This is a genomic window from Pseudomonas sp. TNT2022 ID642 (assembly GCF_028656995.1).
GTDB lineage: Bacteria > Pseudomonadota > Gammaproteobacteria > Pseudomonadales > Pseudomonadaceae > Aquipseudomonas.
Genome location: NZ_JAMDGW010000016.1, coordinates 1 through 57671 on the forward strand (window position 1 = coordinate 1; position 57671 = coordinate 57671).

At 58.3% G+C, this 57671-nt stretch carries 44 protein-coding genes, 2 tRNA genes and 1 pseudogene (1 of these 47 running past the window's edge); 31 read left to right on the forward strand and 16 right to left on the reverse strand.

Annotation, left to right across the window (positions count from 1 at the left end; all coding sequences use genetic code 11):
* Positions 1–114: 114 nt before the first annotated feature.
* Positions 115–1620 (reverse strand): AhpA/YtjB family protein, encoded by a 1506-nt coding sequence (locus M5G26_RS16455; RefSeq protein WP_007915782.1) that lies wholly within the window; start codon positions 1618–1620, stop codon positions 115–117.
* A gap of 134 nt (positions 1621–1754) precedes the next feature.
* On the opposite strand from M5G26_RS16455, the gene serB reads away from it, so the two are divergent.
* Positions 1755–2969, forward strand: a complete 1215-nt coding sequence (serB, locus tag M5G26_RS16460; RefSeq protein ID WP_008079219.1) for a phosphoserine phosphatase SerB — start codon at positions 1755–1757, stop codon at positions 2967–2969.
* A gap of 89 nt (positions 2970–3058) precedes the next feature.
* Here the strand turns inward: serB and M5G26_RS16465 are convergent, their stop codons facing one another.
* The 4 genes from M5G26_RS16465 to M5G26_RS16480 form a co-directional block, all read right to left on the reverse strand.
* Entirely contained in the window at positions 3059–4810 is a 1752-nt protein-coding gene (locus tag M5G26_RS16465) for a molecular chaperone (protein ID WP_273915970.1), read from the reverse strand.
* A 175-nt stretch (positions 4811–4985) separates the two neighbouring features.
* Positions 4986–5846 carry an archaetidylserine decarboxylase gene (asd, locus tag M5G26_RS16470; protein ID WP_095113488.1) on the reverse strand — a complete coding sequence of 287 codons (861 nt, stop codon included), beginning with the start codon at positions 5844–5846 and terminating at the stop codon, positions 4986–4988.
* 18 nt (positions 5847–5864) lie between these two features.
* Entirely contained in the window at positions 5865–6680 is an 816-nt protein-coding gene (gene rhdA / locus M5G26_RS16475; protein WP_134175860.1) for a thiosulfate sulfurtransferase, read from the reverse strand.
* Positions 6681–6722: 42 nt separating this feature from the next.
* Positions 6723–8261 (reverse strand): HDOD domain-containing protein, encoded by a 1539-nt coding sequence (locus M5G26_RS16480; RefSeq protein WP_273915971.1) that lies wholly within the window; start codon positions 8259–8261, stop codon positions 6723–6725.
* A gap of 166 nt (positions 8262–8427) precedes the next feature.
* On the opposite strand from M5G26_RS16480, the gene motA reads away from it, so the two are divergent.
* From motA to M5G26_RS16495, 3 genes are all read left to right on the forward strand, one after another.
* Positions 8428–9279: a flagellar motor stator protein MotA gene (gene motA / locus M5G26_RS16485; RefSeq protein ID WP_007915795.1), complete on the forward strand. Its 852-nt coding sequence runs from the start codon at positions 8428–8430 to the stop codon at positions 9277–9279.
* Between the two features lie 3 nt (positions 9280–9282).
* Positions 9283–10365: a flagellar motor protein MotB gene (motB, locus tag M5G26_RS16490; protein ID WP_273915972.1), complete on the forward strand. Its 1083-nt coding sequence runs from the start codon at positions 9283–9285 to the stop codon at positions 10363–10365.
* A gap of 91 nt (positions 10366–10456) precedes the next feature.
* Positions 10457–11620 (forward strand): sterol desaturase family protein, encoded by a 1164-nt coding sequence (locus M5G26_RS16495; RefSeq protein WP_134175857.1) that lies wholly within the window; start codon positions 10457–10459, stop codon positions 11618–11620.
* A 47-nt stretch (positions 11621–11667) separates the two neighbouring features.
* Here M5G26_RS16495 and rsgA read toward each other — a convergent pair whose 3' ends face one another.
* The gene (rsgA, locus tag M5G26_RS16500) at positions 11668–12699 is read right to left on the reverse strand and encodes a small ribosomal subunit biogenesis GTPase RsgA (protein ID WP_016985702.1); all 1032 of its coding nucleotides are present in this window, start codon (positions 12697–12699) and stop codon (positions 11668–11670) included.
* Between the two features lie 107 nt (positions 12700–12806).
* Here rsgA and orn point away from each other — a divergent pair, with 107 nt between their 5' ends.
* The 8 genes and pseudogenes from orn to M5G26_RS16540 all read left to right on the forward strand — a co-directional run bounded on the left by orn (position 12807) and on the right by M5G26_RS16540 (position 24933).
* Entirely contained in the window at positions 12807–13349 is a 543-nt protein-coding gene (orn, locus tag M5G26_RS16505) for an oligoribonuclease (RefSeq protein WP_077570608.1), read from the forward strand.
* A gap of 147 nt (positions 13350–13496) precedes the next feature.
* Positions 13497–13688, forward strand: a pseudogene (locus M5G26_RS16510) (trimeric intracellular cation channel family protein); the annotation flags it as partial.
* A 150-nt stretch (positions 13689–13838) separates the two neighbouring features.
* Positions 13839–14876: a hypothetical protein gene (locus M5G26_RS16515; RefSeq protein WP_273915973.1), complete on the forward strand. Its 1038-nt coding sequence runs from the start codon at positions 13839–13841 to the stop codon at positions 14874–14876.
* A gap of 245 nt (positions 14877–15121) precedes the next feature.
* The gene (locus M5G26_RS16520; RefSeq protein WP_038360340.1) at positions 15122–15733 is read left to right on the forward strand and encodes a trimeric intracellular cation channel family protein; all 612 of its coding nucleotides are present in this window, start codon (positions 15122–15124) and stop codon (positions 15731–15733) included.
* A 173-nt stretch (positions 15734–15906) separates the two neighbouring features.
* Positions 15907–16929, forward strand: coding sequence for a hypothetical protein (locus M5G26_RS16525; protein ID WP_273915974.1), 1023 nt, complete (start codon positions 15907–15909; stop codon positions 16927–16929).
* 403 nt (positions 16930–17332) lie between these two features.
* A complete protein-coding gene (locus M5G26_RS16530; RefSeq protein WP_273915975.1) occupies positions 17333–18277 on the forward strand; it encodes a hypothetical protein in 945 nt (314 codons plus the stop codon).
* A 100-nt stretch (positions 18278–18377) separates the two neighbouring features.
* On the forward strand, positions 18378–23165 hold the full coding sequence (locus tag M5G26_RS16535) for an RHS repeat-associated core domain-containing protein (protein ID WP_273915976.1): 4788 nt from the start codon (positions 18378–18380) through the stop codon (positions 23163–23165).
* Between the two features lie 241 nt (positions 23166–23406).
* Positions 23407–24933 (forward strand): leucine-rich repeat domain-containing protein, encoded by a 1527-nt coding sequence (locus tag M5G26_RS16540; protein ID WP_150693025.1) that lies wholly within the window; start codon positions 23407–23409, stop codon positions 24931–24933.
* Between the two features lie 78 nt (positions 24934–25011).
* Here the strand turns inward: M5G26_RS16540 and queG are convergent, their stop codons facing one another.
* Positions 25012–26082, reverse strand: coding sequence for a tRNA epoxyqueuosine(34) reductase QueG (queG, locus tag M5G26_RS16545; RefSeq protein WP_150693026.1), 1071 nt, complete (start codon positions 26080–26082; stop codon positions 25012–25014).
* A gap of 63 nt (positions 26083–26145) precedes the next feature.
* Here queG and M5G26_RS16550 point away from each other — a divergent pair, with 63 nt between their 5' ends.
* The 12 genes from M5G26_RS16550 to M5G26_RS16605 all read left to right on the forward strand — a co-directional run bounded on the left by M5G26_RS16550 (position 26146) and on the right by M5G26_RS16605 (position 41146).
* A complete protein-coding gene (locus M5G26_RS16550) occupies positions 26146–27645 on the forward strand; it encodes an NAD(P)H-hydrate dehydratase (RefSeq protein WP_273915977.1) in 1500 nt (499 codons plus the stop codon).
* Positions 27633–28103 (forward strand): tRNA (adenosine(37)-N6)-threonylcarbamoyltransferase complex ATPase subunit type 1 TsaE, encoded by a 471-nt coding sequence (tsaE, locus tag M5G26_RS16555; protein ID WP_273915978.1) that lies wholly within the window; start codon positions 27633–27635, stop codon positions 28101–28103. Before M5G26_RS16550 ends, tsaE begins: the two co-directional genes overlap by 13 nt.
* A gap of 57 nt (positions 28104–28160) precedes the next feature.
* Positions 28161–29534 (forward strand): N-acetylmuramoyl-L-alanine amidase, encoded by a 1374-nt coding sequence (locus M5G26_RS16560; RefSeq protein WP_401044867.1) that lies wholly within the window; start codon positions 28161–28163, stop codon positions 29532–29534.
* Between the two features lie 8 nt (positions 29535–29542).
* On the forward strand, positions 29543–31444 hold the full coding sequence (gene mutL / locus M5G26_RS16565) for a DNA mismatch repair endonuclease MutL (protein WP_273916057.1): 1902 nt from the start codon (positions 29543–29545) through the stop codon (positions 31442–31444).
* Positions 31444–32415, forward strand: a complete 972-nt coding sequence (gene miaA / locus M5G26_RS16570; protein WP_134175849.1) for a tRNA (adenosine(37)-N6)-dimethylallyltransferase MiaA — start codon at positions 31444–31446, stop codon at positions 32413–32415. Before mutL ends, miaA begins: the two co-directional genes overlap by 1 nt.
* 95 nt (positions 32416–32510) lie before the next feature.
* Positions 32511–32771, forward strand: a complete 261-nt coding sequence (gene hfq / locus M5G26_RS16575; protein WP_007902656.1) for an RNA chaperone Hfq — start codon at positions 32511–32513, stop codon at positions 32769–32771.
* Positions 32772–32783: 12 nt separating this feature from the next.
* Entirely contained in the window at positions 32784–34085 is a 1302-nt protein-coding gene (gene hflX / locus M5G26_RS16580) for a ribosome rescue GTPase HflX (RefSeq protein ID WP_186612912.1), read from the forward strand.
* A gap of 96 nt (positions 34086–34181) precedes the next feature.
* Positions 34182–35357, forward strand: coding sequence for an FtsH protease activity modulator HflK (hflK, locus tag M5G26_RS16585; RefSeq protein WP_016984785.1), 1176 nt, complete (start codon positions 34182–34184; stop codon positions 35355–35357).
* Entirely contained in the window at positions 35357–36226 is an 870-nt protein-coding gene (gene hflC, locus M5G26_RS16590; protein WP_007915830.1) for a protease modulator HflC, read from the forward strand. The genes hflK and hflC overlap by 1 nt, the downstream gene beginning before the upstream one ends.
* Positions 36227–36539: 313 nt before the next feature.
* Positions 36540–37727 carry an ATP phosphoribosyltransferase regulatory subunit gene (locus M5G26_RS16595; RefSeq protein WP_007915833.1) on the forward strand — a complete coding sequence of 396 codons (1188 nt, stop codon included), beginning with the start codon at positions 36540–36542 and terminating at the stop codon, positions 37725–37727.
* 54 nt (positions 37728–37781) lie between these two features.
* Positions 37782–39071 carry an adenylosuccinate synthase gene (locus tag M5G26_RS16600; protein WP_273915979.1) on the forward strand — a complete coding sequence of 430 codons (1290 nt, stop codon included), beginning with the start codon at positions 37782–37784 and terminating at the stop codon, positions 39069–39071.
* Positions 39072–39211: 140 nt separating this feature from the next.
* On the forward strand, positions 39212–41146 hold the full coding sequence (locus tag M5G26_RS16605) for a methyl-accepting chemotaxis protein (RefSeq protein WP_038360776.1): 1935 nt from the start codon (positions 39212–39214) through the stop codon (positions 41144–41146).
* Positions 41147–41226: 80 nt separating this feature from the next.
* On the opposite strand, the gene M5G26_RS16610 is transcribed toward M5G26_RS16605, so the two are convergent.
* The 5 genes from M5G26_RS16610 to M5G26_RS16630 all read right to left on the reverse strand — a co-directional run bounded on the left by M5G26_RS16610 (position 41227) and on the right by M5G26_RS16630 (position 44448).
* Positions 41227–42792, reverse strand: a complete 1566-nt coding sequence (locus M5G26_RS16610; RefSeq protein ID WP_273915980.1) for an ABC transporter permease — start codon at positions 42790–42792, stop codon at positions 41227–41229.
* Positions 42792–43802: an extracellular solute-binding protein gene (locus tag M5G26_RS16615; RefSeq protein ID WP_273915981.1), complete on the reverse strand. Its 1011-nt coding sequence runs from the start codon at positions 43800–43802 to the stop codon at positions 42792–42794. The genes M5G26_RS16610 and M5G26_RS16615 overlap by 1 nt, the downstream gene beginning before the upstream one ends.
* 12 nt (positions 43803–43814) lie before the next feature.
* A complete protein-coding gene (locus M5G26_RS16620; RefSeq protein WP_273915982.1) occupies positions 43815–44072 on the reverse strand; it encodes a hypothetical protein in 258 nt (85 codons plus the stop codon).
* Positions 44073–44094: 22 nt separating this feature from the next.
* Positions 44095–44181: transfer RNA gene (locus tag M5G26_RS16625), tRNA-Leu, on the reverse strand.
* Positions 44182–44361: 180 nt separating this feature from the next.
* Positions 44362–44448, reverse strand: a tRNA-Leu gene (locus M5G26_RS16630).
* A 225-nt stretch (positions 44449–44673) separates the two neighbouring features.
* On the opposite strand from M5G26_RS16630, the gene rnr reads away from it, so the two are divergent.
* The 7 genes from rnr (at position 44674) to dnaB (ending at position 51974) form a co-directional block, all read left to right on the forward strand.
* Positions 44674–47304, forward strand: coding sequence for a ribonuclease R (gene rnr / locus M5G26_RS16635; protein WP_273915983.1), 2631 nt, complete (start codon positions 44674–44676; stop codon positions 47302–47304).
* A complete protein-coding gene (gene rlmB, locus M5G26_RS16640; RefSeq protein WP_127925618.1) occupies positions 47301–48065 on the forward strand; it encodes a 23S rRNA (guanosine(2251)-2'-O)-methyltransferase RlmB in 765 nt (254 codons plus the stop codon). The genes rnr and rlmB overlap by 4 nt, the downstream gene beginning before the upstream one ends.
* 314 nt (positions 48066–48379) lie before the next feature.
* On the forward strand, positions 48380–48802 hold the full coding sequence (gene rpsF / locus M5G26_RS16645) for a 30S ribosomal protein S6 (protein ID WP_038360383.1): 423 nt from the start codon (positions 48380–48382) through the stop codon (positions 48800–48802).
* Positions 48803–48830: 28 nt separating this feature from the next.
* Positions 48831–49061, forward strand: coding sequence for a 30S ribosomal protein S18 (gene rpsR, locus M5G26_RS16650; RefSeq protein WP_002551829.1), 231 nt, complete (start codon positions 48831–48833; stop codon positions 49059–49061).
* Positions 49062–49097: 36 nt separating this feature from the next.
* The gene (locus M5G26_RS16655; RefSeq protein WP_122599308.1) at positions 49098–49991 is read left to right on the forward strand and encodes a hypothetical protein; all 894 of its coding nucleotides are present in this window, start codon (positions 49098–49100) and stop codon (positions 49989–49991) included.
* Positions 49992–50010: 19 nt separating this feature from the next.
* The gene (gene rplI / locus M5G26_RS16660; RefSeq protein WP_273915984.1) at positions 50011–50457 is read left to right on the forward strand and encodes a 50S ribosomal protein L9; all 447 of its coding nucleotides are present in this window, start codon (positions 50011–50013) and stop codon (positions 50455–50457) included.
* A 119-nt stretch (positions 50458–50576) separates the two neighbouring features.
* The gene (dnaB, locus tag M5G26_RS16665; RefSeq protein WP_007915846.1) at positions 50577–51974 is read left to right on the forward strand and encodes a replicative DNA helicase; all 1398 of its coding nucleotides are present in this window, start codon (positions 50577–50579) and stop codon (positions 51972–51974) included.
* 42 nt (positions 51975–52016) lie between these two features.
* On the opposite strand, the gene M5G26_RS16670 is transcribed toward dnaB, so the two are convergent.
* The 4 genes from M5G26_RS16670 to M5G26_RS16685 all read right to left on the reverse strand — a co-directional run.
* Positions 52017–53072 carry an NEL-type E3 ubiquitin ligase domain-containing protein gene (locus M5G26_RS16670; protein WP_273915985.1) on the reverse strand — a complete coding sequence of 352 codons (1056 nt, stop codon included), beginning with the start codon at positions 53070–53072 and terminating at the stop codon, positions 52017–52019.
* Positions 53065–53376 (reverse strand): hypothetical protein, encoded by a 312-nt coding sequence (locus tag M5G26_RS16675; RefSeq protein ID WP_273915986.1) that lies wholly within the window; start codon positions 53374–53376, stop codon positions 53065–53067. Before M5G26_RS16675 ends, M5G26_RS16670 begins: the two co-directional genes overlap by 8 nt.
* Before the next feature lie 101 nt (positions 53377–53477).
* Entirely contained in the window at positions 53478–56075 is a 2598-nt protein-coding gene (locus tag M5G26_RS16680) for a hypothetical protein (protein WP_273915987.1), read from the reverse strand.
* A 350-nt stretch (positions 56076–56425) separates the two neighbouring features.
* Positions 56426–57671, reverse strand: partial view of a hypothetical protein gene (locus tag M5G26_RS16685; protein ID WP_273915988.1) — the 3' portion only. Its footprint extends 980 nt past the window's final position; the window shows 1246 of its 2226 coding nt (coding positions 981–2226); its start codon lies beyond the right edge, outside the window; the stop codon is at positions 56426–56428.

The window sequence follows — 57671 nt, forward strand, 5'->3', positions numbered from 1 at the left end:
CCGGTCTCTACAGTGAGGGGCTTTTCAGGGTGCTTGCAATCTCGATAACACCGGCCACAAAAAAGCCCGCAGACAATCACTCGTCTGCGGGCTTCTGTGTTTCAGGCCTAAGGCTTAAGCCCGGCGCTCATGCATCCGCGCCAGTTGCCGCTCGAGCATCGACGGATAAGGCTCCATCAACCGCTCCACGCAGCAAGCACCCTCAGGGCTGGCAATCGGCCGGATCCGCGCACGCTGGCGAATCAGCGCGTCGTCACTGATCTTGCGCTCAACCAGCAGCAGATTACGGCTGTGCTGCGACAAGGCCAAGGCATCCTGGGCCGAATCGGTCAGCAGCAGATCAATCTGGCTCAAGCCAAACAGCTCATCGCCCAGGGTCAAACCCAGCTGCAATTGCAGGGTGATGCCGCTGTCGGCGACCTCAATCTGCAACTGATGGCCCAGCGCCCGCAGCAACTCGCCACAGCAAATGGCGTTGGTCAGGTAATCATCGCCGCTGTCTTCGGTGTGAAACAGCATCAGCGTGCTGCCGTCGTTCAGGGTCTCGATTTCGCCCTGATACAACGAAGCGGCTTGATCGAGGCAGTCGCGATAGCGCTCCTGCAACTCTTCCAAACGTGCCCGTGGCAAGCGGCGCAGTTGTTCCTGCGAGCCCAGTTGCACGGCTAGCACGGCGGTGTGCTGCGGCACGCTTGGCGACGGTTGGCGGACGACAGGTTGGGGCGCGCCATTGAGCGACTCGTCGCGCAGGTCGGCGAATGCGTCATCGTCATCATCGTCTTCGACGGTGCTGACCAGATGTCGCGGCGCCGGCTTCTGCGCGGCCATCGGACGGGTTTCGTCGAAACTCGGATCACGCAAGTTGCGCACCTCGAATTCCGGCTCGTCTTCTTCGTCCTCGAATTCCGGCTCCGGTTCAGGTGCAGGCTCCGGCGCGTAGTTGGCGTGCAGCTGACGCGCCAGATCGCCGATTTCATCCTGACGATCGATGCCCGGCGTGTGTTCGTCGATGCGGCGCAGCCAGACGCGCAACTGCAGCAACGGCGTCGACAGATAGCGGCCCATGCGCAGGCTCAAGGCCAGCGACAGCGCCAACAGAATACCGCTGAGAATGCCCATGCTTTGCAGGCTGATGGTCATCGGCTGCTGGAACTGATCCATGTCCAGGCTGATGCGCAGTTGCCCGGCGGTCACGTCCTGAAAAGTGATCTTGCTCTCGTACATGCCTTCGGCTTCGCCCAGCAGGCTGTGCTTGGGCCGCTGACCGGACTCGGCGAGGATGCGGTTATCCACGCTGTAGATCGCCGCGTGGGCCACCAGCTTGTTCTTGGTCAGGTTGTTGAGCAGCACATTGAGGCTGAGGATGTCGTTGGACACCAACAGCTCGGTGGCAGAGGTCGCGGTCTGCGTGGTCAGGCTTTCGCCCAGCGCATCGGCTTGCTGGTGCATGGCCTGCTTGAATTGCAAACCCATCACGCCGGCATAGATCACCAGCGCCAGAGCGACCAGGATCACGTTATGGCTGGCAATGCGCAATGCAATCGGTACACGGCGGTGGCGCAGTGCACGGAAGATCAGCAGGAAGAAGTTATCGGTTTTAACTGGCGTGGGCCGGTTCACTGAGCTCGGCTCTTTTGTCCGTGAAGTTGACGCGCAGTATAGCGACAGGCCCTAGACCGGCAAAGCGCTCGCGGTGCCCGATGGTCACTGAAAGTGGGTAGAATGCGGTTTTTTTCCAGTTGCGGGGGTGCGCGTTGCGCGAAATCGTCCTGATTAACATCACGGGAGTCGACCGTCCGGGTCTGACTGCGGCCATTACCGGCGTTCTGGCACAAGGTGGTGTGAACATTCTCGACATCGGTCAGGCGGTGATCCACGACACCCTGTCGTTCGGCATCCTGGTTGAAATCCCCGATTCCGAGCAAGGCAAGTCCGTGCTCAAGGACATCCTGTTCAAGGGCTACGAGCTCGACCAGCAGGTGCGCTTCACCCCGGTGTCCGAAGAGGATTACCAGCAGTGGGTAGGCAATCAGGGCAAGAAACGCCACATCGTTACCCTGCTGACCCGCAAAGTGACCGCCGGCCAATTGCAGGCAGTCAGTTCGATCACCGCCAAATATGGCTTGAACATCGATCACATCGACCGTCTGTCGGGTCGCATGCCGCTGGACACGCCGGCAGACAAAGGCAAGGGCTGCATCGAGTTTTCCGTGCGTGGCGAAGCGGCTGATCCGCAGGCGCTGCGTGCCGAATTCCTCAGCGTGGCCCAAGAGCTGAATGTCGACATCGCCTTCCAGGAAGATTCGCTGTTCCGTCGCAACCGTCGTCTGGCGGTGTTCGACATGGACTCGACCCTGATTGAGGCCGAGGTCATCGATGAACTGGCCAAGGCGGCCGGGGTGGGCGAACAGGTTTCTGAAATCACCGAACGCGCCATGGCCGGTGAGCTGGATTTCCGCGCCAGCTTCAAAGAGCGTCTGGCCTTGCTCAAAGGCCTCGACGTCAGCGTGCTGGATTCGATCGGCGCTTCGCTGCGTCTGACCGAGGGCGCCGAAACGCTGTTCGCCGAGCTCAAGCGTCTGGGCTACAAGACCGCGATCCTCTCGGGCGGCTTCACCTATTTCGCCAAGCAATTGCAGGCCAAACTCGGTATCGACTATGTGTTCGCCAACGAACTGGAAGTGGTCGACGGCAAGTGCACCGGCGTGGCGATCGAGCCGATTGTCGATGCCCAGCGCAAGGCTGACCTGTTGAAAGAGCTGGCGCACAAGGAAGGTTTGCGTCTGGAGCAGACCATCGCGGTCGGCGACGGCGCGAATGACCTGCCAATGCTGGCGATTGCCGGTTTGGGTGTGGCGTTCCGCGCCAAGCCGTTGGTGAAACAGTCGGCGAAGCAGGCGATCTCGACGTTGGGTCTGGATGGCGTGCTGTATCTGCTGGGTTTCCGCGATCGCGACGGGCAGTTGTAATTAAGATCAAAAGATCGCAGCCTGCGGCAGCTCCTACAGAGGAATATGCGTTTTTCTGTAGGAGCTGCCGCAGGCTGCGATCTTTTGCTTCAAAGTGACTTCCACAACGAATCAAAATCCTCCTCGCTCCCGCCATTGCGCGCAGTATCCAGCGAGCGATAAGCGAACTGATTGAAGCTGTGCGTACTCGCCACGCGTCGATCCAGCCCGGCACGTTGCTCTTCGCCGTGGGTGTTGATCAGCACTTTGCTGCCTTCCTGAAACGGCAATCGCGGCGCCAGCAAGGTTGCCGGTAGATCGATCGCGCTTATCTCCGGTAACAATAATCCGCGCAAATACTGACTGTGATCGTCCCGCGCACGCACCAGTTGCAACCCGCAGGGCTGGGCATGTGGCGCCACTAGTTCAATACCCATTTGCGTGCCACCACCGCGTACCTGACGAATCCAGCGAATCACCGCGATGCTCCAGCCCAGACTGGCGCTGTCCTGAATCCCGAGCATTTCTCCGGCCTGTAACTCGGCGGGCACTTCATTTGGCCACGCCAGACAGTAACCCCCGGGGCTGTGATTGATCACTGGCAACGCGTAAGTCGGATAGTGCGGCGCAGCGTCGGTGCTGCTTTCGTCTTCGACCAGGTGGTCGTACTGGATTTCTTCGTAGGGCAAAAACTGCTCATTGTTCTGCGGTGCCGCGTCGAAGGCCTGACTCCAGCTGTCCTTTTCCCCTTTGGCCACGGCTTTGTTGAAATTCGCTGCGCGGGCGCCGGGATGTTTTAGCAGATCGCTGAAGCTGCGTTCGCCGCCGAGGTAGAAGTGCAGGGCGCTCATGCCCACGCAGACGGTGAGATTGCCCTGGCCGACGGTGCGCTGAAAACTGCGCTCGGCCGCTTCGCCCCACGTCGCGTGTAAATGTTGCAGCGTGTCGAAACTCAGGCCGGTCGGGACGGGCAGAGGCTTGGAGGTGTCCTGATGCAGCAAATGCGCTTCGAGAGTGTTCACCAGCGGTTGCGGGTCGAAGCCAAGCAAACCGGCGCGCTGCTCGCTGCGAAACATGCTGCGGTAGCGCGGCCCGACATCAAGCTCGGCGCTGACCGCAAACAAGCCGCCGTCGGGACTGCCGGGGTGCAATTTGAGCAGGGCGCTCCACGGTTCAAGCACTTCGGCGAGCCGGGCGATCTGGTTCTGGCGCAGTTGATTGCAGCGCGCGCTGCCGAGGAGCAGGGCGGCGATGTAGATCTGTTCGAGGCTCAGCTCCGTGGTCAGGCTGGCCAGATCGTCATGCACGCGGCGCTGTTGCAGCTGCAACTGGCACGCTGTGTGATAGAGCTGATGCAGTTCAAACCACAGATGCTCCGGCGGCGAACTGTACAGCTGGGCGGCGCGCACCAGTTGCCCCTTCAACGCATGCGCCGCCCGTTGCAGGGCCGTGCTGACCAGCGCTGCGCGATCCTTGCTGTACTTCGGCGCGATCCGCAGCACGATCTGTTTGTAACCGATCGCCAAATGACTTTGCAGCGCCTGGCAAAGATTGCTGATCTTGCGCGAGCGATCGTCGAGCATGATCGCCTGATGCAGGAAGTTTCGCTCCAGATGCTGGCAGACGAAATACACCTCGGGTCGCAGCAATTCGAGCAACTGCAGACGATTGTCGCTGGGAGTGAGCAATTGGTTGAGTTCGCCCAGCCCTTGATACAACTGGCGGGCGGTTTCGCCGATGTTGGCCTTGGGCAGGTCGGCAATCCAGCGCTTGAGATCACGCGGGGTGGCTTCGCAAAACGACAGGCGCGACTGAGTCGGAGTCGGCGCGCGCAGTTGTGGGGGGGAGATGGTCTGGCTCATGCCAAAAACCATAGCAGCAAAATTCGCGATTCGTCGGTATGACGAAATCTGTAGGAGCTGCCGCAGGCTGCGATCTTTTGATTTTGATTTAAAACCAGGATCAAAAGATCGCAGCCTTCGGCAGCTCCTATAAGGATATCGACCGTCAGCGCAATCCGGGGCGGTCGATTCAGTATCAGGCTTTTGGCAGCGCCAGGCCTTGGCCCATCTGCACTGGCGAACCTGCCGCCAGTTCTTCAGCCCATTTCACCTGATCCGGCCCGAACAGCACGATGGCGGTCGAACCCAGTTTGAAACGGCCCAGTTCAGCACCTTTCTCCAAGTGGATCGGCGCACGGGCGGCTTCGTCGTAGCGGAAGGTTTTCAGCTCGCGCTTCGGCGGGGTGACCAGACCGGCCCATACGGTTTCGATCGACGCGACGATCATCGCACCTACCAACACCACGGCCATCGGCCCGCGCTCGGTGTCGAAGATGCACGCCACGCGCTCGTTACGGGCGAACAGTTCCGGGACGTTTTCGGCGGTGGTCTGATTCACCGAGAAAATCCGGCCCGGGATGTAGACCATCTCGCGCAGGGTGCCGGCCAGTGGCATGTGCACACGGTGGTAGTCCTTCGGCGACAGGTAGATGGTGGCGAAGTCGCCGCCCATGAACGGCGCGGCGTTGGCCGCATCACCGCCGAGCAGTTCCAGCACGCTGAAACTGTGGCCCTTGGCCTGGAACACGCGACCGTGTTCGATCGGGCCAAGCTGGCTGACCGCACCGTCGGCCGGGCTGAGGATCGCGCCCGGGGTTTCGTCCAGCGGACGCGCGCCGTCTTTCAGGGCACGGGTGAAGAAGGCGTTGAAGTGCTCGTAAGCGGTCAGGTCTTCGACCAGCGCTTGCGACATGTCCACTTGGTAGCGCTTGGCGAACCATTGGGTGAAGGCATTCTTGAACCAGCGCACGCGGCACTCGGCAATGCAGCCGGCCAGGCGCGACAGCAGGTGATGCGGCAGCAGGTACTGGCTGAGGATAAACAGACGCTCTTTCATTAGTTGTCCTTAAAAACCTTAAATCTCGACTGGCGTGTCAGGGTGGTTGCCCCATTCGCCCCAGGAACCGGCGTAGCCCTTGACCCGCGGATAACCGAGGGACTTGGCCACCAGATAAGTGAAGCCCGACCGGTGATGGGTCTGGCAGTGGGTAATGATTTCTTTGTCCTTGGTGATCCCGAGGTCTTCGAGGATCTGCGGCATGTCTGTGCGAATACGCAACTGACGGGCCTTGTCCATGCCCGCCGTCCACTCGAAGTTGACCGCACCGGGGATGTGCCCGGCCTTGGCGGCCAGTACTTTCTCGCCGGAGTATTCCAGCGGCCCGCGCGCGTCCCAGATCGCCAGATCGGCAGCACCGAGACGGCTTTGCAGATATTCGCGCGTGGCAGTCGGCTCGTCGTGCAAAGTCAACGGCAGTGGGCCACCGACGGCTGCTGGCACTTGGATCGACATTGGCATGCCATCTGCCAGCCATGCCGGCAGACCACCGTCTATATAGTGGTATTTATCGTGACCAATGACGTCGAGCAGCCAGATGAAGCGCCCGGCCCAGCCGCCGCCTTCGTCGTCATAGACCACGTAGACCGCGTCTTTGCGGTGGCCCAGTTCACCGAATAACGCTTCGAGATCGGCTTTGGCCGGCAGCAGGCCCGGCGCCGGCGGCTGGCCGAGCTGGGTGCGTTTCGGGTCGACAAAGCGTGCGCCGGGGATATGGCCCTCGGTGTAACGGGCAGGGCTGGTCAGGTCCACCAGAATCAGTTCGCCCGACTCGAGACGCGGGAGCAAGTCGCTCGGTTCGATGACGAGCGGCAAGCCAGAGAAGTCAGACATGTGAGGTCTCCAGAGCACAAAGGGGAGGATTGTAGCGCAGCCTCATCGGCCACGGCTGCTAAAGCTGTGCAGGGCTTTTTCGATGCACTGCGCGGTTTTGCCAAAGGCTTGCACGGTGATGTCGGCGAATGGCCCGCCGCCCTGATCGGCAACGACGATCATGATCACCCGGCCGTTATTGACCAGTGAGCGCAGGAACAAATGCTCGCCGCGAAACAGCGTGCGCAGGCTCGCGGGCAGCAAGGCGGAGAATTGCGCATCGTTCTCTGGAGTGATGCGTACCTGCGCCTGTTGCGCGAGCAGCCGTTGCAGGACTTTGCTCTGGCCGACGACAAAATTCAGCGCCGCCGCTTCTTTCGGCAGGCCCGCGGTTTGATGCACGCGCAGATTGGACTGCGTGCGGTCGGCCATCAGGATCATCACGCGGCGCATGCCGCTGGCGACCAGCGCATCGCGAGCGGCGACGGTCAGGCTCATGGCATTGGTGAAGCGGCTTGGCTCGGCCAATAGCTCGGCGCATTGCTGGCGCCATTGCGTCAGATCTTCCGAGGTTGGCGCAGCGGCGGGCAGCATGCCGGCCGGCAAACGATGGGTGCCCCACGGCCATAGCAATGAAACTGCCGGGTGCCACAAGTCCGGCATCGCATGGTGGCGCGCACTGTTGGCGGCTTGCTGGTGCAACTGTTGTTGCACCTCGTCCATGGAAATCTGCAGATAAAGGCTGGTCAGGTATTGCCAGCGTTCGCTGTGCGGACTGTCCCAGGCCTGCTGTGCCGACAACGCCAGACCGTTGGCCAGCAGTACGGTGTTGGCCGGCTGGTTGAGCCAGCGGCGCAGGGTGGGGTCATCGTCGAGGCGATTTTGCTGGCGCAACGGATGCTCGCTGTCGCGGGCGATGCGCAGCACTTTCACCAGCTCGCGCTGTTCGCTGAGCAGCAATTTATAGCCTTGCTGCACCCAGATCGGCAGATGCCAGGCCTGCACCAGCGCTTCTGCGATTTTCAGCAGACGTACACCAAACAATTGTTTTTCGACCACGCGCGCTGATTCGCCCTTGTGGATAACCCGCAGTTCCCATTCTTCAAGCAATTGCGGATAGGTCAGCGCCAATGGCCAAAGCGGCGACAAAAACAGCAGGCTGCCCCAATGAATGTCCTGCCACAGCCGCGCCAGGCGACTGGCGAAAAAACCGTTGGCCTGTTGCGTTGCATGCTGGCTGATCATCTGCAACTGGCGCAGGGCTTTGGGAATTTGCATCTGCGGCTCGGCGGGCAACCGCGCCAGCAGTTCTTCTGTACGGGCAAGGCCGAGGCGATTGATCGCCACCTCAAGATTTTCCGCCGGCGCGGCCATGGTGCCATGGGTGTGACGATTCGCCTCACGGATGATGCTCAAGGCCAGTGCCGGGCTGTCCTGCATCAGGTCGGCAATGTCGCGCAGCGAGCTGCGATTGTCACGGATCGCCCGGCAGACTTTGTCGTGAGCCTCTTGCGGTACGGGCAGTCGCACGCCATCGAGCAACTTTACCCAGCCGTCGAGGGTGGTCGGTTTTGCGTGTGGGACGTTCGTTTCATTAGCCATGTCTGGACGGGATCTTCACTGACTGTAGACGCGCCCGGCATGGGCTAAATTGGCTTTTCGCCTGAACTGGCTATAGTCTGGCGCAGTTTTGCCGATAAGTAGAAGAAGAGATTTTTTAACTTCCGAATATGACCTTGAACCCGACTTAAGTAAGTACTTTCTACCTATGGCTAAAATTATCGGCATCATCGTCGTATTCGCGAGCGTGCTCGGCGGATACGTGCTCTCCCACGGCAAGATTGCCGCCCTGATCCAGCCCTTCGAGGTGTTGATCATCGGTGGTGCTGCACTCGGTGCATTCCTGCAGGCCAACCCTGGCTACATGACGATGCACGTGCTCAAGAAATCCCTGAGCATGTTCAGTTCGCGCTTCAGCCACACGTTCTATCTGGAAGTGCTCGGCCTGATCTACGAGATCCTCAACAAGAGCCGCCGCGAAGGCATGATGGCCATTGAAGGCGACATCGAAGATGCTGCCGCGAGCCCGATTTTCGCCAAGTACCCGGCAGTGCTCAAAGACGAACGCATGACCGCGTTCATCTGCGATTACCTGCGCATCATGTCGTCCGGCAACATGGCCCCGCACGAGCTGGAAGGCTTGTTCGACATGGAGCTGTACAGCCTCAAGGAAGACCTCGAGCACCCATCCCACGCGGTGAACGGCATCGCCGACGCCATGCCCGGTTTCGGTATCGTTGCGGCGGTACTCGGTATTGTGGTGACCATGGCCTCGCTGGGTGAAGGCGATCAGAAGTCCATCGGTCTGCACGTGGGTGCCGCACTGGTCGGTACCTTCTTCGGTATTCTCGCGGCGTACGGTTTCTTCGGCCCGCTGGCGCATTCCCTGGCCCACGATGCCAAGGAAGAGCTGAACGTCTACGAAGCCATCAAGGCCTCGCTGGTGGCTTCGGCTTCCGGCATGCCACCGTCGCTGGCAGTCGAGTTCGGTCGCAAGGTTCTGTACCCGGCTCACCGTCCAAGCTTTGCCGAGCTGGAACAAGCCGTTCGCGGTCGCTAAGAAATGGAAAATAATCAGCCGATTATCATCAAGCGCGTCAAGCGCATAGCCGGCGGGCATCACGGCGGGGCGTGGAAAATCGCCTTCGCCGACTTCGCCACGGCGATGATGGCGTTCTTCCTGGTGTTGTGGCTGCTGTCCACCGCCACGCCGGAGCAGAAGATCGCCATCGCCGGTTACTTCAAAGACCCGGTCGGCTTCTCTGAAAGCGGCACGCCGTACATCATTGACCTGGGCGGCACGCCGACCCTGGCGCCGGAAAACACCCTCAACCCGGAAGTGAAGTCGCAGCCGCAACCCGACAAGGTCACGGTCGACACCGAGCAGGTTGAAGGCATGGCCGAGCAGGTCGAGAAGGAACGTCTGGAGCTGCTCCTGCAAGAACTGCAGAACAAGGTCGACGAGAACCCGCAACTGCAGAAGTTCAAGGATCAGATCCTCTTCGAGATCACCCCGAACGGCTTGCGCATCCAGATCATGGACGCGGAAAACCGACCAATGTTCGACTCCGGTTCCGCACGTCTGAAGCCATACTTCGAAGACATCCTGCTGGCCATGGCTGACACCATCAAAGCAGTGCCGAACAAGATCAGCATCAGCGGCCACACCGACGCCAAGCCGTACACAGGGACCGGTGATTTCGGTAACTGGGAGCTGTCGGCCAACCGCGCCAACGCTGCGCGTCGTGCCTTGATCGCCGGCAGCTATCCGGATGCGCAAGTGGCGCGGGTCGTCGGTTATGCCTCGTCGGCGCTGTTCGACAAGGAAAACCCGTTCAACCCGGTCAACCGTCGTATCGACATTGTCGTGCTGACCAAGAAAGCCCAGGCGGCCATCGAAGGTGCGCAAGGTGCCGATCCAGCGAAACCTGCAGATCAAGGTCAGAACGGCGCCGCTCCGGCGACACCGGTTGACCCGAATGCACTGCCGGCGGATCAGCAACCGGTGCCGGCGCATGAGTTGCGCGAACGCTTGAACCTGTTCGACGACGCTGCGCCAAAACCGGCTGAGCCGGGGAGTGCGGCCCCAGCGCCTGCTCCCGCTGCTCCGCCAGCCACTGCCCCGGCTCCCGCGCCGAAGCAGTGATCCACAAAAAGCCACGGTCACCGTGGCTTTTTTGTATCTGCCTGCGTCGCAATGACCAGTCGCAGTTTTCGCAATCACGGAAGATCAGTAAATGGAAAGACTCAAAGCCTATTTTCAGCGGCACGGCAACGCTCCCTTCAAATTTGGCGAGGGGCGGGTCAGTGGCTACATTTCGGCCACCCTCGGGCTGTTGAGCCTGCTGGCGGTGTTCTGCTTCCTCTTCCCGGAATGGCTGACCACGGCCGAACTGCGCAAGGTCTATGACGAGCAGTTCGCGCGCACCACGTTGTTGCTCGGTCTGGTGCTGTCGTTCAGCCTCGGCACCCTGAATATCCTGCTGAACAAACGCAAACGCCTGGGGATTACCGGCCTGGTTGCATCGGGGTTGGCGGTATTTCTCGGTGGCACCAATGTTCAGGTCAGCTCGATCGGGCAGACGCCTTACTCGCTGGGTCTGGACTGGTTTGTCCTGGCGCTGCTGGTGTCGGCGATCGTGTTCATTCCTCTGGAGAAGCTCTATTCCAAGAATCCCGAGCAAAACATCCTGCGCCCGCACTGGCGCACCGACCTGACCTACTTTTTCGTCAGCCACATGCTGGTGCAGTTCATCCTGATCTTCATCACCGCGTCCTCAAGCTATATCGCTGGTTGGGCGGTGTCGCCAGGCTTGCAGGCCAGTGTGCAGAGCCTGCCGCTGGTGGTGCAGTTTCTGCTGGCGATTCTGGTTGCCGATCTTGGTCAGTATTGGCTGCACCGGCTCTACCATGTCGTGCCATGGCTGTGGCGCATTCACGCGGTGCATCACTCCAGCACGCACATGGACTGGCTCGCCGGCTCCCGCGTGCACTTCATTGAAATCCTGCTGACCCGCACTGGCGTGCTGGTGCCATTGATGCTGCTGGGCTTCGCGCCGCAAGCGTTGAATGCCTATGTGATTCTGGTTGGTGTTCAGGCGGTGCTGGCTCACGCCAACGTGCGAATCAACGGCGGCTGGCTGAACTACCTGATCGTGTTGCCGCGCTATCACCACTGGCACCACGCCCGGCACAAGGACTACATCTACAAAAACTACGCGATCCACACGCCGCTGGTGGACATGCTGTTCGGCACGTTCAAGCTACCGCCGAAAGAGTGGCCGGTGCGTTATGGCGTGTTTGGCAAGGAGTTGCCAGGCGGGATTGTGCGTCAGCATCTGTATGCGTTTCAAAAGCCTGAGCCGAAGACGGCTGTGCCAAAGCCGCCAGCCAGCGCTTGAGCAAAGAAAAGCCGCGAGATGATCGCGGCTTTTTTGTGTCTGGCTACTTAATAGCCGTTTTCCGGCAGGCTGGCGATGATCGAGCGGTAGCTGTTCATCCGCTGCTGCTGCACGCGGCCATCTTCAAGGGCCTTGAGCAATGCGCAACCCGGTTCACGGTCGTGCTTGCAGTCGCGGAAGCGGCAGGTGCCGAGCAGGTCATTGAACTCGATGAAACCTGCTTCAACGTCGGCACGGCTGACGTGACCGAGGCCGAATTCACGGATACCCGGGGAGTCGATCAGTTCGCCGCCACCGGGAAAGTGGAACAGGCGCGCGGTGGTCGTCGTATGCGTGCCCTGGCCGGACAGCTCGGACAATGGCCCGACGCGGGTTTCGACTTCCGGCAGCAAGCTGTTGACCAGCGACGACTTGCCGACGCCGGACTGGCCGACGAACACGCTGATGCGGCCGTCGAGCTGCTGTTGCAGCTGTTCCATGCCGTTGCCGTGGTGCGCCGACACTTCCAGCACCGGATAACCCAGCGTGCGGTACACCGCCAGCAGCGCATTGAGCGCCGGGGCGTTCTGCTCGTCGATCAAGTCGAATTTGTTCAACAGCAGCAGCGGCCGGATGCCGGCGTGTTCGGCGGCAACCAGATAGCGGTCGATCAGGTTGGCATGCGGCTCGGGCAGCGGCGCGAAGACGATGACGATCATGTCGACGTTGGCCGCTACCGGTTTGAGCTGGCCCCGGCTGTCCGGGCGGCACAGCTCGGTGGTGCGCGGCAGTTGCGCAACGATCACCCCGATGCCTTGGTTGCCGGCGCGCCAGACGACTGTGTCGCCGGTTACCAGCGCGGGCAGGTTGGCGCGCAAGTGGCAGCGGAAGACCTGGCCGGCCTGATCACCGTCAACGGCCTCGACCTCGACCTGTACACCGAAGTGGGCGATCACCAGACCTGTTTGTTCCGGGCCCAGATCGCCGCCCTCAAGGGCTTCGACCGCCGAGGACTCGCGTTTGGCGGCGCGGGCAGCGCGTTCGCCCTGAATCTTTTCGATGCGCCAGTTTTGACGACGATTGAGTTGGCGTTTGGCCATGGGTGTTCCGTCTGAAGAATGCAGCGATTAGGTAAAACGGCCGCGAGTTTAGCACGCCCGGCCACCGGCCTAGGCTAAACTGCGCAGCATTGCCTAGGAGCCGAAATATGCCAAACCCGCAGAACCTGATCTGGATCGACCTGGAAATGACCGGTCTGGATCCGGAAAACGACGTCATCATCGAAATGGCCACCATCGTCACCGACAGTGATCTCAACACCTTGGCCGAAGGCCCGGTGATTGCCATTCATCACAGTGACGAAGTACTCGCCCGCATGGACGAGTGGAACACCCGCACCCACGGCAACTCCGGCCTGACCCAGCGTGTGCGCGACAGCCGCATCAGCATGGCCGAAGCCGAAGCCGAAACCATCGCCTTCCTGGAAAAATGGGTGCCGAAAGGCAAATCGCCGATCTGTGGCAACAGCATCTGCCAGGATCGCCGCTTCCTCTATACGCATATGAAGTCGCTGGAAAGCTACTTCCACTATCGCAACCTCGACGTTTCCACCCTCAAGGAACTGGCCGCGCGCTGGGCGCCGGACGTGCGCGACAGCTTCAAGAAGGGCAGCACCCATCTGGCGCTGGACGATATTCGCGAATCGATCGCCGAGTTGCAGCATTACCGCAAGCACTTCATCAAGTTCTGATGTGGTTTGTGTAGGCGCCGCGGCAGCTGCGATCTTTTTTGCCCTTGTTGTCCATTCACACTCAAAAGATCGTCGCCTGCGGCAGCTCCTGCATTGAGTCGTGTCGCTCGCGCTCTTTCTAGCCGGCACGAAATGGCTTGGTGGCGTTTGTATGCGAGTGACTCGTTCGCTGCAGCGTGGTGCTACATGCGGTGTCTTTATCTCAATGTGTCGAGTGAACACACCATTCTGATTGTCCTGTTCGGCGGTTTTTTGTTACGTCTGCTGGCCATTCGTCTTCATTGGGAAATGCCAAACTTCGTTTATTACGAAAACTCGATGTTTGTTGAAGTCGGGTAGTTTTCTAGATAAAACCTGTGAGTCGCTGGCGGCTTGCAAGTGTATGTTTCTTACATTTTTCATTTTGTCGATTTTTTGGAAGTCATGTATCTCTGTTTTTGGCAAATTTCAATTGTCATCTTCAAATATGTTTCTCAAAAGGAATGCAGCATGAGTGAAAGTATGGACACTACACATGGCCAGCAAACCAATTCATCCGTTTTCGGAAGTATTGCCAGTTTCAAGGTCAAATTCGATGCCGGCGATAGTAGTCTTGGCAGAACGCTTTTTGGTAATGGCCGGATGCAGGTGAAAGTGCAAGTTCTGGTGTCCGGGGTTGACGCTAACGGCAACGCGATGCACGTACCCGCGGATGTAATGGACAGCATCGAACTTATTCATTACAGCACCGGCAAGACGTTGCGCGACGGCTGGGTCGCGAGCACCGAACAAGGGCGGTTTACCGTTGAGGCGCAAACTCCATTCACCACCAGAGAAGTTGACGAAGATGACGAGGGCAATGACAGCATCCGTCCTCAGGTTCGCACGTACTGGGTATCCTCCAAGAGCGCTGGTACGACCCGGATCGGTGCGCGCTTGTCTCTGAACGGGGTGAGGATTGTCAGTAACGGGACCACGCTTTCCAGTGTTCATGACAGCAGCTTGACGCTCGAAGCACAAACACCTGAGACCTATTCGATTGGACTGTTCGACTGGTTTCAGACGCGTCGCGGCAATGAACACCCCCGCAATCGTATCTGGAACTATTATCTGGGCCTGTTTCCGCAGGGGCGGCAGATCAGACTGGTCGACTGGATAGTAGATGGAGTAGAGCCAGGCGATGATCACTTCTTCGCGGGCGGTAACAAACTTAATGAATCAAAAACGAATTATATGGAGGCTACGCTTGTCCGCCGCGAACGATCTGAATTTACAGCGTGTTTGCCATATGGCGGAAATCACTATCAGTACACTTTTACTTCTGACGCCATATCAACGAAAGAGGTGCGTTATAGAATAACTGTCAATGACCGCGACGGTTACCTGACTGTCGTTCAAGCCCTGTCCGAATACTCGAAAGATGCGGAAAAATACAAAGTCGACAATGTGCTTCACTTCCGTGCCATTGATCAGCACGGTACAGAGCATAAACTGGCGATTCGCACGAATTTTTATCAACGTAATTTATATCTGGAACGAGGCTACTGACCTTCATTGATGCAATGTCGTGTAGTCAGTACAGGTATATGCTTTTGGCGTTGCGACTACCGATGAACTGTGATGTTCAATTATCCGGTATTCGCACCCAAAGTGCTTTTGCTGATGTCCTATGCTGATCCTGAAGCTATGCGGGGCCAGCGCGGCGGATTTAAATTGGCGCGAGGTTAACGTCATCTCTGTTGGTGCCGGCGCGTAGTGGCTAAACTGCGCGCCTCATTGCCAGGATCGCCACCATGTTGCTGATGCTCTATCTCATCGCCATCACCGCCGAAGCCATGACTGGCGCCCTTTCTGCCGGGCGGCGCGGCATGGACTGGTTTGGCGTAGTGCTGATCGCCTGCGTGACAGCCTTGGGCGGTGGCTCTGTGCGCGACGTGCTGCTCGGCCATTATCCGCTGACATGGGTCAAACATCCGGAGTACCTGGTGTTGACCTCGGTCGCGGCGATGTTCACGGTGTTCACTGCGCGCTGGATGCGCCACCTGCGCTCGCTGTTTCTGGTGCTCGACGCCGTTGGTCTGGTGGCGTTCACCCTCATTGGTTGCATGACCGCCCTGGAAATGGGCCACGGCATGTTGGTGGCTTCGGTCAGCGGTGTGATCACCGGGGTATTCGGCGGCATCCTGCGCGATATTTTCTGCAACGACATTCCGCTGATCTTTCGCCGCGAACTTTATGCGAGTGTTTCGTTCGCTGCGGCGTGGTGCTACATGCTGTGTCTTTATCTGAATGTGCCGAGTGAACAAGCCATTCTGATCACGCTGTTCGGTGGATTTTTGTTACGTCTGCTGGCTATCCGTTTTCATTGGGAAATGCCCAAGTTCGTTTATAACGACGAGCATTGATAATTCATTGTGTTCTGTCGTGAGAGAGCCGTATTACTTTAATTGATGTGCACGTGAGTGCATGTTTCTTACATTTTTGTTTTTGCTTTCTTTGGTCTGTATGTTATTTATTCGACGTCATCAAAGACTGGTGGCAGTTAGCTGAATTAACATAAAGACAAAGGAAGTTTGCTATGAGTGAAGTCACGGAAGAAACCCGGGTTCAGCCAGATTCTGTTGGGGCTTTTGAAAGCCTTACATTGTTCAAAGTAAAGTTTGATGCCGCTGAAAGTACGCGAAGCAAAGAGCTGTTCGGTAATGGCCGCATGCAAGTAAAAGTACAAGTGCTTGTTGCCGGAGCCGACGTTAATGGCAATGCGGTTCATGTGCCTTCCGAGGTGATGGACAGCATCGAACTGGTTCATTATCTCAGCGGTCAGCCCCTGAGCAATGGCTGGCGTGCCAGTGACGAGCAAGGCCGATTCACGCTGGAGTCGCGCTTCAGCACCAATGATGTGTCCGAGTCGTATGACGACGACACGGTACACCCGCAAGTACGCACTTTCTGGGTATCGTCCTCCAGTGCTGGAGAAACCCAGGTCGGCGCACGGCTGACAGCGAACCAGCAAGTCATTCGTAGTAATGGCTCGACCCTTTACAGTGCCCACGACAGCAGTGTGACCCTCAGTGCAAAGGAACCCTCCGCCTATTCCATCGAGAGCTTCAGGTGGCAACAGGTCCGGCGCGGGAATGAAGAACCAGGCAATCGGATCTGGAATTACTATCTGGGGCTGTATCCGCAAGGGGGGCAGCAAATAAAGCTGGTGGACTGGATTTTCCAGGGGGAACGCGGGAGCTACATCTTCGCTGCGGGGAACAAGATCAATGAGTGGAAAACCAACAGTCTTCAAGGCACTTTGGTGCTTCCCGAACTGAAGAACTTTCTGGTGGTATTACCCTATGCAGGAAACTCTATTGCCTATACGTTTTATTCCGATGCAATTACTACAAAGAACAAATCCTATTCTGTGACGGTCAATGACCGCGATGGAGAACTGACCGCAGTGCAAGCGCTGTCTGAGTATTCTTCAATTGAGCCGAAGAGCAGGAATGGCGAGGTCTTTCGCTTTCGTGCCATTGATCAATATGGCACCGAGCATAAACTTGCCATTCATACGGATTTTGAAACACGCAATTTTTCACTGGCGCGGGGATAACCGGATTAGTTGCAGATGGGTATTTATGCCGCTTCATTTGGTATGGATACGTCAATAGCTCATGATTTATTTTGCTTTCGCAGCTAGGTAGGCAAGCTTTCGTTGGCTCCGGGCACCGGAGCCAATGCGCTACCGGTTGCTTGATAGGCGTTTGGTCTGACTCTCGAGAAATCCATAACCTGCTTTCGCATTTCGTGATCTGGCGATTTACGGAGATGGTTGTCTTTGTGTTTGTTGTTTTTTTTTCTGGCTTGTAATTGTCTGATGAACTTTCACTGGAGTTTGCTTTTTTCGGTGTTGGTCATCGCGGCTTGTCGAGAATTTCTGGTTTCTTGCGGTTTTGCTGTATGTAAAAACGGTTATATGGGTTCTTTGTTGTTTTATTTTTTAACAGGTGAATAATATGTTTGAGAAAAATTTAAGTATTCAGCACTTTGAAGTGAAGTTTGATTCCTCAGCCGCTGACCGCCGTCGGACGTTATATGCCAACGGGCGTATGCAGATTCGGGTATTGGTACGGGTGTCCGCAGCGGATGCGCAAGGTAATGAAGTTTCTCTATATGGGCATCCGGCGCTGCAGACGCTTCAGCTCATCAGCTATAACGACGGCATGCCTCTTGAGGGAAGCTGGACTTCGAGTCGCGAAGAGAACCGCTATGCCCATGACATGTCAGGTCGCGAAGCGAGCATTACGCCGTTGATACCCGCCGCCGACAATCGTCTTTCCGACCCTTCCGAAACCATTCAAGTGTTCGAGTTCTGGGTATCCAGCAAGCGAGTGGGATCATTACAGATTGCCGCAGAAATAACGCTGGAGGGGAAGCGGTATCGAAGCAATGGGCAAAATGGCTACGACAGCAGCGTTAGCCTGGATGCCGTTGCTCCCAAGCGATATCCGGCTGCCAGTTTCCTGTTCGGTGGAGTCAGGAGTGTCGAGCAGAAAAGTAGTTACGACAGGCTTGAACAATTCACTCTTTCGCTTTTTTCGGAGGGGCGGGTTATTCACTTGCTCGACTGGTCCAGTGATCAGGTGAAATATGACCCGGACTACGCTGGTGAATTCTTTTTCTCCGGCAATCTTGATGATGGCGTGAAAAACCTGAGGACTTACTTTGGTTTCATTGCTCCGGTCTATGGCGAAACAGTCACAGTAAAGACGCACTATGGCTCTAGGACGCTACCTCAGGAAACCGGCCGGATTTCCATATTAGTCTATGCCAGTGCGGAACCTGCCAATAAACCCGCGCGTACCGAAACTTTCGAGCTGAAAGTTTTTGATGAGTTCGGTACCGATCACCGTTTGCGTATTAATTCAAATACAGCCCTTCGCAATTTCTTTATAAGCTGATTCTTTTTATTTCGATTGTCGGCCTGCTCTTGTTGCTGAGTCTCAGGTCGACGGTTGTTGTTTGTATGGATGCATTTTTTCAAATAACAGGAAGTTGTTTATGAGTAGTCAGTCTCCAGAGTCCGTGCATTCGAATGCATTTAATTTTAGCGAATTTGTGAGCGGTGGCGTTGATCCTCGAACAGGCATATATACCTGCTCTTTATCCCTGGGTGCCATTCGTTCCGCAGATCTGAATGGTCCCTCGTTTAATCTTGCGCTGAACTTCAATCCGTTGAATTTGCGCAACACAGGTTATGGCCTTGGTTGGTCGCTGACCCTGACGCGTTATGACGTTCGTGACAAAGTCATGGCGCTATTCACCGGTGAAACCTATCGGGCAGTTGAATCGCGAAATGCGCTTCATTTTAAAGAAATGAAGCTGGAGAGCGCCAAGGTGCTGAAGCACGGCGACGGACATTACGAAGTACGTTACAAGGATGGCCGGCGCGAAGAGCTAAAGGTCTTCGGTGCTACACAGATTGCCGTACCCATTCGAATCTTCGCAGCAAACGGCGTGAGCATCAGCCTGAAATACGCGTTGTTCAATGAGCAGCCGATGCTTATTGAAATCGCGGACGACAAAAGGACTTTGTTGAAAGTTGGCAGCACGCGTGGCCGCGTCACGTTGACTCGCGATCCCGATACGCCAGCCAGCGCCGGATTTACCCTCAAGCTCAAGAATGATCGGGTCAGCACCATTAGCTTGCCTGTCGGCAGGGGCTGGGATCTGCAGTACGAGGACATCAATGGCACCGGTTATTTGAAGCGAGTGGTTTCGCCGCTCGGGGCCGTGGAAAATATCCGCTACAAGGAAGTCGGTCATCTGTTGCCCACTTTGCAGGGGGTTCAGAGTCTGCCTTACGTGATTGCTCACGATATTTACCCAAAGCAAGGGCAGCCCAAGGTCGTCAAGGCTTACACCTATTCGGACTGGAACTTTCTAGGGCACGGCGTAGCGGCGGATCCTTCGGATGACGGCGACCCGCTTTACCGGGCGACCAGCGTTTACCGGTACAGCAGTGTCGAGCGTCTGATGATGGGTGAGAAAGTTCATACCCAGGTCAAACGCACCTACAACAAGTTCCACCTGTTGGTTTCTGAAGTCACCACTTGTGGTGATGCGGTAGTGACAGTTGCCACCGAATATCACGGTGATGAAAAAAAAACACTCGCCCAGCAGCCGGCTCAATTCCGGATGCCCAAGACGCACACTCGTAGCTACGAGGACCGATTAACCAAGAAGATCCGTTCCGAGACATCGACCACTGAGTTCGATGTCGCCGGTAATCCGCGTAAACAGGTCGGAATCGATGGCGTGACGACGCTGTTTGAATACTTTCCCTCCTTCGAAACCCCGGACTGCCCCGCAGACCCCATAGGCTTTGTCCGATTCCTTAAACAGCAGACTGTGATCCCGGCTTCCGGTGGTGGAGCGTCCACCGTTAAACGCTTTCGCTATGCGTTGCAGCCGGGTGTTGAAGGTTCGACGTTGGCAAACGTGGTGCCCGTCGAGGAACAACTGTTCGAGTGTGTGGCAGACCGTGAAGTGCTGCTTTCGACTGCTAGCCTGGCCTATGTGAATACCCCCGGCGACTCGTTCCAGCATGGTGTATTGCAGCAGCGAAGTGTCTCGCGTGATAGCAAGACGTCGGGTGTCGAGTATTCCTATGTGCTTGACGACAACACGCTTGTGCTGAAGAAAATCTTCCAGGGTTTTGACGGTACGAGCGCGACGACCGAACAAGCGCTGTCGACACTCAATGCGCTGATCTTGTCCGAGCGTGACGCAGATGGCCAGGTTGTCGAGTATGAATACGACAAAATCGGCCGGCAGTTGCGCAAGACCATGTCCCCGGGTGCGACCAACGCGTCATCGATCCATTGGGTTTATCACGCTGCAAGCGCTACCGAGCCGGCGATGGTGGTCATGACGGATTCCTCGGGCGGCAGGCAGGATGTCAGCTATGACGCGCTGGGGCGGGTGATCGGCATTCAGGAAAAGGACCGCGACAACCCGGATCATTCGGGGGGAAGTCCAATGCGTACAGTCTTTGCCGCTGTCCATGATCAGGTCGGGCGGTTGGTGGAGCAAACCCACTCGGATTGGTGGGAAGGCGTTGCACGACCGGTTAAAACCCAATCGCTTTACGATGACTGGGGGAATGTCAGGGAAACCCGTCATGGCGACGGTCGAATCGAACATATCGAGTTTGATCCGGTGGGCCGGCAGCAGAAGGCCTGGCAGCACGGTTTTGGCAAGACCGTGACGATCATCAATGACTTCGGCAAGCCGGACAGCATCGAGGTATTCGATCTCAAGGATCAGAGCCTGGGTAAAACCGTTTTTGAATACGATGGGTTGGGCCGAACCCTGAGCCAGACCGATCCGGCAGGTAACAAGACCCGCTACGAATATGACGTGTTCTCCCGGATGGTTCGCAGTGTTCTCCCGGACGGGCATGCCGTGGAAACCACGTTTGCCGCCCATAGCTGCGATGAGTTACCAGTGGAAATCAAAGTGGCCGGTTTGTCATTGGGGCAACAGAGTTTCGATGCTTTGAACCGTGTGACGGAGATTTCAGTGGGGGGGCGTAAATCGGTTGCCAGTTTCGAGGCTGGTCGCAGTCTGCCCAAGTTCACCACCGACGCCACGGGTCAGAAAATCGAGTTCGTTCATGCGCCTGAACTGGGGGGGGTGTTGACTGAGCGCAAAGCCGTGACCGCGGAGGGCAAAGATGGGTTGAGCACGCGGTTCACCTACGAAGCCCTGAGCGGAAGAACCAAAAGCTGTATCGAAGAAGATCGCGAGAGTCATTTCGAGTACTTTCCCTCCGGACGTCTGAAATCGGAAACCACTCGATATGGCGAACAGCGCCGTACCGTTTCCCATACTTACTCATTTGCCGGTCTACCCCTGACGTACACGGACGTGCTGGGTGTAAAGCACCACACCAGTTACGACAAGTGGGGGCGCAGAACTACGTTCAAGCAAGGTGCGGTGCAGGCTAATTACGCCTATGACAAGCGTGGTTTGCTGCAAACGATTGAAACTCGCGATACCTCCTCCAAGCGACTAATGAAGACGCGTCTGACTTATGACGATATCGGGCGCGAAGCCAACCGCAGTTTCGAAGTCAATGGGCTGCCCACTCAGACGCTGACCTCCAGCTACAACATGACCGGCAAACTGGCGCGCAAGGTGTTGACGCGTGGCGCTGCCGTGTTGCGCGATGAGCAATTTACTTACGACGTGCGCGGGCGACTGGTTCAGTACGATTGCGGCGGCAGCCAGCGACCGCGAGATCCGTACGGAAAGGAAATTGTTCAGCAGATCTTTACCTTCGACGCTCTGGATAACATTCTTACGCTACAAACCACGTTTCCTCAGGGGGTCAATGTAACCACCTTCAGTTTCAGCACGCTTGACCCGGCGCAGCTCATCGGCGTCTCACACTCCCATGCCGACTATCCGGCGTCGATCGTTCTGGAGTACGACGCCGACGGTCGGATGATCAAGGATGATCAGGCACGCGCCCTGACATATGACGCTTTTGGACGTTTGGTGCAGGTGACCAATGCGCGAGGGGAAGTGGTGCGTGGTTACCATTACGACGGCTTTGATCGGCTCGTCGAGTTGTCGCAACCGCGAATGCTGGATGTGCAGCGCTACTACCACAACGCCAGAGTCAGTAGCGAGGTCCGTGGCAATGACTCGTGCAGTGTCGTGCGCCATGACGGCTTGATATTAGGGGATCAACAGCTTGGGACCGATGCGGGGAGCCGGATTTTTGGCACTGATCAACAGAGCAGCGTGTTGAACCGTTTGCATGGCGAGCAATGGGTCGACAGCACCTACAGTCCCTACGGGCATCGTCCTGTCGACGGTGGTCTGTTCAGTCTGGCCGGTTTCAATGGCGAGCAACTCGATGTGGTCACAGGCTTGTATCTGTTGGGTAACGGCTACCGAGCCTACAGCCCTACGCTGATGCGTTTCACCAGTCCCGACAGCATGAGTCCGTTCCGTGCGGGTGGTTTGAATGCGTACGCTTACTGCCTGGGCGACCCGATCAATAGGGTTGACCCAACGGGCCATGTTTCCTGGCAGTCGATTGCCGGGATCGCATTGGGGTTCATCGGGATTGTATTGAGTATTGTGACCATGGGGGCTGCCACGCCACTGGGCCTGTTCGCCATGGGGTTGGGTGTCGCATCGGGAGCTGCCGGTATCGGCAGTGAGGTGGCAAATGCCTACGACTCACAATCCCAGGCAGGAGCGATACTTGGATGGGTGAGTCTTGGTCTTGGAATCGCTTCGATAGCAGCGGGAGCGCTTGCGGTCCAGAAGGCCTTGGCACAGACCAGTAGAGCCCGTGCTTACATCGCCACGGTTGCGGACGAGCCGCCAGTCAAAATCGTTGAAAAGGAATTCGCTATCTTCACCAAGCCCGGGGGCAAAAAAATCCCTCAGCGAGCTGCTTCAGAACCTTGGACTTTCGAGATTGACGGCGTGAAGGTGGATGGGCAAGCCGACTTGAGTGTCATTAAGGGTTTTAGCAAATTAGATGAACGTGAAATAGGAAAGGCCAAAACATTCCTGACCGAGATCGTCGACCAGGGGAAGACGCCAACCAACGCGGCTAGCATGTTGGGAACTCATACTAAATATAGAGAGCTAATCCCGTTCCGCAGCGCCAATGCCAAAGAGCTTAAAGACCCTGCTTTCTTCAACGGGACGGGGCAAACCGAAATCAAGCTAAGTGCTGCCCACCGTTTTATATTTTTTGCGAACAGAGATACTCGGACGGTGACGGCGCATGCGTTTGGGCACACGGTGAAAGGAAGTTGAAAGGTCTGTAAAGGAATTTGACGCAAATACGCGAACAGTGTGATTTGCCGAATTTAGCTCGGTTCTGCACTTGAGTAAAACGGGGCTGCGTGAAGATCTATGTATATCTTCACGCAGCAATCATCCCGATAGACTGCTCCTTTCAATCGGCAAGTTATCCAGAGGGATGACTTGTGTAGATGTCCGGCGTTGCTTGTGCAGAGCTGCTGGAGCAGTGCAATCAAATCAAGGATGAGAGTTTATGTCTGGCAAACCACCAAAGATCAAACCTTCCCTCGGAAAAAATAACGACTCCAGCGCTGGGGGGGGCCATCGTCAGCTACGTACCAGCCCGCCCCACCAGTCGAATGTCCCGCATCAGGTAGCGCAATCTCCTCTTCTCATGTCGGCGACTGAAGCAGTAGCGCAGTCGGTCAGCGTGACCCCGATGACTTCCTACATGGGAGTTGCGATGGCTGCTTCGGCACCTGCGTTCCGGGACTACTGGGTACGTGCCTGGAACAATCTCGGTGAGGCCGACGCGTTGGGCATTCGGCTATGCAAGCAGCGTCAGTATGTCGCCGTTGCCGATGACTATTTCGTGCAAGTGGTCAAAGATGCCGAAAGCGGTCTGTACCGTGCCACGGTCCTCAGAGAACTCAATGCCTCCGGCCCGCTGATGAAGCTGGATGCCGAGGGCAAGTTCTGGCGTCCGGCGGACAACGATGACTTGCCCGGGCAGGTAGCAGTGGAGCGAGCCAGGGAGTTGTCCGGTGAGGGGGAATTTCAGCAGGGGGCGATTTCCACGATAGACGAGCGTCTGGCCGAGCTGTACCCGACCATGACCGAGGAGGCCCGATCAACCATGCTTAGCGAGCGATTTAGCGGCGATCCGTTGCTGGCGGTGGCTGGCCTGGAGAAGGAATTCTCCACACTGGTGGAAGACCTTGGAGCGTGGGTGGCAGAAGTGCCGCCTCTCCACCCTGTCACGGGGCTGTCGCTGACAAAGACCGAGATTGAGTCTCAGCGAGCCCACAGAGAGTTTTTCGCACTGGAGTTACAAGCCAATTGGTCTCGCAAGGCAACAACCGTAAACCCTTACACCCCGTCAACGCTGGATTACGATCTGGATATGCTGGGAAGCCTGCCGCGTTTATCGGCTGACTTCAGTCATGTCCGTGAACTGAGTCTCTCCAGCACTTCGCCACTGAGTGGCAGCGCTTTTCTCGAAGCTTTTCCGGGCGTGCGGTATCTGATCCTCTCGGGTTTTGCGCTGAAAACGTTTCCCGTTGAAATTTTTCAAATGAGAGAACTGGCGACATTAACACTGGACAACTGCGACATTCGACTCTCCGAAGCAACCGTCGAAGGCCTCGCCCATATTGAAAACTTGACGCTTCTGGATTTAAGCGACAACCCGCTTGGCCTCGCGCCTGATATCAGTTTCATGCGGCGCCTGGACAGTCTCTATCTTTCGAATACAGGGCTGACCGAAGTTCCAGTAGGGCTGTTTGACATCGAGAGTCTCGCCTACGCAGATTTGGGGAGTAATGGAATCAAGAACTTGCCACTGGAATTGTTCGACGTGCCCGATGTTTGGGAAGTCAACTATAACTTTCGAAACAATCCGCTGGATGAAGATACCCTGCAACGAGTCACTGACTATATGAATGCCGCCGGTTTAGACAGAAAAGTCCTGATTCAAGTGGATGGCGATGTCTGGGTGCCCCAACAGAATATAGTGTTCGATGGCGTGGACAGTGGGCTGGAGAGTTCCGACGAGGGCTGACTCATTGGCTGGCAACATGCTCGGGCCAGCGGACTGTGCAGGCTATTGGTCGCACCGCAAAAGTGGATCGAAAGGATTTTACAGTGTGTCAGGGACATGCTGACGCAACGCCCACTCCACATGCTCTTTAACCAACTCTGACGGATAATCCCGTCGCGCTTTCAGCGCTTCCAGCACCGGAATCGTTGAGGGCGCATTGCCCAATCCCACCGCCAGATTCCTCAACCAACGCTCATACCCCGCTCGCCGCAACGGCGAACCTTCAGTGCTGCTCAAAAACTTCTCCTCATCCCACAAAAACAACTCCGCCAGTTCGGCATTGTCGAGGCTGTGCCGTGGCTTGAAATCGCTTTCCCCGGAGGGCTTGGCGAAGCGGTTCCACGGGCAGACGATCTGGCAGTCATCACAGCCGAACACGCGATTGCCGATCAACGGACGCAGGTCTTCAGGGATGGCGCTTTTCAGTTCGATGGTCAGATAGGAAATGCAGCGCCGCGCGTCCAGCACGTACGGGCCGACGAAGGCATTGGTCGGGCAGATATCCAGGCATGCTGTGCAGCGCCCGCAATGTTCGCTGCTGTGTGGTTCATCCACCGGCAATGGCAGATCAACGAACAATTCGCTGAGAAAGAAGTAACTGCCAGCCTTGCGATTCAGCACCAGAGTGTTTTTGCCGATCCAGCCCAGCCCGGCCTGTTCAGCGATGGCTTTTTCCAGTACCGGGGCGCTGTCGACAAACGCGCGAAAACCGAACGGGCCGATCTGCGCCTGAATCTTGTCGGCCAATTGCTGCACACGTTTACGGATCAATTTGTGGTAATCGCGGCCCAAGGCATAACGCGACACGTAGGCTTTTTCCGGTTGCGCGAGCATTTGCGCCATTTGCGTGTCGCCGGGCAGGTAGTCCATGCGCAGCGAAACCACGCGCAAGGTGCCCGGCACCAATTCTTCGGGGTGCGAGCGTTTGCTGCCATGGGCGCCCATGTAGTCCATTTCGCCGTGATAGCCGGCCTCGAGCCAGCGCGCGAGGTGCTGCTCATGCTCGGCCAGATCCAGGCCGCTGATGCCGACTTGCTGAAAGCCCAGCTCGCGGCCCCAATCCTTGATCGATTGGGCGAGGGCGGGCAGGTCTGTGGTGATGGCGGACATGAGACGAGAGAAACCGGAGCTGAGGTGCGTATAATTCTGCCAGACATCGGAGCCCGAAGACGCATGCCGCACACGAAAGATGAATTACCCGACGCGCTGTATGGCGCCGCACAGGTGCGCGAACTCGATGCACGGCTGATTGCCGCCGGCACGCCGGGCTTCGAATTGATGCAGCGCGCGGCGCATGCGACGTGGCGAGCGTTGGTGCGGCAATGGCCGGCGGCGACTGAACTGTCGGTGCTGGCCGGGCATGGCAACAATGCCGGTGATGGTTATCTGGTCGCAGCGATGGCGCAGCGGGCTGGGTGGTCGGTGCGCGTATGGGCGGTCGGAGATTCGCAGCGTTTGCAGGGCGATGCCGCGCTGGCCCATGCCGAGGCGTTGGCTGAAGGTGTTGCGGTGCAGGGCTGGCAGGCTGAAAGCGAATTGCGCGGGGTCATTCTCGATGCATTGCTTGGCACGGGGCTGAGCGGGGATGTGCGCGAGCCTTACGTGTCGGCGATCAAAGCCATCAACGCCAGCGGTTTGCCGGTGACAGCTGTCGATATCCCTTCTGGACTAAGTGCTGACACTGGGCACGTGCTGGGTGCCGCCGTAGAGGCCGATCTGACGGTGACTTTCATCGGGCTGAAACTCGGTTTGTTCACCGGGGACGCGGCGGATCATATCGGCGAATTGGTGTTTAACGATTTGCAGGCCGGCGCCGACATCTATCGTGACATTCCGGTCATCGCCCAACGGCTCAACACAGCTAATCTTCCGAGATTGGCGGCGCGTGCAGCGACGTCACACAAGGGCCGCTTCGGCCACGCGCTGCTGATCGGTGGCGATCACGGATTTGGCGGGGCGATTCTGCTCAGCACCGAAACGGCACTGCGCAGCGGCGCGGGTATGGTTTCGCTGGCGACTCGTCCCGAACATGTGCCGGCGGCGCTGACCCGTGTGCCGGAAGCCATGGTGCTCGGCACGTCGTCGGCCAATCAGTTGATGGGCTTGCTGGAGAAAGTTTCTGTGCTGGTGGTCGGTCCGGGATTGGGGCAGGCCAGCTGGGGGCGCGCACTGTTGTCGGCGGCGGCCAACGCGGCATTGCCGCAGGTATGGGACGCCGATGCGCTGAATCTGCTGGCGAATGGTTTCGTTGCGTTGCCCAAGGATTGCGTGATCACCCCGCATCCCGGCGAAGCGGCGCGTTTGCTGGGGATCAGCACTGCCGACGTGCAGGCGGATCGTCCGGCAGCGGCGCTGGCGTTGAGCAAAAAATATACAGCCGTGGTGGTGCTGAAGGGTGCCGGCAGCCTGATCGCTCACCCCGATGGCCGTCTGGCGTTGTCTCATCAGGGCCATCCGGCCATGGCCACCGCCGGGCTGGGTGATGTGCTGGCCGGTTTGACCGGTGCGCTGCTGGCGCAAGGCATGACCGGCTTTGATGCGGCATGTCTGGCGGTCTGGCTGCACGCCAATGCCGGTCAGCAACAAGGAAAATTCGGCCGTGGGCTGGCGGCCAGTGATCTGATTCCAGCCATTCGTCAGTTGTTGGAGGAGCAAGCACCGTGTCTGAAGTAACCCTGTACCTGGCCGATGAACAGGCCATGAGCGACTTTGGCGCACGGATCGCCCGCGTGACCAAGGGCCATGGCCTGATTTTTCTCGAAGGCAACCTGGGCATGGGCAAAACCACCCTGTCGCGGGGCATCATTCGCGGGCTGGGCCATGTTGGCGCGGTAAAAAGTCCGACCTTCACCTTGGTCGAACCCTATGAGATCGGTGACATCCGCGCCTTTCACTTTGACCTGTATCGCCTGGTCGATCCGGAAGAACTGGAGTTTCTCGGCATCCGCGACTACTTCGAAGACGACGCGATGTGCCTGATCGAATGGCCCGATAAAGGTGCAGGCTTTTTGCCAAAGCCTGACCTGACCATTACCATTAGCCCGCAAGACAGCGGGCGTTCGCTGAAAATTTTATCCCAGGGCTCGCGTGGCGAGGCCTGGTGTGCCGCTTTGGCATTGGAATCCAATTAAATGATGGGGTTAGGTATGCGCTTTCGCGCGTTGGTGGCTGCCGCTGGACTGTTGTTGATGGCAGTAACCGTCAACGCTGTGGCCGATTCAAAGGTCAACAGCGTGCGCCTGTGGCGGGCGCCGGACAACACGCGACTGGTCTTCGACCTGAGTGGCCCGGTGCAGCACAGCGTCTTCACCCTGACCTCACCGGACCGGCTGGTGATCGACATCAACGGCGCCACCCTCGGTGCGCCGCTGAATGTGCAGACCGCGAACACGCCAATCACCGCAATGCGTTCGGCCCAACGTACGCCGACTGATCTGCGCGTGGTCATCGACCTGAAGAAAGCCGTCACCCCAAAAAGTTTCTCGCTGGCGCCGAACGCGCAGTACGGCAATCGTCTGGTGGTCGACCTGTTCGACAACCCGGCCGACGCTGCACCGCCGCCGGCGCCAACGCCGCAGGTGGCGACCGTGCCAGCGGTGCCTGTAACCCCGACTGAACCTGCAATCAAGTTGCCGCCAGCCCCCGCCGGCAAGCGCGACATTATTGTCGTGATCGACGCCGGCCACGGTGGCGAAGACCCGGGTGCGTCCGGCTCGCGCGGCCAGCGTGAAAAAGACGTGGTACTGCAGATCGCCCGCGAACTGCAGCGTCAGGTCAACGGCATGAAAGGCTTCCGCGCCGAACTGACCCGTACCGGCGACTACTTCATCCCGCTGCGCGGTCGTACTGAAATCGCTCGTAAGAAAGGCGCCGACCTGTTCGTCTCGATTCACGCCGACGCTGCGCCGTCCGCCGCAGCCTTCGGCGCCTCGGTGTTTGCCCTGTCTGATCGCGGCGCGACGTCGGAGACTGCGCGTTGGCTGGCCGACAGCGAAAACCGTTCCGACTTGATCGGTGGTGCCGGCAACGTCAGCCTCGACGACAAGGACCGCATGCTCGCCGGCGTATTGCTCGACCTGTCGATGACCGCCTCGCTGACCTCCAGCCTTAACGTCGGGCAGAAAGTGCTGACCAATATCGGCCGCGTCACACCGCTGCACAAACAGCGCGTGGAGCAGGCCGGGTTCATGGTGCTGAAGTCGCCGGACATCCCGTCGATCCTGGTCGAAACCGGGTTTATCTCCAACGCCAACGAAGCGAACAAGCTCTCGGCATCGAGCCACCAGCAAGCGCTGGCGCGTTCGATCAGCAGCGGTGTGCGTCAGTTCTTCCAGCAGAACCCGCCACCGGGCACTTACATCGCCTGGCTGCGTGACTCCGGCAAGATCGCCCAAGGCCCGCGCGATCATCGCGTCGGCCCGGGTGAAACGCTGGCGATGATCGGCGTGCGCTACCAGGTGTCGCCGGCCACGCTGCGCGCTGCCAACAACCTGAAAAGCGATGAGCTGAAAGTCGGTCAGCACTTGACCATTCCTGGCACCGAACTGGCGTCCAAAGAATGAACGAAGTGTTGAACGCGGCTGCCCGCATCGAACTGCTCAGCCCACGGCTGGCGAACCAGATTGCCGCCGGTGAGGTGGTTGAGCGCCCGGCTTCGGTGATCAAGGAGCTGTTGGAGAACAGCCTCGATTCTGGGGCCAAGCGCATCGATGTCGATGTCGAGCAGGGCGGCGTCAAGCTGCTGCGGGTTCGCGACGACGGTAGCGGTATTTCCGCCGATGATCTGCCGCTGGCGCTGGCCCGTCACGCCACCAGCAAGATCCGCAACCTCGAAGACCTCGAGCAGGTGATGAGCCTCGGTTTTCGTGGTGAGGCGCTGGCGTCGATCAGTTCCGTTGCGCGCCTGACCCTGACCTCGCGTACTCGCGATGCCGATCAAGCCTGGCAAGTCGAAACCGAAGGACGCGACATGGCGCCGCGGGTGCAACCGGCAGCGCATCCGGTCGGCACCTCGGTGGAAGTTCGCGATCTGTTCTTCAACACCCCGGCGCGGCGCAAATTCCTCAAGACCGAAAAAACCGAATTCGATCACCTGCAAGAAGTGATCAAACGTCTGGCGCTGGCGCGTTTCGACGTCGCTTTCCATCTGCGCCACAACGGCAAGACCATCCTCAGCCTGCACGAGGCCCACGATGATGCGGCCCGCGCCCGGCGTGTGGCGGCGATCTGCGGTTCGGGTTTCCTCGAGCAGGCATTGCCGATCGAGATCGAGCGCAACGGCTTGCACCTGTGGGGCTGGGTCGGTTTGCCGACCTTCAACCGCAGTCAGGCGGATTTGCAGTATTTCTTCGTGAATGGCCGGGCGGTGCGCGACAAACTGGTGGCCCACGCGGTGCGTCAGGCCTATCGCGACGTGCTGTTCAACGGTCGCCATCCGACGTTTGCATTGTTCTTCGAGGTTGATCCGGCGGCAGTCGACGTCAACGTGCACCCGACCAAACACGAAGTGCGCTTCCGTGACGGGCGCATGGTGCATGACTTCCTTTATGGCACCTTGCACCGCGCTTTGGGCGACGTGCGTCCGGAAGATCAGCTTGCCGGTTCCGTGACCACGGCTGTCGTGCGGCCGACGGGCCTCGATGCCGGTGAGTTCGGCCCGCAGGGTGAAATGCGTCTGGCGGCCAATGCGCTGCTGGAGCAACCGCAGGCGCAACCGACGTTCAATACCTCGTCCGGTGCCAGCGCTGGCGGGGCTTACCAGTATCAATACACGCCACGCCCGCAATCGGCGATGCCGCCGGCTGCCGAGGCACAAGCTGCTTATCGAGAGTTTTTCGCACCGCTGCCGGAAGCCAATGCCAACGCATTGCCGGCCGGTCAGGAAGACATTCCGCCGCTCGGTTACGCGCTGGCGCAGCTCAAAGGCATCTACATTCTGTCCGAGAACGCTCAAGGTCTGGTGCTGGTGGACATGCACGCCGCCCACGAGCGGATCATGTATGAACGCCTGAAAATCGCCATGGCCAGCGAAGGCCTAAGCGGTCAGCCGTTGTTGGTGCCAGAGTCTCTGGCGGTGAGCCAGCGCGAGGCCGACTGCGCTGAAGAGCACGCCGCATGGTTCCAGCGTCTGGGCTTCGAATTGCAGCGCCTAGGCCCGGAAACCCTGGCGATTCGTCAGATTCCGGCCTTGTTGAAGCAGGCCGAAGCCAACCGTCTGGTTGGCGACGTGCTGTCGGACCTGATGGAGTACGGCACCAGCGACCGGATTCAGGCGCACCTCAACGAATTGCTCGGCACCATGGCCTGTCACGGCGCGATCCGCGCCAACCGGCGCCTGGCCCTGCCGGAAATGAACGGCCTGCTGCGTGACATGGAAAACACCGAGCGCAGCGGTCAATGCAACCATGGCCGACCGACCTGGACCCAACTGGGCCTGGACGATCTGGACAAACTGTTCTTGCGCGGTCGTTGATGAGCCAGCTTCCTCCCGCGATTTTCCTGATGGGCCCGACCGCTGCGGGCAAAACCGATCTGGCCATCGAGCTGACCAAGGTGCTGCCGTGCGAGCTGATCAGCGTTGATTCGGCGCTGGTCTATCGCGGCATGGACATTGGCACGGCCAAGCCTTCGAAAGAACTGCTGGCCGAGTATCCGCACCGTTTGATCGATATTCTCGATCCGGCTGAAGCCTATTCAGCTGCGGACTTCCGTCGCGATGCCCTGCAAGCGATGGCTGAAATCACCGCACGCGGAAAAATTCCGCTGCTGGTCGGCGGTACGATGCTCTATTACAAGGCTTTGGTCGAAGGTCTGGCGGATATGCCAGCGGCCGACCCCGAGGTTCGCGCGCAGATCGAAGAAGAGGCTGCACGCCTTGGCTGGCAAGCCCTGCACGACCAGTTGGCGCTCATCGACCCGGTGTCCGCGGCGCGGATTCACCCGAACGATCCGCAGCGCCTGAGTCGCGCGCTGGAAGTTTATCGAGTCAGCGGTCAGAGCATGACCGAGCTGCGCCAGCAACAATCTGCGCAAAGTACTGAAGCAGCCGCTTCGGGACTGCAACAATTGCCCTATACTGTCGCGAACTTGGCCATTGCCCCGGCGAATCGTCAGGTTCTGCACGAGCGCATTAAACAAAGATTCACAAATATGTTGGAACAGGGGTTCATCGACGAGGTCGTAGCCCTGCGTAAAAGAAGTGACCTGCATTCGGGGTTGCCGTCTATACGTGCGGTAGGCTACCGCCAAGTCTGGGACTACCTGGATGGCAAGCTGACGTTGGCTGAAATGCAGGAGCGCGGCATCATCGCCACGCGTCAATTGGCCAAACGCCAGTTCACCTGGCTACGCAGCTGGGAAGATATACACTGGCTGGACAGTCTGGATTGCGACAATCTGCCGCGCGCCTTGAAATACCTTGGGACCATCTCCATATTGAGCTGAGTCCTTGCAATTGCCGTCTATCCTTGGGGGTGTGACGGCCAAAGCCATCTGAATTACCTATTTTTTATTATTGAATCCTTAAAGGAGTGCGGCACATGTCAAAAGGGCATTCGCTACAAGACCCTTACTTGAATACTTTACGTAAAGAGAAAGTTGGGGTTTCCATCTACCTGGTCAACGGTATCAAACTGCAAGGCACGATCGAGTCGTTCGACCAGTTCGTGATCCTGCTGAAAAACACCGTAAGCCAGATGGTTTACAAACACGCTATCTCGACAGTAGTGCCGGTTCGTCCAATTCGTCTGCCTAGCGCAACCGAATCCGAAGCAGGTGACGCTGAGCCAGGTAACGCCTGATAGGAGTCTCCTTTGTTCTTTGAGCGCCACGGTGGTGGTGAGCGAGTCATCCTCGTTCACTTGGATGGACAGGACCCTGAGGCGCGCGAAGATCCGCAGGAGTTTCAGGAATTGGCTAATTCGGCCGGCGCCGAGACCGTTGCGTTTTTTAACGTGCCGCGTCATCGGCCAACCGCCAAATTTCTGATCGGCAGCGGCAAGGTCGAGGAATTGCGCGACCTGGTCAAGGCTGAAGAAGCCGATCTGGTGATTTTCAATCACATCCTCACGCCCAGTCAGGAACGTAACCTCGAACGTGTTTTCGAGTGTCGCGTGATCGACCGTACCGGTCTGATTCTCGATATTTTCGCCCAGCGCGCCCGTACCCATGAAGGCAAGCTCCAGGTTGAACTGGCTCAGCTTGACCACATGAGCACGCGGCTGGTTCGCGGCTGGACTCACCTTGAGCGTCAGGGCGGCGGTATCGGCATGCGCGGTCCAGGTGAAACCCAACTGGAAACCGACCGCCGCTTGCTGCGGGTTCGCCTGCGTCAGATCAAGGGTCGACTGGAAAAAGTGCGCAGCCAGCGCGAGCAATCGCGACGTGGCCGTTCCCGCGCGGACATCCCGACCGTTTCTCTGGTGGGATACACCAACGCCGGCAAATCCACACTCTTCAACAACGTGACGAAATCCGACGTCTACGCGGCGGACCAATTGTTCGCCACGCTGGACCCGACCTTGCGCCGTCTGGAGCTTGACGACCTGGGGCCGATCGTTCTGGCTGACACGGTGGGTTTCATTCGTCACTTGCCGCACAAGCTGGTCGAGGCATTTCGGTCTACCCTCGAAGAGTCGAGCAATTCCGATCTGTTGTTGCACGTGATCGATGCGGCCGAACCGGATCGCATGTTGCAGATCGAGCAGGTGATGGTGGTACTGGGCGAGATTGGTGCCCAGGACTTGCCGATCCTCGAGGTCTATAACAAACTCGATTTGCTTGAAGGCGTTGAGCCACAAATACAGCGCGACGAAAACGGCAAGCCCCAGCGGGTCTGGCTGTCGGCGCGAGATGGCAGTGGTCTGGAGTTGCTTGAACAAGCCATTGCCGAATTGCTCGGCAGTGATTTGTTTGTCGGTACCCTGCGTTTGCCGCAACGATTCGCCCGACTGCGTGCGCAGTTTTTCGAACTCGGTGCGGTGCAGAAAGAAGAGCACGACGAAGAAGGCATCAGTTTGCTGGCCGTTCGTTTGCCCCGTGTCGAGTTGAATCGACTGGTAAGCCGCGAAGGATTGCAGCCGATGGAATTCATCGAGCAACACACTTTGCAATAAAAGCCTGACAAAGCGGTTGTGCCGCAACGGCAGGCATTCTGTAGCATTGGTCGGCGCGCCGTGGGTGCGTCTTTGCTTTATCAGATGGAGAGCGCTATGGCTTGGAATGAGCCGGGTGGCAACTCGAATAATCAGGATCCTTGGGGTGGCAAGCGCCGCAATAACGGCGACCGCAAGGGGCCACCAGATCTCGACGAGGCCTTCCGAAAGCTGCAGGAAAGCCTCAACGGGTTGTTCGGTGGTGGTAAGAAACGCGGTGGTGATGACGGCGGTGGTTCGGGCAGGAGTGGTGGCGGCTTCGGCGGCCTGCTCGGCATCGGCCTCGTTGTGCTGGCGGCTGTCTGGCTGTACAGCGCGGTCTACGTGGTGGACGAGCAGGAGCAGGCCGTGGTGCTGCGCTTCGGCAAGTACTACGAGACTGTCGGCCCGGGCCTGAACATCTACTTCCCGCCGATCGACAAGAAGTACATGGAAAACGTAACGCGTGAGCGTGCGTACACCAAGCAGGGCCAGATGCTGACCGAAGACGAGAACATCGTCGAAGTCCCACTGACCGTGCAGTACAAGATCAGCAACCTGCAGGATTTCGTGCTGAACGTCGATCAGCCGGAAATCAGCCTGCAGCATGCGACCGACAGTGCGCTGCGCCACGTGGTGGGTTCCACCGCCATGGACCAGGTGCTGACGGAAGGTCGTGAGTTGATGGCCAGCGAAATCAAGGAGCGTCTGCAACGCTTCCTCGATACCTATCGCACCGGTATCACCGTTACTCAGGTCAACGTGCAGAGCGCAGCGGCACCGCGTGAAGTGCAGGAAGCCTTCGATGACGTGATCCGCGCCCGTGAAGACGAGCAGCGTTCGCGCAACCAGGCTGAAACCTACGCCAACGGCGTCGTGCCGGAAGCCCGTGGTCAGGCCCAGCGCATCCTTGAAGATGCCAACGGTTACCGTGACGAAACGGTCTCGCGCGCCAAGGGTGAGGCTGATCGCTTTACCAAGCTGGTCGCCGAGTATCGCAAGGCACCTGAAGTCACCCGCCAGCGTCTGTACCTGGACACCATGCAGGAAGTCTTCAGCAACACCAGCAAGGTACTCGTGACCGGTAACAAAAACGGCCAGAGCAACCTGCTTTACCTGCCGTTGGACAAGATGATTCAGAACAGTTCGGGCAGCAATGCACCGGTCACCGGTTCGGCTGCCGCCAGCAACAACACGGACGTCACGCCGCATGTCACTGACCTGCCGCAGTCGCGTACAAGGGAGACCCGCTGATGAGCAATAAATCGCTGATCGCCCTGATCGTTGGCGTCGTTGTGGTACTGGTGGGCTGGAACTGCTTCTACATCGTCGCTCAGACCGAGCGTGCGGTGCTGCTGCAATTCGGTCGTGTGGTTCAGGCCGATGTTCAGCCAGGCCTGCATGTGAAAGTGCCTTACGTTAACCAGGTGCGTAAATTCGACGCACGTCTGATGACGCTGGATGCACCGACACAGCGTTTCCTGACCCTGGAAAAGAAAGCCGTAATGGTCGACGCTTATGCCAAGTGGCGCGTGAAAGATGCCGAGCGCTTCTACACCGCGACTTCCGGTCTGAAGCAAATCGCCGACGAGCGTCTGTCCCGTCGTCTGGAATCCGGTCTGCGTGACCAGTTCGGTAAGCGCACCCTGCACGAAGTGGTGTCGGGTGAGCGTGATGCACTGATGGCTGACATCACCGCATCGCTGAACAAAATGGCGGAAAAAGAGCTGGGTATCGAAGTCGTCGATGTCCGGGTCAAGACCATCGATCTGCCGAAAGAAGTAAACCGCAGCGTGTTCGAACGTATGAGCACCGAGCGTGAGCGTGAAGCTCGCGAGCACCGCGCCAAGGGTAACGAACTGGCTGAAGGCATCCGTGCTGACGCCGATCGTCAACGCCGCGTGCTGCTGGCTGAAGCCTATCGTGAATCCGAAGAGGTTCGCGGTGACGGTGATGCCCAGGCCGCTGCGATCTACTCCAAGGCCTACGGTCAGGATCAGGAGTTCTACAGTTTCTACCGTAGCCTGCGCGCCTACCGTGAAAGCTTCGCGAACAAATCCGACGTATTGGTCCTCGACCCAAGCAGCGACTTTTTCCACTACCTGGAAAAGGCCAAGCCTTGATACGCCGTTGACCTGAATCATTCCGCCCGGCGGCTAAAACCTCGGGCGGGGTGATCCTTTGGGAAAACGTGTGTATGATGCGGCAGCCGGGAAATTCCCGGCTTTTTTGCGTCTGCACGTTTGATTGCTGTTTTTTGTTGCAGGCATCGGGTTGAATGGCCCGAGAGTATTTCGAGGAAAGTGATGGGCGAAGCCGCTAACAGGCCTTTCGCCGCGTCGTTCATGCGCGTGCGTTTTGAACGGATCGGTCATTTTCTGCTTCACTCAAGGCTCGCCCGCAGGCTGGCCGCCCGGATCAAAGGGGAATGGCGTAATGGCAACGGTAGACCGCTGGCTGCTGCCAGATGGCATCGAAGAAGTACTGCCACCGGAAGCGGCGCGCATTGAAGTCGCGCGTCGTCAGGTGTTGGATCTGTTCCAGAGCTGGGGTTACGAGTTTGTCGTGACTCCCCATATCGAGTACCTGGAATCCCTGCTGACCGGCGCGGGCCAGGACCTGGATCTGCGTACCTTCAAGGTCATCGACCCGCAGTCGGGCCGGCAGATGGGTTTCCGTGCCGACATCACGCCGCAAGTGGCGCGCATCGATGCGCACACCCTGCGTCGCGAAGGCCCGAGCCGTCTGTGCTACGCCGGCAGTGTGCTGCATGCTCAGCCGCGTGCACTGTCGTCCTCGCGCAGCCCGATCCAGTTGGGCGCCGAGTTGTACGGCGACGCCAGCCCGAGCAGCGACGTTGAAGTGATCAGCCTGATGCTGGCCATGCTGCAACTGGCCGACGTGCCGGATGTGCACATGGATCTTGGTCATGTCGGCATCTACCGCGGTCTGGCGCGTGCCGCCGGTCTGTCGGGTGAAGTCGAGCAGCAGTTGTTCGACGCGCTGCAACGCAAAGCCATCGACGAGGTCATTACCTTGACCGAAGGCCTGCCGGCCGATTTGTCCGGCATGCTGCGTGCGCTGGTTGATCTGTGCGGCGGCCGTGAAGTGTTAAGCGCTGCCCGTGAGCGTCTGGCCAATGCGCCGGCGCCGGTTCTGGCGGCACTGGAAGATTTGCTGGCGATCGCCGAGCGTCTGTCGGCGCGCTTCCCGGAGCTGCCGTTGTACTTCGATCTGGGCGAGCTGCGTGGCTACCACTACCACACTGGTGTGGTGTTCGCCGTGTTCGTGCCGGGCGTTGGTCAGTCCATTGCTCAGGGCGGTCGTTACGACGACATCGGCGCTGATTTTGGCCGCGCCCGTCCAGCGACAGGCTTCTCCACCGATTTGAAAACCCTGGTGACCCTGGGGCGTGCTGAGATCGAGCTACCGTCTGGCGGTATCTGGATGCCTGACAGTACGGATGCGGCACTCTGGCAGCAGGTTTGCCAGTTGCGCAGTGAGGGTCAGCGTGTCGTTCAGGCGTTGCCTGGACAACCTTTGGCCGCCGCCCGTGATGCGGACTGCGACCGGCAATTGATTCAGCAGAACGGGCTTTGGCAAGTATCGCCACTGGCTTCTTGAGTTTTCCTGCCGGCCATCGCCGGCACCAAGTTTGCGCGAATGAGGACAAGTGTTATGGGTAAGAATGTCGTAGTCCTGGGCACCCAATGGGGTGATGAGGGCAAAGGCAAGATCGTTGATCTGCTGACCGAACATGCTGCAGCCGTAGTGCGCTACCAAGGTGGCCACAACGCTGGCCACACACTGGTGATCGACGGCGAAAAAACCGTCCTGCACCTGATCCCGTCGGGCGTGCTGCGCGAAGGCGTGCAGTGCCTGATCGGCAACGGCGTGGTGGTTGCACCTGACGCCCTGCTGCGCGAGATCACCAAGCTGGAAGAGAAAGGCGTACCGGTGCGCGAGCGTCTGCGTATCAGCCCGTCCTGCCCGCTGATCCTGTCCTTCCACGTGGCGCTGGACCAGGCCCGTGAAAAGGCCCGTGGCGAGCTGAAGATCGGTACCACCGGTCGCGGCATCGGCCCGGCGTACGAAGACAAGGTTGCTCGTCGTGGCCTGCGTGTTGGCGACCTGCTGAACATGCCGCGCTTCGAAGACAAGCTGCGTGAACTGGTGGATTACCACAACTTCATGCTGGTCGGTTACTACAAAGAGCCGGCCATCGAGTTCGAAAAGACCTTGGCCGAGTGCAAGGAATACGCTGAGCTGCTCAAGCCGCTGATGCTCGACGTCACCGCTGAGCTGCACGACCTGCGTCGCGCCGGCAAAGACATCATGTTCGAAGGCGCCCAGGGTTCGTTGCTCGACATCGACCACGGTACCTACCCGTACGTGACCAGCTCCAACACCACCGCCGGTGGCGTGGCCACTGGTTCGGGCGTTGGCCCGATGTTCCTCGATTACATCCTGGGCATCACCAAGGCTTACACCACTCGCGTTGGTTCGGGCCCGTTCCCGACTGAGCTGTTCGACGAAGTTGGTGCACACCTGGCCAAGCAAGGTCACGAGTTCGGTGCGACCACCGGCCGTGCCCGTCGTTGTGGCTGGTTCGACGCCGTTATCCTGCGTCGCGCTATCGATGTGAACAGCATTTCGGGCATCTGCCTGACCAAGCTGGACGTACTTGACGGTCTGGAAACCATCAACATCTGTATCGGCTACAAAGATGCTGAAGGCAATGCCGTTGCTCCGACTGACGCTGACAGCTACGTAGGCCTGCAGCCTGTGTACGAAGAAGTGCCGGGCTGGACCGAATCGACTGTGGGCGCCAAGACCCTGGAAGAGCTGCCAGCTAACGCTCGTGCCTACATCAAGCGCGTTGAAGAGTTGATCGGCGCACCGATCGACATTATTTCGACGGGCCCGGACCGCAACGAAACCATCGTTCTGCGTCATCCGTTTGCTTGATAAGTCGTTGATGTAAAAACACAAAGGCCCCTTCATCGGGGCCTTTGTCGTTTATGCCTGTTGGACGGCATGACCTTTGCTGTGAATCTGTCTACAAGAGTGCCATCAAATTAATGGCGTCAGAAGTAGAGGTATTCACAGTGTCGGCCGTTCTCTCACTGTTACAAAGCCGTTTGTTGCGCCCCGTGTTCGTTACCCTTGGTATCGCCCTTTTGGTGCAAGTGTTGGTGGCCGTTGCCCTGACGCGGAGCACCGTCACGGCGCTGGAAGCTGATCTGGCGGTGCGCCTCGGCGCCGACAGCCAGAAACTCTCCGGCGAGCTGGAGCAGGCCGGGCGTGAAGTCACCTCGAGCCTCGATGCCTTGTCAGCCAGCACCCGTCAGCGGCTTACCGCCGGCCTGTCTTCGCGCCTGAAGGATGAGCAGGCGCAATTGCGTGCGACGCTGGAAAAGGATCTGAAAGATTCGGCCAATGACATGGCGCAGTTACTGGCCTCCGTCGCCCCGCGTGCCATGTGGGACAGCGACGTACCGACCCTGTCCGAATTCGCCCGCCGTGCCCAGCGTAATCCCAACGTGCTGTTCGTGGTCTACGACGACGCCACTGGCCAGCACCTGACCCGTTATCTCAACCGCGAAAACCCGATCAACAAGGCTTTGCTGGAAAAAGGTCAGGGTGAGCGTGCGCTGGATAAAGTGCTGGATGCGGCGAAGAACGATCCTTCGGTTTACTACCTGGAAGCCTCGATCAATCCCAATGGCGTGGAAATCGGCAAGGTGTTGATGGGCGTCTCCACGGCGTCGGTGGAAACCGATCTGGCCGCGCTGGACAAGCGCTTCTCGGCGTTGATTGCCAGCAGTGATCAACTGGTCGGCGACAGCCTCAAAGGCGCCGCAGCGGACAGCGCCAAGGCGATGCAAGCGCGCCTGCAGTCAGCGCAGTCCACCGCGACCGAGATGAAAGCCAATACCGCCAATACCGTCCAGGAAGCGGCGGCGACTTTGCGCTGGCGGATCGGCATGGGCCTGGCGCTGGTCGGCTGCGGCGTGTTGCTGTTGCTGGCAGTCGTGCTCGGCCATCGCGTGGTCAATCGCCTGAAGATGCTCAATGCGGCGATGGATGATCTGGCGGCAGGTGAGGGTGATCTGACCAAGCGTGTGCAAATCAACAGCAAGGACGAAATCGGCGACATGGCTTCGGCGGTCAATCGCTTTGTGGATAAGTTGCAGCCGATCGTGCGCGAGGCGGGCGATGTCGCGCAGCGTACTGGCGTCGAGATTGGCGCGATGACCCTGCGCAATGCCGGTGCCGATGCGGCTGCCGGCATGCAGCGTGATGAAGTCGCTGAGAGCCTGCGCGCACTGTCGCAAATGGCTGACGAGGCGCAATCGGAAAGCCATGCAATGCAAGCAGCGTTGAAGCAGGTGGTGGATATTCGCCAGGCCACTGACGAAAACACCCGCACCTCCGCCAAAGTCGGCAGCCTGATCGAGGCGCTGGCGGGGCAGGTCGATACCGGGGCGAAAGTCATCGAGCGGCTGGCGCAGCAGAGCGAGCAGATTGAAGTGGTGCTGACGGTGATCCACGGGATCGCCGAGCAGACCAATCTGCTGGCGTTGAACGCTGCGATTGAAGCGGCGCGTGCTGGCGAGACCGGGCGAGGTTTTGCGGTGGTGGCGGACGAGGTGCGGGCGCTGGCGAGCAAGACACAAAGCTCTACCGGCGATATTCAGGCGCACATCGTCGCGTTGCAGCAGGGCGCGCGTGAGGCGGTCGAGGCGATCGGCCAGGCCGGGCGTCAGGCCAGCGAAGGGTTGCTGGTGTTGCGTGACAGCGCGCGCTTGCAGCAGTCAGTGCAGGCGTCGGTCGAGCAAGTGCATGCGGCGATAGGTCTGGCCACCCAGGCAGCGGCGCATCAGGCGCAAGGTGCGCAGGCTGTGCGCGGGCGCGTCGAGACGATTCATGCACAGGCCGAGAAAGCGGCGCAGGCGGTGGTGGAGACCACGGCGAGTGGCAAAGTGCTGGATGGTCTGGCGGCGCAACTGAAGGCAAGCCTGGGACAGTTCAGGGCTTAAGATCAAAAGATCGCAGCCTGCGGCAGCTCCTACATTGAAACGCGAAATCCCATGTAGGAGCTGCCGCAGGCTGCGATCTTTTAGCGGCTCAAATACATCCGAGTCGTCAGCAGATACACCGGTAATCCCGACACCAAAATCAACAACGCCGCATAAGGCGCCGCCGCCGCAAACTCGACATTCGCGGTATGCGCCCAAACTTCAGTCGCCAGCGTATTAAGCCCGGTCGGACTCAGCAGCAGCGTAGCCGTCAATTCCTTCATCGCATCCAGAAACACCAAAGCAAACGCCGCACCCAATGCCGGGAAGATGATCGGTAACGTCACCCGACAAAACGCCGTAAATGACGAAGCCCCCAGCGTGCGCGCAGCCTCTTCCAGTTGCGGTGCCGCCTTGTTCAGTGCCGTGCGAATCGGCGCCTGCGCCAGTGGCAAAAACAGCAGCGCATAAGCGATCAGCAGCAACCCCGACGTCTGGTACAGCGCCGGCACGTAATGCAGGGCGAAATACACCAGCGTCAACGCAATGACCAGGCCCGGTAGCGCATGCAGCAGATACGGCAAGCGCTCGGCCCAGATTGCCAGTCGGCCTTTGTAGCGCACGACTAGCAGCCCGACCGGCACAGCTAGCACCAGGCACAGCGCCGCGCCGCCTAGAGAAAGCGCCAAAGAAGAAAGCAGTGCTTCAGTAATTGCGGCGACCGGGAATGCCGCCGACGACCCTACTGCCAGCCAATAGGCCAACATCCCCAGCGGAATCCCGCTGCCGACAACCGCCAGCATCAGACAGTACAGCTGACCGACTGTCGCCCACGGCCCAAGCCGAACCTGTTCAGCCTGACGCGCCGCGCCTTGGCCGGTGCGCACATGCCGGCCTTTGCCGCGTACGCGCAACTCCAGCCACAACAGCACCAGGCACAGCGCCAGCAACACGGCAGACAGCATCGCTGCGTTGGCGTTGCTGAATTCCAGTTCGAATTGCTGATAGATCGCGGTGGTGAAAGTTTGCAGGCCGATGATCGACAGCGCACCGAACTCCACCAGCATGTGCAAGGCAATCAGCAGCGAGCCTGCCAGCAGCGACGGCCAGAGCAGTGGCAGGGTGACGCGGAAAAACACCCCCCAGCGATTCTGTCCGAGGGTGCGGGCAGATTCTTCAAGAGAAGGATCGAGATTGCGCAGCGTCGCGGCGACTGGCAGAAAGATCAGCGGATACTTCGACAGGCTCATGACCAGAATCGCCCCGCCAAGGCCTTCGAACTGCGCACTCAACGACACCCAGGTAAAGCTGCTGACAAACGCCGGCACCGCGAACGGCAGGCACAGAATCACACCCCACAGGCGTCGCCCCGGTAAATTGCTGCGTTCCAGCAGCCAGGCCAGCGACAGGCCGATCACGCCGCACGTGAGGGTTACGCCAACCATCAAAGCCAAGGTGTTGCGCAGCAGGCCGAATACATACGGGCGCCACAGCAAATGCAGTGCCTCGGCCCAGCCGGCCTGCCAGGCTTTGAGTCCGACATAGGCCAGTGGCAGCAGGCTGAGCACGACCAGCAACAATACCGGCAGCACCAGCCAGACCGATGGTCGCTTGCGCTTTGGCACGTAACCCCCGCGCGCGGCGGGGGCGGATAACGATGCGGTCATCAGTTCAAGCCAACTTCACGTTCCAGCTCCAGCGCTTCTTCGGCATTGCCCAGATCGGCTGGCGTGACGTTTGGCGCTTCCAGTTCGCTGAACGGCTTGAGCCCGCGATCCGATTCCATGCCCTTATGTAACGGATACTCGGCGGTGGTCTGGGTGATCACGCGCTGACCTTCTTCGCTGGCCATGTAGGCGAGGAATTGCTGGGCTTCTCTTGGATGTTTGCTGGATTTGAGTACGGCAGCACTGGATACAGTGATCAAGCCGCCGACGTCGCCACCGGTGAAGTAATGCAGTTTCGAATCAAGCTTGCCCTTCTCGCGTTGCAGGGCGAACCAGTAGTAGTTGTTCACCAGCACGGTAGCGACTTCACCGTTTTCCACGGCTTTGAGGGCGACCATGTTGTTGCTGTAGGTCTTGCCGAATGCGCGCAAGCCGGTCAGCCATTCTTCGGCGGCGTCGCGACCGTGCATCTTGATGATCGCCACGGCTTGTTCCTGAAACGCACCGCTGGTTGGTACGAAGCCGACTTTGCCTTGCCATTGCGGGTCGGAGAATTCCATCACCGATTTCGGCAGGTCTTTTTCGTCGACCAGTTTCGGGTTGTAGGCAACCACGCGGACGCGCGCGGTCACGCCGATCCAGGTGCCGTTTCCGGCCACGTATTTTTCTGGAAGCACAGCCAAAGTGGCGTCATCGGTCTTGGCCAGCAAGCCCAGTTCGCCGAGATTGTTCAGTGGTGGCGATTCTTCGGTGTAAATCACGTCGGCGGGGGAGCGGTCGCCTTCTTCGATGACCTGGCTGGCGAGCTGATTGCTGCTGCCTTTGCGCACATTGACGTGAATGCCGGTCTTGGCTTCGAAGGCTTTGGCGATCGCGTCGCCGACTTCCTTGTGCTGGCCGTTGTAGAGAGTCAGGGAAACCGCATCGGCAGCCTGGGTGAGGGGAGTGGCGAGCGCCAGGCCGAGAAGGGTAAAGGTCAAGCCTCGGCGCAGGGTATTTCGAAACGTCATTCGCAGGGTTCCTCACTGTCGCATTGCAAAAACTTGCAACAATGATAAACGATATTGTTTCTCAAGTGCGCCTTGCGGGAGGCCGCCAGCTCTGATACGGCGGGCTACGCTGAAATTTAGGCGCTGCCGAAGGCTGCGATCTCTTGATCTTGCTCTTTGAAAAAACAAGATCAAGAGATCGCAGCCTTCGGCGGCTCCTACAGGGGGATTCTGGTTTTCTGGAAGCCAGAAACGCAAAAACCCGCTTTCGCGGGTTTTTGTGAAATTCAAGGTCGTAACCTTGAATTTGAATTGGTGCCCAGAAGAAGACTCGAACTTCCACGACCGTAAGGTCACCAGCACCTGAAGCTGGCGTGTCTACCAATTTCACCATCTGGGCAATCATCGCGAGCGTTGCCGCTGTTGATGTGGCGCACTATACGGAGCGTCTTTTGATCTGTAAACCCCTGATTTAATTTTAATAAATCAGTTTTAAGAAAACCTGGGCTTAGAATGCAAAAAACCCGCTTTCGCGGGTTTTGTGTGAGCCTTGAAACTGATCTAGTCTCAAGCTCGAAATTGGTGCCCAGAAGAAGACTCGAACTTCCACGACCGTAAGGTCACCAGCACCTGAAGCTGGCGTGTCTACCAATTTCACCATCTGGGCAGTATCGGCAACGCTGTGCGTCGTCGATGGCGCGCACTATACGGAGCGTCTTTTTAACTGTAAACCCCTGTCAGCAAAAAATATGATTTTTTTTACCGGCGGTGGTCAAAACGGCTTTCCAGCGTCGCTACAGGGCCTCTGTTGGGCCTTATAGAGTCGGAAATTTCCCGTTTCATGGCGCCTATGCCAAACTAACCCGCATATAGACAAGGTGAAAACTCTCTAATGGCCGATTGGCAGTCCCTCGATCCCGAGGCCGCTCGTGAAGCGGAAAAATACGAAAACCCTATTCCTAGCCGCGAACTGATCCTGGCGCACCTCGCCGATCGGGGTTCGCCTGCTGCCCGCGAGCAACTGGTCGAAGAGTTTGGTCTGACCACAGAAGACCAGATCGAAGCCCTGCGCCGCCGCCTGCGCGCCATGGAGCGCGACGCACAACTGATCTACACCCGTCGCGGTACGTACGCGCCGGTAGACAAGCTCGACCTGATCCTCGGCCGCATCAGCGGTCACCGTGACGGTTTCGGCTTCCTGGTGCCGGATGACGGCAGCGACGACCTGTTCATGAGTCCGGCGCAAATGCGTCTGGTGTTCGATGGCGATCGTGCGTTGGCCCGTGTTTCCGGTCTCGACCGTCGCGGTCGCCGTGAAGGCGTGATCGTTGAAGTGGTGTCGCGCGCTCACGAAACCATCGTCGGCCGCTACTTCGAAGAGGGCGGCATCGGCTTCGTCGTCGCGGACAATCCGAAGATTCAGCAAGAAGTGCTGGTCACCCCGGGTCGTAACGCCAACGCGCAGATCGGTCAGTTCGTCGAGGTGAAAATCACCCACTGGCCGACGCCGCGCTTCCAGCCGCAAGGCGACGTGGTGGAAGTGGTCGGCAACTACATGGCGCCGGGCATGGAAATCGATGTGGCCCTGCGCACCTATGATATTCCGCACGTCTGGCCTGAAGCCGTTCTGAAAGAAGCGGCCAAGCTCAAGCCGGAAGTCGAAGAAAAAGACAAAGAGAAGCGCATCGACCTGCGCCATCTGCCGTTCGTCACCATCGACGGCGAAGATGCCCGCGACTTCGACGATGCTGTTTATTGCGAAGCCAAACCGGGCAAGCTGCGCCTGTTCTCCGGCGGCTGGAAGTTGTACGTGGCGATCGCCGACGTTTCCAGCTACGTGAAGATCGGTTCGGCGCTGGACAACGAAGCGCAAGTGCGTGGCAACTCGGTGTATTTCCCCGAGCGCGTCGTGCCGATGCTGCCTGAGCAACTGTCCAACGGCCTGTGCTCGCTGAACCCGCACGTCGATCGTCTGGCCATGGTTTGCGAGATGACCATCTCCAAGTCCGGCGAAATGACCGACTACTGCTTCTATGAAGCGGTGATCCATTCCCACGCTCGTCTGACGTACAACAAAGTCAGCGCGATGCTGGAAACGCCGAAAGTCACCGAGGCGCGTCAGCTTCGCGGTGAGTACAACGATGTTCTGCCGCACCTCAAGCAGCTTTATGCGCTGTACAAGGTTCTGCTGGCTGCCCGTCACGTCCGTGGCGCGATCGATTTCGAAACGCAGGAAACCCGAATCATCTTCGGTACCGAGCGCAAGATTGCCGAAATCCGTCCGACCACCCGTAACGACGCGCACAAGCTGATCGAAGAATGCATGCTGGCGGCCAACGTGGCCACTGCCGAATTCCTCAAGAAGCACGAAATTCCTGCGCTGTACCGCGTCCACGACGGCCCGCCACCGGAGCGTCTGGAAAAACTGCGTGCCTTCCTCGGTGAGCTCGGCCTGTCCCTGCACAAAGGCAAGGACGGCCCGTCGCCGAAGGACTATCAGGCCTTGCTGGCGAGCATCAAGGATCGTCCGGATTTCCACCTGATCCAGACCGTGATGCTGCGCTCGCTGAGCCAGGCGGTGTACAGCGCTGACAATCAAGGCCACTTCGGCCTGAATTACGAAGCGTATACCCACTTCACCTCGCCGATCCGTCGCTATCCGGACTTGCTCACTCACCGCGCGATCCGCAGCGTGATCCATTCGAAACAGGACACCCCGCACGTTCGCCGTGCCGGTGCGATGACCATTCCGAAGGCGCGCATCTATCCGTACGACGAAGCAGCGCTCGAGCAGCTCGGCGAGCAATGCTCGATGAGCGAACGCCGTGCCGACGAAGCGACCCGCGACGTCGTGAACTGGCTCAAGTGCGAGTTCATGAAAGATCGCGTGGGCGAATCGTTCCCGGGTGTGATCACCGCAGTGACCGGTTTCGGCCTGTTCGTCGAGCTGACCGATATCTACGTCGAAGGTCTGGTGCACGTCACCGCGCTGCCGGGCGATTACTACCACTTCGATCCTGTGCATCACCGCCTGGCGGGCGAGCGCACCGGTCGCAGCTTCCGTCTGGGCGATACCGTTGAAGTGCGGGTCATGCGCGTTGACCTCGACGAGCGCAAGATCGACTTCGAGATGGCGGAAAAAACCATCAGCGCGCCGATCGGTCGGAAAAAGCGTGGTGCTGAAACTGCCGCACCGGCCGCGAAGGAAAAAGCCGAAGCAGCGCCAGCGAAAACCGCTGGTCGTCGCCCTGCTAAAGAGAAAGCTGCCGAAGCCTATCGCCCAAGCGACGCCGTAGCGAAAAACGCCGAGCTGCGCAAAAGCCGTGAAATGAAGAAAGCTCTGCTTTCCGATGCCAAAAACGGTGGTAAAGCGGCGTCCGGGGGAAAGACCGGACGGTCGGCGCCTGAAAAGGCCTCCGGCGGCAAGCCAGCCAAACCGAGCAAACACCGTAAAGGCCCGCCAAAAGCGGGTTCTGCTCCAGCCAAAAGTGGCGGGGCACGTAAACCGAAGGCGAAGTCATGAGTCAGTTGGAAAAAATCTACGGCGTTCACGCGGTAGAAGCGTTGCTGCGTCACCACCCGAAACGCGTCAAGCAGATCTGGCTGGCGGAAAGCCGCAACGATCCGCGCGTGCAGACCCTGGTTGAACTGGCCAATGAAAATCGCGTCCAGGTCGGCCAGGCCGAGCGCCGCGAAATGGACGCTTGGGTTGAAGGTGTTCACCAAGGCGTGGTCGCGGAAGTCAGTCCGAGCCAGGTCTGGGGCGAAGCAATGCTCGATGAGCTGCTCGACCGCACCGAAGGCGCACCACTGTTGCTGGTGCTCGACGGCGTGACCGATCCGCACAACCTCGGCGCCTGCCTGCGCTCGGCCGATGCGGCCGGTGCGCTGGCGGTGATCGTGCCGAAAGACAAATCGGCAACTTTGACGCCGGTCGTGCGTAAAGTCGCTTGCGGCGCGGCGGAAGTGATTCCGCTGGTGGCGGTAACCAACCTTGCGCGTACGCTGGAAAAGCTTCAGCAGCGCGGTCTGTGGATTGTCGGTACGGCGGGTGAGGCCGAGGTCAGCATTTATGACCAGGACCTGACCGGCCCGACCATCCTGATCATGGGCGCAGAAGGCAAAGGCATGCGTCGCTTGACTCGCGAACACTGCGACTATCTGGTGAAGCTGCCGATGGCCGGTAGCGTCAGCAGTCTCAACGTCTCCGTAGCCACTGGCGTTTGCCTGTTTGAAGCACAGCGTCAGCGCGGTGCAAAAGCCAAGGCTGCCGCGAAGAAGTAGTCTTGAGCTGAAAGCGGCTCAAATGTGGGAGCGAGCCTGCTCGCGAAAGGGGTGTGTCAGACGACATTAATGTTGCCTGATGTATCGCATTCGCGAGCAGGCTCGCTCCCACAGTAGTTTTGGGCCAGGGCGAAGATCGTTGGTTGTTCAAATAATCACCAATTGCCTTGCACCTCTTCTGTCCCTTCTCTACAATTGCGCCCCTTGCTGTGACGGCAGGCACGCATGTGCCCCGCGCCAGCAAGTCCATAAGTGTCATTCACTCCTTGTCTGACCGTTTTTGAGCGGCAGGCTACAACCCGTAAGGAGCATTCATGCGTCATTACGAAATCATCTTTTTGGTCCACCCGGATCAAAGCGAGCAAGTCGGCGGCATGGTTGAGCGTTACACCAAGCTGATCGAAGAAGACGGCGGCAAAATCCACCGTCTGGAAGATTGGGGCCGTCGTCAACTGGCCTACGCAATCAACAATGTTCACAAGGCTCACTACGTGATGCTGAACGTTGAGTGCACTGGCAAGGCTCTGGCCGAGCTGGAAGACAACTTCCGCTACAACGATGCAGTGATCCGTAACCTGGTCATCCGTCGCGACGAAGCTGTTACTGGCCAGTCCGAGATGCTCAAGGCTGAAGAAAACCGCAGTGAGCGCCGTGAGCGTCGCGACCGTCCTGAGCACGAAGGCGCTGATAGCGCTGATAGTGATGACAGCGACAACAGCGATAACGCTGACGAGTAATCCACGGACCTTTTAAGGAGCCTATCAAATGGCACGTTTCTTCCGTCGTCGTAAATTCTGCCGCTTCACCGCTGAAGACGTGAAAGAGATCGATTACAAAGATCTCAACACTCTGAAAGCCTACGTATCCGAGACCGGCAAAATCGTTCCAAGCCGCATCACCGGTACCAAAGCTCGTTATCAGCGTCAGCTGGCCACCGCTATCAAGCGCGCCCGCTTCCTGGCCCTGCTGGCCTACACCGACAGCCACGGCCGCTGAGACCGGGCAGTCGACAAGTAGCAAAGGATTGAATGCATGCGTGCCTTAGCTGAGTTCATCATGCGAGGCCGTATGCAGGCCACTCTCGTGGTGGCCGGATGTGCAACATTGCCGTTGTTGTATTGGTTGGGCGCTGCCGCCGGGAGCCTTGTGCTGCTGCGGCGCGGACTGACGGACGCCCTGGGTGTTCTGTCTCTGGGGCTGCTGCCGGCATTGATCTGGTGGCTGTATGCCGATGACCCACGCGCACTTCTGGTGCTGCTGGGGTCTTCGGGACTTGCGTTGGTTTTGCGCGCAAGTGAGTCCTGGGTTCGCACGCTGCTGGTCAGCGTAGTGATTGGAGTGGTGTTTTCAGTGGTGCTCGGGGCCGCGTTTGCGGCCCAGATCGAGATGCTCGCGCAGGCCTTGATAAAGGTCATGCCGGCGCTTCTCGGTGAGACTTACAAGCAATTGTCGGTCGATGAGCAAGCGCGTTTCGCGTCCCTGATCGCACCAGTCCTGACCGGACTGATTGCGGCTTTGTTGCAAATCGTCAGCGTGCTGAGCCTGATTGTCGGGCGGCATTGGCAGGCGTTGTTGTACAACCCGGGTGGTTTTGGTCGCGAGTTTCGCGCCATCCGGATCCCGCTGGGGCCGGCGATGTTGCTGCTGGCGTTGATGCTTCTGGGCCCGAATCTCGGTGCACAGATGGCCATGTTGACGCCGTTGTGCAGTGTACCGCTGGTGTTCGCCGGACTTGCCCTGATTCACGGGCTGGTCGGGCAGAAGCGACTGGCCGGTTTCTGGCTGGTGGGGTTGTACGTCACGCTGCTGTTGTTCATGCAGCTGATCTATCCGTTGCTCGTGGTCCTGGCCATTGTCGACAGCCTGATTGATTTTCGCGGTCGTCACGTGTCGAAAGACGCCGATAACGCGAACGGTGAAGGTTAAAAGTTAAGAGGATTTCCACATGCAACTGATCCTTCTGGAAAAAATCGCCAACCTGGGCAACCTGGGCGACAAAGTAAACGTTAAGGCCGGTTACGGCCGTAACTACCTGCTGCTTTTCGGCAAAGCTACCGCTGCGACCGCTGCCAACCTGGCTGCGTTCGAAGAGCGTCGTGCTGAGCTGGAAAAAGCTGCCGCAGACCGTAAAGCATCGGCTGAAAGCCGTGCTGCCCAACTGGCCGAGCTGGAAGTGACCATCACTGCCACCGCTGGCGACGAAGGCAAGCTGTTCGGTTCGATCGGTACTCACGACATCGCTGACGCACTGACCGCCTCCGGCGTTGAAGTGCAGAAGAGCGAAGTTCGTCTGCCGAACGGCACCATCCGCAACGTGGGTGAGTTCGACGTGGCTGTGCACCTGCACGCCGAAGTTGAAGCCACCGTACGCGTTGTCGTGGTAGCAGCTTAAGCAACACTGATCGGCTGGCGGCTTGTCCGTCAGACGGTTAACATCGGGCACGATCCTGTTTACAGGTCGTGCCCTTTGTCTTTCTGAATTCCCTGTTTTTCCAAACAACACAAGTGGCCATGAACGATATCTCCGCTCCCGAGCAATACGATCTGCAAACCGCTGCCCTGAAGGTGCCGCCGCATTCCATCGAAGCCGAACAGGCTGTACTCGGTGGTCTGATGCTGGACAACAACGCCTGGGAACGCGTGCTCGATCAAGTCTCCGACGGCGATTTCTATCGACATGACCACCGTCTGATCTTCCGTGCGATCGCCAAGCTGGCCGATCAGAACATGCCGATCGACGTCGTGACCCTGTCCGAACAACTGGACAAGGAAGGGCAGACCTCACAGGTCGGCGGCCTCGGCTACCTGGGCGAGCTGGCGAAAAACACGCCGTCCGTCGCCAACATCAAGGCCTATGCACAGATCGTTCGTGAACGAGCGACCTTGCGCCAGTTGATCGGCATCAGCACCGAAATCGCCGACAGCGCCTTCAATCCTGAAGGCCGCACCGCGGCCGAAATTCTCGACGAAGCCGAACGGCAGATCTTCCAGATTGCCGAGGCCCGGCCTAAAACCGGCGGCCCGGTGGGTGTGAACGATTTGCTGACCAAGGCCATCGACCGCATCGACACCTTGTTCAACACCGACAACGCCATCACCGGCCTGTCCACCGGCTACACCGACCTCGACGAGAAGACCAGCGGCCTGCAGCCGTCCGACTTGATCATCGTCGCCGGCCGTCCGTCGATGGGTAAAACCACCTTCGCGATGAACCTGGTGGAAAACGCCGTGTTGCGCAGCGAGAAGGCGGTTCTGGTGTATTCCCTCGAGATGCCAGGCGAATCGCTGATCATGCGTATGCTTTCCTCGCTGGGCCGCATCGATCAGACCAAAGTGCGTTCCGGTCAACTGGAAGACGATGACTGGCCGCGCCTGACTTCAGCGGTCAACCTGCTCAACGACCGCAAGCTGTTCATCGATGACACTGCCGGTATCAGCCCGTCGGAAATGCGTGCGCGGACCCGGCGTCTGGTGCGGGAGCACGGCGACGTCGGCCTGATCATGATCGACTACCTGCAACTGATGCAGATCCCCGGTTCCAGCGGTGACAACCGGACCAACGAGATTTCCGAGATCTCGCGATCCCTGAAAGCGCTGGCCAAGGAGTTCAACTGCCCGGTAGTTGCCCTGTCGCAGCTCAACCGCTCCCTCGAACAGCGTCCCAACAAGCGTCCGGTGAACTCCGACTTGCGCGAATCCGGAGCGATCGAGCAGGACGCCGACGTAATCATGTTCGTGTACCGCGACGAGGTGTATCACCCGGAAACCGAACACAAGGGCATCGCCGAAATCATCATCGGCAAGCAGCGGAACGGCCCGATCGGTTTTATCCGCCTGGCGTTCATTGGCAAATACACCCGTTTCGAAAACCTTGCGCCGGGCAGCTACAACTTCGACGATGATGAGTAAATGTTGGCCGAAACCTTTCGGCCAACACCTGTTCCTGTCGATTTATGCGCTTGCGTCCACCGCTTCTTCAGCGGTGTTGGCCGCCGAGTATTCAGCAAGCTCTTGCCGCGTCAGTGTTTCGATCAATGCCGCTTCCTCGACCATCAACGATGCTTGCATCGCTTTGGATTGCGCGTCGTAATCGTCAAACGCTAGCTCTTTGGCCGCGTGCGACTCGTCGAGTGCCGCCTGCCGATCCTGAAATGGCTGACGCTGGTTTTCGAAAACTTCCTGGTACTTGTGAGTGAGGAATTTTTGCCAGAACTCTCTCGACACCAATTCCTGAAATTCTTCAGGGGAGTTATCCAGCGCGATGACTTTCTTGTACGCGCCCTCCAACTGCGTTTTTGAAACGCCGGCCAGACGAGAGAACCCCATTCTTTCCGGTTGTCCCGGCAATTGCAGTCGGTCTTTCAAACCATGGCGATAGAAGAGCCTGACTTCGATCTCCTCCGGAATATGAGGCGGTGCAAGTGTTGCTGCTTCTTGAGGTGACCTGGCGGCTGCAATCGCGGCCTCGCGTTGTGCAATGTCCGCCGAGGCGAATTTGTCGACTTCATGCAAACGGAACAGCGCTTTGGATAATGCGAACAGTTTTGGCCCTTGCACCTTGTCGCTGGCCTGGGCAAGGGCGGTATGCATCATCATTCTGGTTTCCAGATTGGCGAAGGTGAAAGCCGCCCGATCGCAGCAGGCTGCGTCACCCGCCCGATCAAACACTTCTTTACGCAGACGTTCGGACTCTGAAGTGTTCTCGGTAATGCTGTCGATCAGCCTCCAGACTCGACTCTGAAGTTCATTGTGACCGGTGGGAGAATCCAGCAGGCGTTCAAATGTATTGAACAGGCCATCCGAGTGAGGCTGATCACGCAGTGTCTGCCACTGGGTTCTTCTGGCTGCCAACTGATCCGCCGTGAGTCCTGCTGTCCAGCGCACCACGGGATCGTCTGTGGCTCTACGGTTGATTACGGGAGCGAGACCTCGCGCCGTGTCGACCAGGTTTCTCAAACCGGTCAGCGGAGTTTCGGCCTGCATCAGACGGGCGTTGTATTCAGTCATCGGCTTCCGCCAATCCCGGCGGTGCGACGAGTCGATAATGTTCCAGTGTCTGATCGATCGGAAGGGGCGTGTCCGGTGACGAAGGGGTTGAATGCACTGAGATGGTCGCTGCTGGCTCGATCGCATCAATGTCCGCTTGCGCCGACAGTCGACCCGGTCGTTGCGAGTGGCCGCCCGGTGTCGGGATCTCGACATTTGTACGCGGTGGCAGATCGAGGTGCGGGGTGCTCACCTCCGGTGTGGTGTTTTGATGAATGGGGGTATTACCGGAACTGTTGCCGTTGGGAGGTCGTTTAACGGGCATGTCTTTCTATCCTTGTAGTGTGTGCGCATCAGCTCGTCTGAGCAGCAACTGATGGCAGAGTCGGCGTCATTGCCTGATTTAGCGTTTGGTCCCAATGCCCTTTATTCGGGCCTGGGGAGCACGGCGGCCGGGCTGGCCAGTGCAAATATTTTTGTCGCTGTCTTGCCATCGAAGGTCTGACGCCAGATGGCCACGTGCGGTAAGCCCGCCTGTTCATCGCGGCGCTGAGACTCGAGGCCGCGTCTGCTCTGTGCGAGCGTTTTGAGGTGACCGCCTCTTTTCTTGAAATTCAGGGGCAGGGTGTCGTGCTGGTCATAGTGGAAATGGGCTTCCCACAGAGGTGAGTCGTCGACACAGTCACGGAGCGAATAAACGTCGAGAAACGACCTGCTCTCGCCTTTGCCCAACTGCTTGCGGTCAACGGTCTTGCTCACATTGAGTTCGTGGGCATCCATGAGATAGTTCAGACGCATGATGTCGAGCACATTTCTGTTCTTGTACATGCGCACCAGCACTTTTTGACCTTGCGCGGCCAGTGAGCCAGCCGCTGTTCGCAGGTGTGTGGCCAGCTCGGCAACTTCGCTATCGGCGATGGCGTCTTCGAGGCTTTCCAGGCGTCTTGCCTGCTCGTTCAGGCTTTCCGTCGCGTCATCCAAGTCGTCGAGGATTTCGCTAGGATTGGTTTTTTTTGCCTCATCTGCCCGGGCCTTGGCAGCGTGTTGTTCAACGTCAGCCAGTAACTGTCTTGCCTTGGCGATAAGTTGTGGCCTGGGTGTCTGGGTGATGGGCGAGCGCACAGGCAACCATTCACCTTGTCTTTTTTCATAGCGCGCGGATGGATAATCCGGGCGAAGTGGATCCGGGACCCTGACGATGACGCTGCCGTCATGATGGGTTTCCATGTCCCCGACCATTACCCGGTAAGTGCCATGCTGACGGACACGGAAAACTTTGCGGCGTGATACGGGGTGGGCATTTTCGGAGGGGTCGGGTTGCGGTGGAAGAAAGTCGAAATCGATGTCGTGGTTGACACTTGGCAGCGCGGTGTTGCGATCGAACGAGTCAAGAATTTCACTTAGCCGGTTTTCGATGCGCTTCTCGAATGGACCGATCAGGCTGACGATTTCCCTGATGTACTCGGCCCTGGTGACGTCCACGTCGGCCTGTCGCTTTTCAAAGCGGTATTTGTCTGTCCTGATCTGATCAAGGGTTAGCAGCAGCGCCATCGGATGATCGCGTTGCGGAACGTTTTTCAAGTCCCCGGTGATCAAGTCGATCGACGCCAGTGAGGGCATGGTTGTGTTGGGCGCATGTTCGGGCGTACCCGCATACAGGTGCACGAACAGGGTCAGCTTGTTGAAGTTGATGCGCTCGGCCGATGGCACTTGCCGCCTGATTTCTTCAAGTAACGGGGCTGCTCCCGGATCGGATTTTTTGATTTCAGCCATCACCACTTCCCGCTCTTCGATAAACCTGAGCTTCTTGTTCAAGTGGGGAATGACCTTCTTGCAACTGTCGGCGTCCACTCTGGAAAACGTAGGTTTGACCCTCAAATCCATGGCTGCCATGAGTCGGTTCAGAAACTCCACGCGTTCCATCCGGAAAGTGTGCAGTTCTTGCTTGAACAGCCCTTTTGCTTTCGCGCGGATCAGCCAGTCTTTGTTGAGAAGAAGCGACTCCACGAAGTCCGCTTGCTTGTGAACGTGCCTGAGCAGATTCACTTCAACGTTGAGCAGTTTTGCGTTTCGCTCCGCACTGCCCTCCGGCAATTTTTTGGCCTCAGCCCATAGTTCGTTGTGCTGGTCGGACGAATTTTTCAAATCCGTGTGGGCCTCCTGAAAAGGCTTGGACATCAGCTTCAAAGTCTCCGGGCCTAACCCGGCTATCTCTGCTTCCGGGATGCGGCCCTTCAGGATTGGCAAGTGATAAACCCAACCGTTGCTCTCAGCGCGCCTGACAGTCCGCGTTTCGCCGCTGCGGCTGGCCCGGTAGATATTCGCGATATCGATTGCCACGGGGTCTTTCGGGTTGACGATACGCCACGCTTTTTGTGTCGAGGTGGAGGCGCCCACATCGTGCATGACCTGATAGACGTGATTGTGAAGGATCAGATACAGCCGACCGTCGAAGCGAAATATTCCATTGCCGTCGGCCCTGACGACTGTGAGGTCCAGATTCGTGCGAAGCGTCTGCAGGTGAGTATCGAACAAGGTAACGGCGTCACCGTCATTGAGCGAATTCCAGAGACCGCTGTCGGCGTCGCGCAGCAGTAGCGGCCCTGACGCAACCCGTTCGGCGGCGAGTTGGGCGCGGTAGAGGCCGGTGTGTGGATCTACGTCGACCATAACGATGCCGTCATACGCCACATCGACATATTCGCGTCCCTTGTACATCCTCAAGCCTTCAAGATTGGCCTGCGGCATATGGTCAGGTTTGGCGATCCAGTAATGTTCCAGCGGTTGAAACCCTGGTGTGCCGGTTTCGACTGATGTCGAGTGTGCAATGACGACGGTTGACGGTCTGGCCGCGTCGAGGTCGGCAATGCCCTGGGGGGTGGCCGGTCGGGTTTGGGAACCGAGAGGAAACGACGATTCCAGCGTCGACCGCGGTGCTTGCCCGGTATTGCCGTGCAGCGGTGCATCCGGGCGAGAACGGCTATCGGCGTTGGTGGTGCCCTTGGCGGGTTTTCTTGGAGCCATGTTTTTCATCCTTGAAATAAGTACTACAGCCCTGGTTCAGGGAGGGGCCGTTTTAGGAAGCGAGCCGGAATATTTGCCGGGCTGTCGACAGGTCGATCTCCTCTCGCCAGATGTGCGCATGTGTGCGACCCAAGGGGGGCTGGCTGATCATGCAGAAGGGGGCGCGGGGTGATTGCGACCAGGTCAGCTCCCGGTATGGATCTGTCGGGTGCCACAAACCGATGCAGCAAGGTGCACACGGCGGCTCGCCGGGGTGAGCCTGGACATCGACGGTGATGGGGCGCTTGATGGGCGACTTCGGCGACATGTCTTCATCCTTGAAGAGGTGGGGCAGCGGTCTGGCAATGGTTTCACGACGCCAGGTCGAAGATTTTCTGCGCTGTTTTGCGGTCGAGGGTCAGTCTCCAGATGGCGACATGCGGACGCCCGGCCTGTTCGTCCCGGCGTTGGGACGAGACACCTTTGCGGGCTTGATCAAGCGTTTTCAGATGACCGCCGCGGTCGTTGAAATCCCGTGCAGGAGTGCCAGCTTCCGGATAGTGAAAATGGGCCTCCCATAATCGCTCACCCGTGTGCCTGTCGCTCAGCAGGTAGGTGTCGAGGAACTCTTTGTTCGCGCCCTTGCCCAGCGGCTGCCGCCTTTGGATTCGTTTGACGCGCAGCTCGTCAAGGCTGATCAGATGCACCACCCGATCGGCGCTGAGATAGCTTTTGTCCTTGAACAACCGGATGCGGATCGCTTCGGCATCGTTGCGCAATCGCTGGCTGTCTTGCCTGAGTCGCTGCAAGACAGGTCCAACATTGATGGCAGAAGGGTTTGGCGCTTTTTCTATCTGTGGAATCAGGTCATCGAGCACGATGGCTTTGGTGACCAACTCATCCACGATGCCTGATGCATTGTGTTTTGCCGCCTCTTTTTGCCAGGCTTCGCGCAAATACTGATCGGACATTGCCAGGTGCTGCTCGGCTTCGGTTGTCAGCTTCGACAGGCTTTTTTTCGGCGTGGCTACACGGCGGTGCCACTCTCCCTCACGCCGCTCGTATGTCTGCAGGATCTCGGCGGGTTTGTGTGGATGCATGACATCCATGAGTTCTTCGTCGGCGGCACCACGTCGCGGTCGCCCGAGGCGGATCTTGTGAACGCCGTTATGTTTGCTGCGGAACATCCTTGTCGGCATGGATTCCGGTTCGTTTGCGCGTTGAGCCGGTATGAAATCGAAGTCGATGGACTGATCGGACGAGGGTAACAATGGAACGCTTTCCAGATCCCGGTGATACAAGGCCAGCCGATCTTCCAGTGTGTTCTCGAACGAGCTGATGGCGTCGACGATCTCTTGTCGGTAGCTGGCGTGGACGGAGCCCGAAGGAGTCTCAAGGTGCTCAAAGGAGTTCTTGATCGAGGTACATTGTTCCAGCAGATCGCTCAATACGGGAATGCGAGCCTCCAGCGGGATTGCGTCGACATCGAGAAAGGCCAGCGTCGTTTCCGAAAATGACAACGAAAGGTACAAAGGGCTGCTAACGCGCTGCTCTGCGGCCAGCACCTGACACTTTGATTGCATCCAGTCGGCAGTGTCTTTGTATATTTCCATAGGG

Coding starts and splice junctions, on each gene's coding strand:
- M5G26_RS16465 (WP_273915970.1), bottom strand. CDS start 4,810: ATGAGCCAGACCATCTCCCCCCCACAACTGCGCGCGCCGACTCCGACT.
- asd (WP_095113488.1), bottom strand. CDS start 5,846: ATGAAAGAGCGTCTGTTTATCCTCAGCCAGTACCTGCTGCCGCATCAC.
- rhdA (WP_134175860.1), bottom strand. CDS start 6,680: ATGTCTGACTTCTCTGGCTTGCCGCTCGTCATCGAACCGAGCGACTTG.
- M5G26_RS16480 (WP_273915971.1), bottom strand. CDS start 8,261: ATGGCTAATGAAACGAACGTCCCACACGCAAAACCGACCACCCTCGAC.
- motA (WP_007915795.1), top strand. CDS start 8,428: ATGGCTAAAATTATCGGCATCATCGTCGTATTCGCGAGCGTGCTCGGC.
- motB (WP_273915972.1), top strand. CDS start 9,283: ATGGAAAATAATCAGCCGATTATCATCAAGCGCGTCAAGCGCATAGCC.
- M5G26_RS16495 (WP_134175857.1), top strand. CDS start 10,457: ATGGAAAGACTCAAAGCCTATTTTCAGCGGCACGGCAACGCTCCCTTC.
- rsgA (WP_016985702.1), bottom strand. CDS start 12,699: ATGGCCAAACGCCAACTCAATCGTCGTCAAAACTGGCGCATCGAAAAG.
- orn (WP_077570608.1), top strand. CDS start 12,807: ATGCCAAACCCGCAGAACCTGATCTGGATCGACCTGGAAATGACCGGT.
- M5G26_RS16515 (WP_273915973.1), top strand. CDS start 13,839: ATGAGTGAAAGTATGGACACTACACATGGCCAGCAAACCAATTCATCC.
- M5G26_RS16520 (WP_038360340.1), top strand. CDS start 15,122: ATGTTGCTGATGCTCTATCTCATCGCCATCACCGCCGAAGCCATGACT.
- M5G26_RS16525 (WP_273915974.1), top strand. CDS start 15,907: ATGAGTGAAGTCACGGAAGAAACCCGGGTTCAGCCAGATTCTGTTGGG.
- M5G26_RS16530 (WP_273915975.1), top strand. CDS start 17,333: ATGTTTGAGAAAAATTTAAGTATTCAGCACTTTGAAGTGAAGTTTGAT.
- M5G26_RS16535 (WP_273915976.1), top strand. CDS start 18,378: ATGAGTAGTCAGTCTCCAGAGTCCGTGCATTCGAATGCATTTAATTTT.
- M5G26_RS16540 (WP_150693025.1), top strand. CDS start 23,407: ATGTCTGGCAAACCACCAAAGATCAAACCTTCCCTCGGAAAAAATAAC.
- queG (WP_150693026.1), bottom strand. CDS start 26,082: ATGTCCGCCATCACCACAGACCTGCCCGCCCTCGCCCAATCGATCAAG.
- M5G26_RS16550 (WP_273915977.1), top strand. CDS start 26,146: ATGCCGCACACGAAAGATGAATTACCCGACGCGCTGTATGGCGCCGCA.
- M5G26_RS16560 (WP_401044867.1), top strand. CDS start 28,161: ATGGCAGTAACCGTCAACGCTGTGGCCGATTCAAAGGTCAACAGCGTG.
- miaA (WP_134175849.1), top strand. CDS start 31,444: ATGAGCCAGCTTCCTCCCGCGATTTTCCTGATGGGCCCGACCGCTGCG.
- hfq (WP_007902656.1), top strand. CDS start 32,511: ATGTCAAAAGGGCATTCGCTACAAGACCCTTACTTGAATACTTTACGT.
- hflK (WP_016984785.1), top strand. CDS start 34,182: ATGGCTTGGAATGAGCCGGGTGGCAACTCGAATAATCAGGATCCTTGG.
- hflC (WP_007915830.1), top strand. CDS start 35,357: ATGAGCAATAAATCGCTGATCGCCCTGATCGTTGGCGTCGTTGTGGTA.
- M5G26_RS16595 (WP_007915833.1), top strand. CDS start 36,540: ATGGCAACGGTAGACCGCTGGCTGCTGCCAGATGGCATCGAAGAAGTA.
- M5G26_RS16600 (WP_273915979.1), top strand. CDS start 37,782: ATGGGTAAGAATGTCGTAGTCCTGGGCACCCAATGGGGTGATGAGGGC.
- M5G26_RS16610 (WP_273915980.1), bottom strand. CDS start 42,792: ATGACCGCATCGTTATCCGCCCCCGCCGCGCGCGGGGGTTACGTGCCA.
- M5G26_RS16615 (WP_273915981.1), bottom strand. CDS start 43,802: ATGACGTTTCGAAATACCCTGCGCCGAGGCTTGACCTTTACCCTTCTC.
- rnr (WP_273915983.1), top strand. CDS start 44,674: ATGGCCGATTGGCAGTCCCTCGATCCCGAGGCCGCTCGTGAAGCGGAA.
- rlmB (WP_127925618.1), top strand. CDS start 47,301: ATGAGTCAGTTGGAAAAAATCTACGGCGTTCACGCGGTAGAAGCGTTG.
- rpsF (WP_038360383.1), top strand. CDS start 48,380: ATGCGTCATTACGAAATCATCTTTTTGGTCCACCCGGATCAAAGCGAG.
- rpsR (WP_002551829.1), top strand. CDS start 48,831: ATGGCACGTTTCTTCCGTCGTCGTAAATTCTGCCGCTTCACCGCTGAA.
- M5G26_RS16655 (WP_122599308.1), top strand. CDS start 49,098: ATGCGTGCCTTAGCTGAGTTCATCATGCGAGGCCGTATGCAGGCCACT.
- rplI (WP_273915984.1), top strand. CDS start 50,011: ATGCAACTGATCCTTCTGGAAAAAATCGCCAACCTGGGCAACCTGGGC.
- dnaB (WP_007915846.1), top strand. CDS start 50,577: ATGAACGATATCTCCGCTCCCGAGCAATACGATCTGCAAACCGCTGCC.
- M5G26_RS16670 (WP_273915985.1), bottom strand. CDS start 53,072: ATGACTGAATACAACGCCCGTCTGATGCAGGCCGAAACTCCGCTGACC.
- M5G26_RS16675 (WP_273915986.1), bottom strand. CDS start 53,376: ATGCCCGTTAAACGACCTCCCAACGGCAACAGTTCCGGTAATACCCCC.
- M5G26_RS16680 (WP_273915987.1), bottom strand. CDS start 56,075: ATGGCTCCAAGAAAACCCGCCAAGGGCACCACCAACGCCGATAGCCGT.